The following is a 57,671-nucleotide window of genomic DNA, read 5'->3' as shown; positions in this document are numbered from 1 at the left end:
TGGTAACCAATCCATCTGGAGATAATCCGTTTCTTTTGCGGTAACCCTTTTTCATTCCAATGCTGGATGGCAATTTTCATGGCGGTTTCCGTCGCTTCAGAACCACTATTGACAAAGAAGGACCAATTCAAATCTCCAGGCGCTAAATCACTCAATTTTTTTGCTAACTTTTCTGCAGGTTCGCTAGTAAATTGCCCCCGATAAGAAAAAGAAATTTTTTGGGCCTGTTCAACCATTGCATCCATAACCTCTTGTACACCATGTCCAATGCTTGCGGTTACTGCCCCTGAAGCACCATCAATATATTCATTGCCGTCAATATCATAGATATAAATTCCTTTACCATGTGAAGCAACAGGATATTTAGCACCTAAAACCGGTTTAATTAGATAATCACGTTCCATTTCCTCTGACCCCTCTCCCTAGAGCAAATTCTCTATTATAAATAAATTGGAATAATATTTTTTCTACTGTAATTAAAATAGTAAATTCTTTTTTAAAGATTCACAATTCTACAAAAAGATGAAATAATAGAGTTGGATTTATACACGGTGTATAATAGCTAGAAATTATAAGAAGAGGGACTGGTTTCTTTGGCAATTCGCATCCATGAAGCGTTGCAACTTCCGATTATGCAGCAAACAAAATTGATTGCCGGTAAAAACGGGTTACAAAATTGGGTGAAATGGGTAACCATTGTGGAAGTCATTGAGGATATTAATCGGCTTCAAGAAGGGGAATTCCTGATTACGACAGGGTTTGGACTTGGAGAAGATGAAGAAAAACAATCGGAGTTTAAGAGGCTTTTAGCGCTTGGAAAATTATCTGGTGTAGCTTTATATACGGGTTTATATCTAAAAGAAATTCCGCAATCCTTTATTTCAATTGCAGATCAACATGCTCTGCCTTTAATTGAAATCCCCGCAAATATTAATTTTTCAATGATTACGAAAGAACTGCTTGAACAAATTGTCAATAAACAGAGGGAAATATTTGTGGCGAGTGATTTTCTCCAGGAACTTTTGACCCAACCCATCGTTAATCCTACGGATGTGATGGAGCGCGGAAAGAAATTGGGGATTGACTTTACCAAGCCACAATCGATTATTTCGGTCCATTTTGCTGCTATCAACAATCTAAAGATAATGGAGCAGCTACAAGAAGCAATTCAATCTACTTTGAAAAACAAGAAAATCCCTTTTCTTATGCGGGCAAAATCAGATAGTATAATTGTTTTATTTGAGGCAGGCATTAAAGAGAATATCGTTGAAATAGCGAGTGAATTATTAAATAGTATGGAACTTAGTTCTGTGGGGACACCTATTTCGATTGGAATTGGAAAAACCGTCACTAACCTTCATATGCTGGCGGAAAGTGCCAGACAAGCAGAACAAGCTGCCAATCTATCGCAAATCTTATTTAAACCGCAGTCAATCGCTCATTATGATGATTTTAGTTTGTATCAGCTGCTGCTTGAAATGAAAAATTCCGGGGTGAATTTAGAAGAGTTTTACCACCAATATCTAGGCAGTTTATTGGATACACGTGGTGTGGATTTAATCACTACACTTGAAGCCTATTTGTATTTTAATCAAAATATCAAAAATACGGCAGAAAATTTGTATATTCACCGTCATACCCTTAAATATAGATTGGGGCAGATTGAAAAAAAGACAGGGGCTAATCTGAGTTCATTTGAAGATTGTACAAAATTATATTTGGCGATTTTGGCCTATAAATTAGTAAATTATAAGATGGTCAGATCATGATTTTCCTTCATGGCTATAATAAGAAAAAAGGCAGATTTCATGCTACGGAAATCGCCTTTTTCTTTAATTTTTAATGACTCTGGTAAAATTCGGGTTTTCGGTGTTTTACACTTGGGAGTTTTTCGCGAACCCGGCGAATCCGATCTAGGTCTATATCTGAAAAAATTAATGTTTCTTCTTCGCCGCCGCTTGCTATGATGACCCCCATTGGATCTACCATCACACTGCGCCCAGTAAAAATATCGCCAACAAGGTTTGCACCGCAGACAAACATAGTATTTTCAATTGCTCTTGCACGAATAAGCGTCTGCCAATGATCCTCTTTCATTGGCCCTGCCACCCATCCTGCCGGGACAAACAGAATATCCGCTTCCTGAATAGCAAACTGTCTTGCGATTTCAGGGAATCGTAATTCATAGCAAACCATCAAGCCAATTTTTCCAAACTCTGTTTCTACTATTTTATAATGATTATCCCCTGGTATTACGGTATCGGACTCATGATAACTAAAGGCATCGTATAAATGTGTTTTTCTGTATGAGTGGATGATTTCCCCAGAACGATTGATCATTACGGTAGTGTTATATGCACGTTTTGGATCATCCGACTTGGATTCGTACGTTCCACAAACAACATAGATTTCGTTTGCCCTTGCAGCTTCTTTAAGCCCAGAGACAAAAGGACCATCCAATGGTTCTGCCGCTTCGACCGGCAATACCCCAGACTTAGGGGTAGCAAGCGCCATATAGAATTCTGGCAATATAACAAAATCTGCACCCAAAGCTTTTGCTTTTGTAATATATTGAACTGCCTTTTCAAAATTAGCAGTTTTATCAACACTGGTGGATAATTGGGCAATAGCTACTCTCATGAAAGTACCTCCTAAAAAAATAACGATACCTCTATTTTAGTCATGTTCCACCCATTTTTCAAACAATTGATAATTATAGAAATTTTAGCAGTCGTGCAGGCGATGAATGTTATTCCAACGAAATTTTCACAACATCATCTAAATATTTTGTTGTATTATATCCACCAATCTCCATCCGTTTTGGAATCATTTTTTTTCCTGTGTTGTTACTTTGTAACTTCATCCTTTGAACGGTAACGAAATAACGGGGCTGCTCAATTTCTTCATACGAGAAAGGAGTTACATTGATATCGTATACTACCCCATTTTTATCGATGAGTACTCCCTCAGATTCCATCTCAATTGAATCAGGATGAGTGTCATTCTCACTGATAATATCAAATTGCAGCGACTCATATGCCCGATTTTTAACTTTATGATTGCTTATGACCATATTAGTAAAAACTCCAACTTCCAGCCTGTCAATGGAGATGGTACTACCTGCATATTCAAAAGTTTGAGGATATTTTTTAGCAGCATCCAGCTCGATGGTTTTTTTGTCTTCAACCGTTAAATTTATAGATTGTAATTGAACGTTTACCTCTTTTGGTTCTTCTCCAAAAAGGGGGCCAAAGTTGGTTTGAAAAGTACTCCAATTCATGTCTTGAATTGGATTTAAAAATGAGCCGCCATACAAATCAGGTTTTAATTTCTTATTATTCACTTCTAAATGGTCAAAATTAAGAGTATCTATCCGCTTCTTCAGCTGGTCATTTTTAATACTGTATTGCAAAATCGTCGCTGTTGGAGCAATGGTCAGTTTATCAAAGCGAACCGGGATTCCCTCGACTTCCTTTTCTTCATCCAATGCATATTCCACCGAACGCTGTTTTGTTACAGGGATCTCGAAGTTCCACTCCCCTGTTTCATATTCCATATTATCGGAAACCCTTAACCTATTCCGATCAGTTGAATCACGAAACAATTTAAGAAGCTTTGTGATCTTCAGTTTGATTGTCCCCTTTTCCTTGGAGAGTGGCAGCAAACTAACCTTTCCTTGATACACGTTCTTTTCTTTATTATTTACGTCCGATGTAAGGTCAGGAGGAGCGTACCTTGGATTTGCTGTACGGCTCATGATTTCATACTGGTTCTCCACAGAAACCCCTTCATCATCATTCATCAAATATTGGTTGTCTTCGTCCGTATCTTCTATTTCATAAAAAACAAGTGTCTGAAATTTATCAGCAACAACACTCTTGATTTTAATTTTCACCCCATTACTTTCTGCTTCCAGGTTCAGCCTTTCACTCATGTCCTGTTGCAAATAGGCACGCAACTCATGATCTTCTTCTGTCCATGTATAGTAAAGGTTGGTAAAAGCCCCTGTAAAAACTTCTACACCCACTAATATTGCGAAAATACTAGCAAAAACCATTCCCATTCTTTTACGTTTCTTCAGTTTCAGTTGTCTGTGGTTTTCCTTTTCTGCCAGCTTCGCTTTGACATTCGCCAGGAAATCAGATGGCACATGGTAATCCTCCATCCTTTCAGTAAGATTTAACATGGTTAACATGACATCCTGGAATGTTGCCAAATCCTCCTGACATTCTTGACAATGATAAATATGTATCTCTAGCTCGATCTTTTTCGACCGCTCTAGTGTTCTTTCTAAGTAATCGATGTATTCCTTATGATACTCTTTACAGCCACCAATGTGTGATCCGTACCCCATTTCTTTTCTAAGTGACTGAATTCCGGAAAACAAAAGCTCCTTCAACTTTTCTACTGAAACTTGGAGAAGATTTGCTGCTTCTTTTCGAGAGATTCTTTTTACATAGGTAAGGACCATCGCTTCTTTCTCGTCCTCTTTCAATTGATCGAGTGCTTTAAATAAATCCGGACGCAATTCACTTCCCTCTGAAGCTTGTAAACTTCTATCATAAGAAAGCTCCCGGCAGGTATGTATGAAAATGGATGTCACCCATGTCTCAAATGATGACTCATTTTTAAATCGTGGGAACTCCTTGTGAACTTTTAAAATGCACCGAAAAAAAACCTCTTCCACTTGCTTTTGATTCCTAAGATAGGACCAACCAAGTAAATAGAACGATTGTTTATGCTGTTCGAACCAATCAAGGATGGATTCCACACCTTTTTCTCTTTTCGGAGTGATTGAAATGGGATCGATTTTTGCTGGGATCATAAATGTGCTCCCCCTCTTTAACATTCTCTTTATACCTAATAATACAAGGGGAGGAAGTTATTGACAATAACGGTAGTTTCGACACGGGCTTCTCAGCTTTTTATACCTCGAGGATTTAATATTCTACCTAGTAGATTAATAATAAAAAGACCCTTTCCAAAGAAATGAAAAGGGTCTTGAAATATTTCACGGAAGGCTACTACTTTTTAGAATAACCATGGGACTTCTAACAATCAACTTTGATATTGGCTTTTGCTAAAAACTCCTCTAACCTGTTTAACCCTTCCTCTAAATTTTCCATGGAGTTGGCATAAGAGATTCGTATGTACCCTTCTCCATAAATTGAGAAGGCACTGCCAGGAATCACCGCTACTTTTGCCTGATCAATTAATTTTTCAGTAAATTCTTCAGAACTCATCCCAGTACTTTTTATTGAAGGAAATAAATAGAAGGCTCCTTCCGACCATTTCACATCTAGACCCATTGATTGGAGACGGTCAAATACATAATCCCTGCGTTTTTTGTACTCTTCCTTCATCTGGTCCACTTCGATTAAATCTTCCGCTAATGCTGCTAAAGCTGCATATTGGCTTGCGGAAGTTGCGCAAACAGTATTGAACACATGGATTTTCAACATTTGCTCTGTTAGGTAGTTCGGCGCTAATGTGAATCCAATTCTCCAGCCTGTCATCGCATGTGATTTTGAAACACCGTTAATGACAATGGTCTTTTCATTCATCCCAGGAAAAGACGCAATCGAATGATGGTTCGTTCCATAAGTTAATTCACTGTAAATTTCATCGGAAATCACAAAGATTTCTTTTTCCTCTAATAGATTGGCAATCTCCTGTAACTCTTCTTTTTCCAAAATACACCCGCATGGATTGGATGGATAAGGAAGAAGGACACAGCGGGTCTTATCCGTTAGTTTTGTTTTAATCATCTCTGCGGTTAGCCTGAAACCATTTTCCCTTGTATCGATAAAAACGGGGATGGCACCACATAATCTAATGAGCGGTTCATATGCCGGGTAAATCGGTGCCGGCAAAATTACTTCACAACCTTCTTCAAGAATGGTGCGAAAGGCAATATCAAGCGCTTCACTTGCACCAATGGTAACAAGAATTTCACTTTCCGGATCATATATCAACCCATAGCGGCGGTCCACAAAGCTTGCAATCGCTTTTCGCAGTTCAGGTAATCCTGCGTTGGTCGTATAACCGGTCCGTTTTTCTTCAAGTGATCTAATTCCGGCATTAATCACATTTTCAGGAGTCGGAAAATCCGGCTGGCCAACCGTTAAATTAACGATGCTTGGATCGTTCAAGACTTTATTATAGATTTTTCGAATACCGGATTTTTCTATTTGCCTGACATTCTTGTTGACTAGATGAAGCATCTGCCACCATCTCCCTGGGTATTTTTTTGTATTTTCTTATTCATCCTTCTCCAGCATGTTCTCCCATTGTATATCCAGCCGGCGCAGGAACGAGTCGGCCCCTAAAACCCGTAAGTCCTCGAGATTCTGTGCATCTAATTCCTTTGCAGCTTTCCCAATCTCTAGATAGGTTGAGATTTCATCTTGTGGAACGACTAAAAGCCCGTCATTACTTCCAACAATAACGTCACCGGGTTGGATCACGCAGCCAGCAATGGAAACGGGCACGTTGAAATCGCCGCCGAGGCCGTAGAATTTTGTCGTTAAAGGCGAAACTGAATGAGAAAACACCCTAAACCCCAAATCTCTTAGGGCAATCGTGTCCGTAATGGCCCCGTTGACAATCGCAGCCGCGGCTCCTTTTTCCATTGCGATTCTGGTGGTCACTTCTCCCCAGCAGGCATAGCGCTCCTCCGCGGATGCATCAATGACGACAATATCACCAGGTTGAATATAATCCAGTACCTTACAGGTTAATAGAACATCATTTGGCGGGATCCGAACGGTTACCGCGGGTCCAGCAAAAGGTGTTTCAATTGGGAATAAAGGCTTCATTTTGCTTGCCGTAATGAATTGGTAATTAAGCTGGTGGCCGTAGTCACTTGGCGTAATCTCCCCCAATTGTCTTACCAATTCAGGGTCTGGTCTTTTAATGGAAGTATTGATTGTTATCATCTTCACACTGCTCCTTTTGTTTTCTGATAAAAAAACTATACGTCAAGCGGTTCCTTCAAACCGTCTAAGATTTTTCCGTAGCCTGACGCCATGATCATCCGATCCGTGCTAAAATGAATAAACCGGGCTCCGCGCTCTTTCCAAGACATAGCTATTTCGAACGGTGTTGGTATTCCTTCCCCTTCTGTCACCTCGGAAAATACAGCAAGATCGACACCTTTCCTAACGGCAAGGTCGATGACGCGGTCCAAGGCTTTCACCACTTCCGGATGGGTGGTGTCCCCCTCGTATCCCATAGCCATCGATAAATCATAAGGACCAGGCATAATGCCGGTAATGCCGGAATCGAGAATGTCTTCCATATTTTCTAACGCCTCTTCATTTTCGATAATTACCCAGATTAAGAGGTTGTTGTCGCTCCACTCTCGGTAATCCTTAGGGGTTTTAAACCGATCCATCGCCCGCATGCTAGGAGTGAAGCCCCGTTTGCCGGCAGGTCCATATTTCGCTGCCTGCACAACCCTTCTTGCTTCTTCTCCTGTCCTGACGCTCGAAATCAGAACCCCGGCTGCGCCGGCATCCAAGATTTTTGTAATGCCAGAGTGCTCACTGGATGGAAGACGGACGACGGCAGCTGTTCCGCCAGCCGTTGCAGCACGGATCATTTCGACTGAACCTTCAAAAGAGAACGTGCTGTGCTCTGCATCAAGCAGGACAAAATCGAACCCGGCGTGGCCAGCAAATTCTGCTACATCGGGACTGTTAAAGGATAGAAAGGTTCCAACCGCAAATCCCCTGGTTTGTAATGCTTTGTCGATTCTCTTCGTATGGCTCATACTCCAACCTCTTTTCCAATTTTAATACAAGCTACACTATGTCCCTCTTCGGTTTCGACAAGCGGCGGCTCCACTTCGCTGCATTCCTTGGTTGCCATCGGGCAGCGGTTAAAGAAGGCACAGCCCTTGGGCCGGTTCATCACGCTTGGAATTTCCCCTTCCAGCATCACATGTTCTCGGTTTTCTTCCACAAATGGGTCCGGTATCGGGACTGCCGCAAGCAATCCTTTTGTATAAGGATGGAGCGGATTCTCATAGAGTGACTTCCAATCTGCCACTTCGACAATCTTCCCCAGATACATCACCACTACCCGGTCGCTGATATGGCGGACAACGGACAGGTCGTGAGCGACAAATAGATAGGTAAGACCAAGCTTTTTCTGTAAATCTTCTAATAGATTAATAATTTGCGCCTGAATCGACACATCCAGTGCGGAAATGGCTTCGTCGCAAACGATAAACGAAGGGTTACTCGCCAATGCCCGGGCAATTCCGATCCGTTGCCTTTGCCCGCCGCTGAATTCATGGGGGACTCTGTTTTTCCATGCGGGATTCAGACCGACAAGTTCGAACAATTCATCTACACGTTTCTCATATTCCGCTTTTGTGTTCGTTAATTTATGAATAATCAATGGCTCACCGACAATGCTTCCCGCCGTTTGCCGGGGATCGAGTGAACTAAACGGATCCTGGAACACTAGGGAGATGTTTCGGCGAATTGGACGCAGTTTGCTCTTTGGCATATTGGCAATGTTTTGTCCGTCAAAAATCACTTCACCTGAAGTCGGTTCATACATCCGTAAAATACTACGAATAATCGTGGTCTTCCCACAGCCGCTTTCCCCAACCAATCCAAGGGTTTCCCCTTTTTTAATCGAAAAGCTGACATCGTCCACTGCCTTCACATCTGCCACTTTCCGCTTTAAGACACCTTTCATGACAGGAAAATACATTTTTAAATTTTTTACCTCTAATAAGGTTTCGTTCAATTCTTTATGTTCAACTGGAGCATCCATCAAAGCGGAACTGCCTGATGCCAGTTTTCCCATTGTTTCATTCGTCACATCTTCATAACAGGCTGCATAATGGTTTCCGCCATGAGATTGAAGCCTTGGTGCTGGTTTCTTTGAACAGGCCGCCGTCCGATGCGGACATCTTGGCAAAAAGGCACAAATGTCCTGTTTGTTTATAAGAGATGGAGGAATCCCGTCAATCGGAATCAGCTGCCTGCCCTTTGGATCATCCAATCTTGGGATGGCGTTCAATAGGGAAATCGTATAGGGATGCTTTGGATTTGAAAAAATCTCCTTCGTGGTGCCTGATTCGACGATTTCCCCTGCATACATGACATAAATACGGTCTGCATAGCGGGCTACTATCCCTAAATTATGGGTAACCATTACGACAGAGGTTTTTGTATTTTTCACAATATCTTTTAGCATTTCCAGGATTTGAGCCTGTGTGGTTACATCAAGCGCCGTCGTTGCTTCATCAGCAATGAGGATTTTCGGATTGCAGGCCATTGCCATCGCAATGCACACCCGCTGGCGCATGCCGCCGCTAAATTGGTGTGGATAATAGTCAATTCTTGCTTCTGAATCAGGGATCCCCACACTTTTCAAAAGTTCAATCGCATGTTTGCGGGCATCCTTCTTATTCATCTTCAGATGAAGAATAATGGTTTCGATAATTTGGTACCCAATCGTTAATACGGGATTAAGTGATGTCATCGGTTCCTGGAACACTACGCCGATATCCCCACCACGCACCTGACGCAGCTCCTCGCCGCTTAATTGAAGCAAATTCTTTCCATGAAATAAGACTTCGCCACCGACAATTTTACCAGGGGGTGTCGGGATCAGCTGGATCCCGGAATACTGTGTCACGGATTTCCCACTGCCGCTCTCGCCGACGACTGCAACGATTTCTCCCTCATCCACGTAATAGGAAACGCCATCAACTGCTTTTACGACATTACGGTCGACCGTAAATAGTGTTTGTAAATTTTTAACCTCGAGCAAATGGCTCATTTATGTACACCTCCCATTGTTTCTTACAAGCTTCCTTTCAAGCGTGGATCAAGGGCATCCCTTAATGCATCTCCAATAATATTAAAGGCCACAACTACCAGTACGACTGCCATTCCGGGTGCAAAAGAAAGGATTGGATTGGATAATAAATATTTATAGCCGTCATTAATCATCGAACCCCAAGCAGCTTTCGGTGGTACAATTCCAAGTCCTAAAAAGCTAAGTCCCGCTTCAGACAAAATGGCTACACCAAAGTTTAAGGTGATCAAAACAATCAGCGGTGAAATACAGTTTGGCAGTACATGCTTGATCATATTTCTTATGTTCGTCGAACCCATCAGCTCCTGCGCCACAATATAATCTGATTCCCTAATCGCTAGTACCTGACCCCGCATTAACCGAGCGTAAGTCGGTACAAGTGACAGACCTAACGTAATGATGACGTTCTTTAAACCTCCTCCAAAGGCTGCCACGAAAACCACTGCCAATATAATAGGAGGAATCGCCATAAGGGCGTCCATTGCTCTCATAATAATGGCATCTATTAATCCGCCAACATAGCCGGAAAATAATCCTAGGATGATCCCAATCACACTTGCAATGGCAACGGATACAATACCCACAAGCAGTGCTGCCTGGCTGCCATAAATAATCCGGCTCAAGACATCCCGTCCAATCAGGTCTGTTCCCAATGGATGTGCTGGTGATGGGTTTGCAAGGATCTGTGTATAGTCTTGTTTATATGGATCATAGGGTGCAAGCAACGGGGCAAATATGCCGCAAATCATCATAATGAAGATAATGACCAAACTCACTACAACCGTTTTTCGGGCAAGGAATACACGAAGGAAGCGTTTTGCATTACTTGTCTTTTTCACCTTCTGTTCCACGGCTTTTTCAGAAGCGATGATTTCAGTTGTCATCTATTTCCCTCCTTATTTAATCCGTATCCGCGGGTCTGCATAGCCATATGAAATATCAATCAATAGATTGGTAAGGGCAACGATAATGGCAATGACGAGCACGCAGCCCTGAACGACAACAAAGTCTTGATTAAAGACACTTTGAACGACAAGCCGGCCCATACCCGGAACATTGAAGACTTGCTCAACAAATATGGTACTTCCGACGACGTTCCGCACCTGCAGTCCGATTAAGGTGATAACAGGAATAATGGCGTTTTTCAGTATATGTCTAATAATAATTGCATTTTCTTTTAATCCTTTGGAACGGGCTGTTCTGGTGAAATCTTGCATAATGACTTCAAGCATCGCTGACCTAGTCTGGCGGGCAAAGGAAGCTAGCGCCGCAAAGGCAAGACAGATAACAGGCATAATGACCTGCTTTAGACTCAACCAGAAATCTTCAAATGGAGAGGTATATCCTTGCACCGGAAACCATCCCAGTTTTAAGCTGAAGAAATAAATACATAATACAGCGAGCCAGAAGGCAGGTACCGCCATTCCAAAGTTTGAGACGACGGAAATGAGGGAATCAATTTTTCCTCCCCTTCTAATGGCCGCAATAATCCCGGCCGGCACCCCGATCAGGATGGCTAATACCATCGAAAGAATACTAATATAAATGGTTTTTGGCAGGTGTTCTCCAATAATCTTCGTGACATCTTCTTTAAGGGCAATCGACTTGCCCAGATCCCCTTGAACGGCATGTTCAACCCAGGTAATATATTGAACTGGCAGCGAGCGGTTCAGCCCTAAATCTTCGCGGATTTGTTCTACTTGTTCCGGTGAGGCTTCAGGTCCCAGCAAAGTCCGTGCAGGATCTCCCGGCAAAACCTGCAGAATGGAAAATACGATAAGGGTCACCATAAACAAAACAATGACGGTCTGCAATAGCCTGCGGAAAATAAACGCAATCATGACAGCTCTCCTTTTCAGTTAGATAAGAGGGGAAGATGAATCATCATCCCCCCAAGCTTTTTCATTATTTTGAAAGCCATGTCTTTTCTGGAGAATACACATTGCCATATGTTTCATTAAATCCGCTGCCTTGAATATTTGGATACATAACAATTGGCATCGTCGTAATCGCTAATGGGAAGAACATATGGTTTTCCTCGAAGACAGCCTTCTGTAATTCAAGGTTTGCCTGCTGCTTTGTTTCCGGATCGGTTGCAGCTTTACCCTTTTTAATGAGCGCTTCCACTTTTTCCGGATGGTCAATGTTTACGTATAATTTGGCTTTTTTGCTTAAGTAACGTTCCATGTAAAGCGGGAGGTCTGGGGAGGTAATGACGTCAAAGTACATCAACCCGTCCCACTTCGTGCCAATTAGTTCATACATTCTAGCCGTATCAACGTTTACAACTTCCGCATCAATTCCAACTTCCTTTAAATAGCTCTGATAAACAGGCGGAAGTGATTCATGCTCAAGGCCTGGCCAAGAGAGAAGCTTCGTTTTGAAGCCGTTTGGATATCCTGCTTCAGCCAGCAATTTCTTCGCCTTTTCAGGATTAAAATCGAATTTTTTTACATCTTTATTGTAAGAAGAACCTGTCATCGGCCCCCACTGGTCTGTTACTTCATAGCCGCCTTTAAGGACTTTTTCAACAATGGTTTTCGCATCAATCGCATGCGCTAAAGCTTCTCTGACCTTTGGATTGGCCCATGGAGAATCTGGATTTCCGCTATTTGGGATCAGCCCGTTTTCTCTGTTGCCAAGGCCTGTTGTAAGTGTGACGACTTTATATTGATCGTTCTTTTCTAATTCTAGGACCCTATCAACCGGTAAATAGAATGATGCATCTACTTCTCTTTTCTGGAAGGCAGCGGAGGCCGTCATTGCATCTGGAATGATTTTGTATTCAACACCGTCAAGATATGGAAGACCCTTTTGCCAGTAATTCTCGTTTTTCTTGTATTTTATAGAGACGCCGCGTTGCCAGCTATCAAATGCGAATGCACCAGTGCCCACGGGATGGCTAGCTGCCCAGTCTTTTCCGTTCTTTTCATAAGCAGTCGGCGAAATCATTTGAATCCAGAAACAAAGTGCGTTGTTCAAACTGCTGTTCCATTCCGTCAGGTTCACTCGAACAGTAGAATCATCTACTACGTCAATCGACTTAATCCCATCTACTTCGCCGCGTTTAGCTTTTTGGAATAATTCAATATTCCATTTCACAGCCTTCGCGTTAAAATCGGTACCGTCGTGGAATTTAATGCCTTTTTTTAAATAATAGGTAATGGTTTTTGCCTCCGGGTTGGTTTCCCACTTTTCTGCTAAAAGCGGCTGCATTTCACCCTTCTCATTAAATTTTCCAAGTGTTTCAAGAACGGGAGCCATCATGTGTAAGAAACCGCTTCCAACCTGCTCAGGCGGATTCCCTATATTTGCGGGTTCAATAGGTGAGGAAATTTTTAATACACCGCCATACTGTGGCTTCCCTGGATTTTCCTGCTTTTTCGAGGATGCTTGAGAATCCGAGGTAGTGGTTTTTGAACCCGAACAGCCGGAAAGTATAACAGCAATAATCAAACCAATCATGACAGTAAGATATAAAGACTTTGATTTCCTATTCATCATAAAAAGAACCCTCCTTTTAAAATCTCTTACTCTACTTTAGAAATACAAAAGTACTTTTTTCCTATTTCCCTCCTTTATGATTGATAAATCCAAAGACATATTTTATCATTTAGATACCGGAGTATGTAATTGATGTTTTCATCTTACTATAGGTTTTTGAATTTTTCAATAATTAAAAAAATAAATAATATTATTGATTTTCTTCTAATTTTGTTAGATTTCATTCTGTGTTATGATTTACTTCTGGATTACCTTTTTAGGGAAAAATTGTATTTCTAGTAAAGGAGCGATGTCAAAATGGCTCGAAAAAGCAGGGAAGAAGCGAAAAAAACGCGCAATAAACTGAACCAGATCAGTTTGGAGCTCTTTCTCAAGAAAGGCTACCATAATACAACAATTGATGATATTTGTAAAAAAGCCGGGGTCACCAAAGGGGCTTTTTATAATCATTTTAAAAATAAAGGAGAAATTATCCTTAGTTCCTGGTTTGATCTTGATGAGGAAGTAATCACCAGAGTATCATCACAAACCTATCAATCTAATAAAGAAGAATTGATTGCCCTATGCTGGGAAATGTACAATTATGTAAATGAAAGCCGCAGAGAATGGACAAAGACCATCTATACCCTGCAAATCAATGACGAACAGCCTTCCTACATGATTTCGCAGGAACGGCGAATGTTTAACCATTTTAAAGGGATCATTCAAAAAGGACAGGAGCAAAATGAACTCCGCCGGGATATGGATGCCGGATTTATCGCCCATATGATTCTCATTTATACCAGGGGCATTATCTTCGACTGGCTGCTCCATTCTACAGATAAATTAGGACCAGAACATATGGAGCTGCTTATCCCGTTTTTTGATACTTTTGATCCGAAACTGGAGTGTGTGAAAAGTTAAGTAGGAACAAACACCCAAAGTTCGCAAAGCGTTCATTTTCAATATTTGAAAGGCTCTCGTTCATTTCGGTTGAGAGCCTTTTTTATGCGTGAAATTACTTCAAATGTCTTTTATAGCTCCACAAGTCCTTTGAACAGTTCCACTCCTGTTTCAATGAGTTCATCACGGAAATCATACTCCCGTGTATGAATATGTGGATAATTTTCCCCATTTCCAATAAAGCAAAATGCACCCTTTGTTAACTTTGTAAAGTGTCCAAAGTCTTCAGAAGCACGGAATGCTTCTTCCACTTCAATTACTTCCATTCCCTTGGCTTTTGCAACCATACGAATTTTATCTGCACTTTCTTTATGATTGAATGTTTCCGGGAACTCATCATTATATTGGAAACTTACTTTTAACCCGAATTCTTCTGCTTGGTCTTTTGCAAAGTTTTCAAGGTTTTCTTGTAGTCGATCCAATTCTTCTTCGTATAGAGCACGTATGGTCATACGAAGGTCTCCTTTTGAGGCAGCAATACCAAAAGCTTTTTCACCCACATCGATTTGTACAACGGTGCACAGGATAAGACCTTTATTTTTTTCCGGTGAAGTGAATTCAGGAATCGCTCCGATAATATTACCGATTGCGAAGGATGGATTGATCCCCTTTTCTGGCTGACTGGCATGGGTAGGAGCACCTTCCAGATGGATCGTCATCCCTTTAGATGCACACATAATCGTTCCATCTATAATCCCTATAGACTTGTAAGGGAATCCACTCATATTATGGTAGGCGTAAATTTCATCAATATTGTGTTCTTGAATAAAATCAACACATTGAATAGCACCATCCCCCGTTTCTTCAGCAGGCTGGAAGAGGAAAAAGATATTCCTATCTGCACCCACTTGATCGATTTCAAGCGCAAATCCTGCCAGTGTTGCTGCGTGGCCATCATGACCACATTTGTGTGCTTTTCCAGGGAACTCGGAAGCCCACGGCAGTTCGATGAATTCATCCATTGGAAGTGCATCAAATTCTGCACGGAAAGCAATATTCGGCTGATCTGTTCCTGCACGATAAATGCAATAGAACCAATTCCCTTTATCGACAAGTTCAAGTTCTGTATTCGCTTTCAAAAACTCCATTAAATGCTGTTTTGTCCAAACTTCTTCGTTGGAAAGTTCAGGATGTTGATGCAATTCGTGCCTCAGTTTTTTTGCCAATTCATAATTTTGATGTTTCATTTTATACAATCTCACTTTCTAATCTGTTGATTTCCGCTGATGACTTTTGTGTTGCAAGACTGACAACCACTGTTACGATTGCGTTAATGATTAACATATATAAACCATTATTAATATCTAAAATAAATGAAGGTAGGCTCGGGAATAATGTTGCCACGGTTGTACCTGTAGCTGCGGAGTATAGTGCTAATGATACACCCATGACAATACCGCTGATTGCACCTTGCTTCGTAACAAAGTTTTTCTTCTGTAAACTAAAAATAAGAGCTGGGAATAGCTGCATAATAAAGTTATAGCTAATTAATTGCAGGAACACGATGGCACCGTGTGAATTTAATGATCCATATAAGCTAATAATCGCTGCAATGATTGCAAATAGACGTGCAATATTCATTTGCTTACGAACGGAAGTATCTGGTTTCAATGGCATATAAATATTAGAAGTGATCATAGAGCCAATGGTAATCAACGCGACAGAACACGGTACTAAAGATGCCAGTAATCCCGCTGCTCCAATGAATCCTACAAACCATGGATCAAATGTTTCAAATACTAGTTTTATTAAAGCTAAATCACTTTCGGCTCCTGTTAGAGTCGGAATTGCTAAGATCGCCGTTAATCCGACAAGACATGCAAACAGCTGCATCAATGAATATAACGGCATTAAAATTGTATTTTTACGAAGGGCTTTGTCATTTTTCGCTGCATAAGTCGATAAAAATGAATTTGGCCACAAATATAACCCTAAACACATTAATGTGACAGTGGAGACATACCATACAAGACTTAGACCTTGATTAGGAAAAAGTAATACCTGAGGCTTAACCTCAGCAACTTTTTCAACCATTAATCCAACTCCATCATAATAATGAAATGGGAAGTATAGACCTAAAAATAGAAGCACACCAAACATAAGAATATCCTTAATTAAGGCTACACGCGAAGAACCATGAAGTCCCGATATTAATGTATAAATTAAGACAATAATACTTCCAAACCAAATGGCTGCAGTAGAAGATATCGCCCCGTAGGATGCAACAGACACAATCAGCCCCATCCCTTTTAATGCCATTACAATTGTTGGAATAATTGCAATGGCTCCAACGATTGTAATCAGCTTCCCTAAAAACGGACTATTATATTTCTTCTCATAAAAGTCACCCTGTGAAATAAGATTATGTTTTTTACTATAATGTCGAATTTTTGGTAATAGAAAATACCCAATAATACAAGCAATCGAGATATATGACATGATATAAAGAGTCGCAATCCCACTATTATAGGCTAGTCCTACTAAACCAGTTAGAGTGAAGGCGGTAAAAAACTCCCCTGCTAATAAGAAGAAAGTAATGATTGCACCCATGCCTCGACCGCCCAATGCCCACTCTTCCAATTTGCCATTTTTTCCTTTACCTGCCTGTATTGCCGTATACATGCAAAAAATCACAACGGCTATCATTATTATGATTGAAATATTCATTCTGACACCTCCTCCTCATCCTGTGGATCAAAACGATACAAAATAAATATAGTTAAAGAACTTAAAATAACCCACAATACGATCCAAAACATTGTGAAAGGCAGTCCTAAGACATAAAGTTCAATTTGATTTACTAGGGGCACACCTATAAGGAAAGCCACAACTGGAATAAACGCCAGAAAATAGTATGGTTTCAAATTAAATAGCCTCCTCTACTTTTAATAAAGTTTGTACAAACCGTTTCATACGGTTCATTCCCTCTTCTAGCATCTCCATTGAACATGCATACGAAATACGGATGTAACCTTCGCCATATTCAGAAAAACCATATCCCGGAATGACGGCCACTTTCGCTTCATCTACAAGTTGATGGATAAATTCATTCGAACTTAAACCTGTTTTTTCGATTGAAACAAATAAATAAAACGCACCATCTGGTTTAATGGTTTCTAAGCCCATGTCCGTAATACGTTGATAAACATAGTTACGCCGTTTTTCGTATGCTTGACGCATTTCTTCGACTTCTGGTAGATCGTGATGTAATGCCTCGATGGCAGCGTATTGACTGACCGAACTTGCACATACACAGTTATAGGCATGAACTTTAAACATTTCATCTGTGATATAAGCAGGGGCTAATGTGTAACCAATTCTCCAACCTGTCATTGCATGGGACTTTGATAAACCATTGATGACAATGCATTTCTCTTTCATTTCTGGGAATGAAGCGATGGAAATATGTTTCAATCCATATGTGAGTTCACTATATATCTCGTCTGAAATAATAAAAAGATCTTTATCTTTTAATAGGTTTGTAATTTCTTCTAATTCTTGAGCGTTTAAAATAGCACCCGTTGGGTTTGATGGATAGGGTAAAACAACACATTTTGTTTTTTCTGTGATATTTTCTTCAATTAATTTTGCAGAGATTTTATAATTATTATTTCGAGTATCCACAAACACAGGTTTTGCGAAGCACATACGAATAAGTGGTTCATAACCTGGATAAATTGGTGCTGGTAAAATGACTTCATCGCCAGGCTCTAATATTGTGCGAAAGGCAATATCCAACGCTTCACTGGCTCCCATTGTAATTAGAATTTCATCTTCTGGGCGATAATTTAGTTGATAACGTCTTTTTACAAAGTCAGAAGCAGCTTGTCTAAGTTCAGGCACACCTGAGTTATGTGTATAACCAGTTTTCCATGCTTCAATTGCACGTTTTCCCGCTTCTAAAATGGAATCCGGTGTTACAAAATCCGGTTGTCCAATTGTAAAGTTAATAATCGAAGGATCATTTGCCACTTTGTTTCCGATTTCACGAATGGCAGAAATTTTAATGTTTTTAACTGTTTTACTTAGTAAATGATCCATGATGCTCTCCCCCTTCTATCCCTATATTTAAGTACGATTTATAAATATGCAAGAAGCATGCCAATTTCAAAACACTGATAAGTCAGTACTTTCGAATAACTCAACATTGAATTTATAATTCGGATTTAACTTCATGATTCTAATTAGATTCAATTTATGTCGAAAAATGTATAACTACACCTTATTATGTGCTATAGTTTCTTACACAGGGGTCTAACATGAGTCGATTTCGAATCAATTAGAAGTTTTAATACTTTTCTTGCATGTGGAAATGAATGATGAATGGGGGGAACACTTTGACAGCAGAAGTCTTACAACAATTTGATGGTGAATTACTTATAAAGATTTTTAATACATTGAAAGATCCTATTTGGATTAACGATAAAAATGGGAAAGTATTGTGGGTGAATCAAGCGGCTGCAGAAACTTTTTCAATTGCTAAATTAATTGGCAATAACGTTTTTGAAATGGAAAAACAGGGGGTTTTTTCACCTTCTATCTCTAGGCTTGTTATCGAACAAAAACGCTTTATAAGCACCGCCCAGATCACTCAAAATCATGGTCGCTTGCTTGTTTCTGGTGACTATATTCCAGACGAGAACGGGGATATTCAATATATTGTAACGCATGCAAGACAATTATCCCAAGCGATCAATCAATCAAGTGAATTAGAAAAAATTGAGTCTATTTTACAACTATATAAACAGCAAATTCGCGAGCTAATTTTGCAACAAAATCAGCAGGAAGAAGAATTCTATGTTGGAAAAAGTAAAGCTGCACAATCCGTTTCTGTATGGTCTCAAAAAATTGCGGATGTCGAGACAACGATTCTATTAACTGGAGAAACAGGTGTTGGAAAAACAGCCTTTGCCCACCGAATTCATCAGTTGAGCAGTCGTAATCATAAACCATTTATTCATTTAGACTGCGGTGCCATTCCAGAATCGCTCATTGAATCAGAATTATTTGGGTACAAAAAGGGGGCATTTACAGGGGCCAATGCGAATGGAAAACTCGGTTTAATTGCAGCGGCTGATCAGGGGACTTTATTTTTAGATGAGATCGGAGAATTCCCTCTTCATCTACAATCAAAGCTTCTGCAATTTTTACAAAACAAGACCTATCGGATGATTGGGGATAACCAGGTACAACAAGCGGATGTACGAATTATTGCAGCCACCAATGTAAATTTAATGGAACGCGTCAAGGAAGGAACATTTCGTAAGGACTTATTTTATCGTTTAAACATCCTTCCTATGAAAATTCCCCCTTTACGTGAAAGAAAAGAAGATATTATTCCACTGTTGAATTTTTATTTAAGTAAATTTAACCAAAAGTATAACCGCGGGCAAACTTTAACCAAAAACTTAATGGATGCCTTATACAATTACAGTTGGGAAGGAAATATTCGTGAACTTGAAAATTTAATGGAACGCCTAGTGATTACATCTGCTGGACCCAAAATTGATCTAGAAGATTTACCAAGTGACTTCCCCCTTCAGCAGTCTCAACAAATGCTCCTTCAAAACGTTGAAGAAATGAGTTTACCCATCTATTTAGAACAGATTGAAAAAAGTATATTAATTAAAACCTATAACGAAACGAATAGCACTTGGAAAACAGCAAAAAAACTCGGTGTATCCCAATCCTATATCATTCGTCGGTTAAAAAAATTCAATTTGAAAATAAGTGAGAAGAAATTGGTTGATGAGTAGTTTTTAGGAAACACAACGCAGATAAATTAATATAATCGCGGATATCCAATCCAAATTAAAAAATACTGCCAAAGGGGTTCGACCCTTCGGCAGTTTCAAGATTTAACACGACGAAGCCCCAGGAATGTTTTTCCATTATTCAATGTATCCAAATAAGCAAATTCTTCTTTTCTTTCTTCTAATTTATTTGAAATTTGAAGAAGAAGTTCAGCACGATGTCTGGCTTTGCTATTCATCCATCCATTCCCATAAAACGCCTTTCGTGCTGCTTCAATTGCCATTTTTGCATTTTCTACTGATCCTTCAGTAACGGTTCCAATTACCTCTCCATTTGCAGGATTAATAATTTCTCTTGTTTGATTGGATTCACTTAATACCCACTCGCCATTGATGTACATTTTTTGAGTAATACTATTGCTAATTAAAACGGATTCAATCTCTGCTTTTTCTAAAATCATTACGATCACCTCTTCGTCAAAAAATGTAAATTGAAAAATTAAGAATTTTTTTAAATATCAACCAATTTAAAGATACATCAAGTCTTGATATGCTTCATTGGACAGTGTGTAAAATATCTCTACTAATTTATTTAACACTGCTTGAAATAAAAAAAGGATTGTGATGTAGTTTTACAACTACACACACAATCCTTTTTACTATTTTCATAATAAGTTACACTGTTTTACAGTGTTGCCTTTTTCAAATGCTTTTTCATCGCTTTAATTAGGTAACCGCCTTTAAATCTTCGAGGTTCATAAGAGATGATGAACGCTTTCGGCTCGTATTCTTCAATTAAATCCATCACTTCATTTTCACGATTTCGCTTTGTTAGTATTTCTAATTGATATCTTTTACTATCGCGTCCCATCCCCTCAAAGACAGTAACCCCGAATCCTTTATTTCTTAATAGAGTAATAAGTTCTTCATTAATTTCCATTAGATTTACAACTAAACAAGTGTAGCCAATGGCTAGCTTATTTTCAATCCGTGAACCAATATATAATCCTACGCCAAAACCTACAGCATAAACGACCATTTCAGCAATGCTTTGGTGACCTGAAAAAACTAAGGAAAGACCGAAAACATAAATTAGTGCCTCCAGTATTCCAAATGATGAAGCTGCTATACTCATATTCTTCACCAAAAAAATGGTCCGAAGTGTCAAAATAGGGACATACACCAACTGAAGCGCAAAAATTAAAATAATATTTAGTAGCATAAGTAACTCCTCTCTGCCGATTTACCTTTTATGTTTTGATTCAATATCATTCAATTCATTTTATCACTCAAAGAAGTAAAAGTAAGAGACATTATCTATAAAAAAATTCGAATCTTTTTGACCTTAAAATGTATTAACATCCTATTTTAGATGTAGAACAAGTCCCAACCCCCAATATTTTGTTTCTGAGGCTCTTCAGCTTACAGAAAATATTGTACATAAATGGTCTTCTAACTTGTGATTTTGAAAAATAATGTACATAAAAAAGAACAGATTAGCTTCAAAGAAACATCTGTTCAAAATAAACTTTAGGTTTTTTCTACTAATACCGCTAGGTCTCGGAAAAATAATTCCAAGACCTTAAATACCGTACGACATACTTAGCATTTAAAAATATTAAACTATTTATTTTGGTAAGCGGACTTTAATTAACTCTGCAAAATATTCCGCTCCAATGGTTAATATCTTATCATTAAAGTCATAGCACGAGTTATGAAGAGGAACATTCCCTACTCCTTCAGAATCATCACCATTTCCTATAAATACAAAACAACCTGGAACCTTCTGTAGAAACGTACCAAAATCTTCTGAAGCCATCCACTTTGGACAATTTCCATCCACATTATTTTCACCAACCACATTTTGGGCTGCTTTTACCGCAAAATCAACACACTCTGCCCAGTTAACTGTCGGTGCGATTCATGGGTATATTCAAATTGACATTCTGCCCCATTTATTTTGCAAATTCCCTCACAAATCGTTCTCATTCGTTCTTCTAGCAGCTTTTGTACCTCTGGGGTATAACTTCTAGTATCCCCTTTAATCACTACATTCGTAGGTATCGCATTACGAATCCCATCTGTTATAAATTCAGTACATGAAATTACAGCAGGAACATTCGGGTTCATATTACGAGAGATAATGGTTTGCAAAGCAATAATAATTTCAGACGCAATAACGATCGGGTCTTTCCCCATATGTGGGCTTGAAGCATGTGAGCCTTGTCCCTTAATACGGATGACAAAGTTATCCTCACTTGCCATTATTCCGCCCACACGTGTTGCAATGGAACCCGCAGGCATACCTGGCATATTGTGAATTCCATAAATCTCATCTACCGGAAAACGTTCAAAAAGTCCATCCTGCATCATGGCAAAAGCGCCTTTGCCAATTTCTTCTGCAGGTTGAAAAATAAACCGAACTGTCCCGTTAAAATCTTTGCGTTCCGTTAATAACTTGGCTGCGCCCAAAATGGTAGCCATATGTCCATCATGACCACACGCATGCATTTTACCTAAATTCTGGGATTTATATGGATGTTCAACCTCTTCCGTTAGGTTAATAGCATCCATATCTGTTCTAATACCTATAATACCTTTTCCATCCCCCATTGTAAGATTTGCAACAATCCCAGTACCACCAATATTTCTATAAACCTCTAATCCCATATCCGTTAAGACTTTAGCAATATATTCAGAAGTATTTATTTCTTCAAAAGCACTTTCAGGATACGCATGAAGATAGTGCCGCCACTCAGTAAGCTGTTTTTCAAAATTTCCATTAGTCATATTCTTTCACCCTCTCATAAAATATTTTTATTTAAATGGATTATACAGATGGATATGCCTCATCCCATACTACTTTTCTATAATTCTCCGGATCCGTGTCACCTTCTGTGCTGATAATAAGAATCTTCGAATCTTGATTCAGTTTCAACATTTCTTTCATAACATTGAGCATTTTGTTTTCAGCCAATAGACTAACTAATCCCAAACCAACTGCACCAGATTCACCTGAAACAATTTGAGGGTCACTGCCCAATGGGTTTGCAAGAATTCGCATACCTCGCGCGGCCACATAGTCTGGACAAGAAACAAAAGCCTCAGCATAATCTTTTAAAACCCCCCAAGAAGTTGTACTTGGTTCCCCACATGCTAAACCTGCCATAATCGTATTCAAAGCGCCCGTTACAGAATGGGGTTGTCCATCACCAATATTCATAGATTTGTATAAACAGGCCGCTTTATCCGGTTCGACAATAACTGTAATAGGACGTTCATCTCCGAATTTCCCGGCTAGATATCCGAGCATACTGCCTGCAAAGGAGCCAACTCCGGCTTGTAAAAACACATGCGTTGGTCGTTCATCACCAGCTTCGGCAATCTGCTCCACTGCTTCATCCGGGATCGTTCCATAACCCTGCATAATCCAAGTTGGAATCTCTTCATATCCATCCCAAGCCGTATCTTGTACCAAGACCCAGCCGTTTTCCTCAGCCTTCTGGCTTGCCAGTCTAACTGTATCATCATAGTTAAGATCTGTTATAGAAGCTTCTGCTCCTTCCTTTCTTATATTATTTAATCTTATTTCTGAAGATCCTTTTGGCATAAATACGACTGATTTTTGTCCTAGCTGATTTGCTGCCCAAGCAATTCCTCTTCCATGATTTCCATCAGTTGCTGTTACAAAAGTAATGTCTTCAAGTTTTTCTTTTATTCCTTTACTTATTAGTTTTTCAAAAGAAAGCTCTGAAATATCGACGTTTAATTTTTTGGCTAAATATTTTCCTACAGCAAATGAACCACCTAATACTTTAAAAGCATTAAGTCCAAATCGATAAGATTCATCTTTTACCCAAATATTGCTAACTCCTAATTGTTTAGACAACTCTTCTAAGCTGTGAAGTGGAGTTACTTTATACTCTGGAAAGCTTTTATGAAAATTTCTTACCTTCTTAATTACTTCACTATTAATGAATTCTACAGATGCTTTCTCAATATCTGCTTTTCTTGCATTTTCATTTACAATAAATTTAATTTCTTTTGAACTCCCCATTTTTATCTCCTTAATACAATTTTTTATTGTAGGTATCCTAATTAAATTTGAATGACACCTTAAATCTTCAAGCCATGCTTTTTAGTTTGTCTTAACAGATTTTTTTACTGATTGCCTGCAAGTTCGCAAACGACATCAAGCAATACATTCGCTCCAGCTATCAAGTCGGGATCTTTTGTATACTCTTTAGGATTATGACTAATACCGTCAATACTTGGGACGAAAATCATAGCTGTAGGGCAAACGCGAGCCATCATTTGAGCATCATGTCCCGCTCCAGATGTCATTCGTCTTGATTGGAGTCCGCGCTCTCCTGCAGCTTGCTCTACCAGTTTTACGATTGTTTGGTCAAAAGTGACTGGAGGGAAACGTACTAGTTGTTCCGATGTAATGGTTACTTCTTCGGTTACTGCCAATTCTTCGAGGTAGTTTGCAAGTGCCTCCTCTTCCACTTTCAATCTCTGCTCGTTTGGATTTCGCAAATCAACAGTGAACGTTGCCAATGATGGAATGACATTAACAGCATTTGGCTTAAAATTAATCGTTCCAACTGTTGCAAAAGTTTGCCCATTAGAAGCTATCGCACGATCACGTAAATAGGTAATTACCCGAGCCGCTGCCAGTCCTGCATCACGCCGCATATCAGTTGGTGTAGTACCAGCGTGATTAGCAACACCCTCAATTGTAATACGCTGCCAAGAAATACCTTGAAGATTTTCAACCGCACCAATTGGAATACCCACTTTTTCTAGAATAGGACCTTGTTCGACATGAAGCTCAATGTAAGCGTGTGGCTTCAAAAAGCCCGGCTCCTTTGTACCGGCATATCCAATACGTTCAAGCTCTATGCCTAATAAAGTACCATCCGTACCAACCGATTTAAGCGCATCCTCAACCGAGAGCCCGCCAGCGTACACAAGAGATCCCATCATGTCAGGCTGATAGCGCACTCCCTCCTCATTGGTAAATGCTGCGACGGCAATAGGACGATTAGGAACAAAACCTGTCACCTGTAAAGTGGTTATTACTTCAAGCCCAGAAAGAACCCCATAGCATCCGTCGTACATACCGGCATTAATCACTGTGTCAATGTGCGACCCCAGCATAATTGGTGCTTCATTTCTATTTTCAGTACCATACCAAATCCCAAAGATATTACCGATTCTGTCGATTTCAACTTCCAATCCTATTTCCTTCATCCAAGTGACTACGAGATCACGCCCCGCTTTGTCTGCATCTGAAGCAGCTAATCTCGTTCTTTTGTTGTCATTGTCCAAGCCCGTTCGGCCAAGTTCATGAATACGGTTAAGTAGACGTTCAGAGTTGATTGTTAGGTTTAAATTAGTAACTGTCATGTTCATTTCTCCTTTTCAAAAGGCATAGTTGATTGGAAACAACTAGGTTAACAAATTTTGTTAAACCATAAAGTAAAACAGCTGATTGTTGGTATATCTCACCTTTAAAATAAAACTATAATGTTATAATAATTGAATATTAGTTTCAAAAATACTATTATTGAATACAAAAATATAACAATATTGAGGTGATAGCTATGCAAATGAAAAACTTCATGATTGATGGAAGTTTAAAAGAACTAACCAAACACCATACAGTCGTTATGCCAATTGCATGTTATAAAACCACCATTAATCAAAATATACATGGCTATATTCCACTTCATTGGCATGACGAAATTCAATTTGTGTTGATTGTAAAAGGGGAAGCGGTTTTCCAAGTAAATGAAGATTGTATAGTGGTTCGAGAAGGTGATGGACTTTTTATTAATAGTGGATGCCTGCACCTGGCACAGGATAAAGAGCTGTCGGGTTGTGTCTATATTTGCTTAAATGTTTCTCCTTATTTTGTATTATCACAAGAACTCTATACCACATATGTAAAACCCTATGTTCAAGCGACCAATTTACCTTACTTGTATGTAAATGCAAATGAGCTTTGGGGGAAAAGCATTTTAGATGCCATTTTAGAAATTTATCACTGTATTGAACAAAAGCAACAATACTATGAAATCGATATAACGATGAAACTATCATTAATTTGGAAAAACTTAATCGATAATGGTTTTAAGCTGGAATATGTTCAGACAGAAATAGTAAAGAGTCAAAGAATGAAGCAAATGTTAAGTTGGATCCATGAGCATTATGCAGAAAAAGTTTTATTAGAGGATATTGCCAGGGCTGGTCAGCTGAGCCGTTCAGAATGCTGTCGTTATTTCAGGAGGTTTTTAAAATGTACACCATTAAATTATGTTATAGATTATCGTATTCAAAAGAGCTTATTTCTACTGCAGCAAGGTGATTCTAATATTACTGAAGTTGCTTATCAAGTTGGTTTTAATAGTACAAGCTATTTTATTGATAAATTCAGAAATTCCATGAATATGACTCCATTAGCATACAAAAAAGAAAATGCATAATAACGAGCTAGGTTCAACTACTAAAATGTACATGATTACCACGGTCCAAAATAGGGAAAAAACCTTTGAATTTTTAAAGAACACTCATGGAATCGAATCAATATGTATGACCTGGAGATTTTCAGCTATTGATTGAACACCGAGAACAAGTTAATCAAAAAGACAGTATCAAATCCACAATATGTTAGGATTAGATACTGTCTTTTACATTCTTTACAACCAATGCAACACATGCAAACAAAATTAACATTAGTTTGTACTTAACGTTTTTGTTGCAGCCTTTTCCAAACTTTCTTTAAATTCTAAATCGGATGCTTGTTTTACCTTTTTAATAAATAAGGATAGAAGTAATCCGACGACGCCAATCCCAATAATAACGAGGTATGCATCATTAATACCCTGTATGGTGGCTTCATTAATAACCTGTGCTTGATTTAGGCCCTTAGATGCTGCTGAAGGAATCATATCCTGCAGATGTGTTTTTGTCCGGTCAGACATAACAGTAACGAGAAGCGAAGTCCCGACAGCTCCTGCCACTTGTCGAACGGTATTGCTTATGGCTGTTCCGTGAGCATTTAATTGCTGGGGCAGTTGGTTCAAACCGGCGGTCTGTAACGGCATCATCATCAAGGCCATTCCAATTCGACGCCCCGTTGACATAAGAACCAAATACAGATAACTTGTCGTGTCCGTCAAGTTGGTAAAGCCCATTGTTGTGGCAATGGTAATAATCATTCCAATAACAGTTAGCCATTTTGCACCAAAGCGATCGAACAGCTTACCTGTAACCGGCATAAGGAATCCCATGATTAGCGCTCCTGGAAGTAGAAGCAGACCCGACTCAATTGCTGTATAACCGCGGACGTTCTGAAGGTAAAGTGGAAGTAGCATCATATCTGCATACATAACCATAGTAACCGCAATATTAATAATTGTTGTTAAGGAAAACATATTGTACTTAAACGAACGTAAGTCAAGAAGTGGATTCTGCGATTTCAACTGTTTCCATGAAAAGAGTCCAAGGGCAATGATACCCACCACTATTGTACTAAGTACCTCCATGTCTGACCATCCAAGGCTCCCAGCTCGGCTGAAACCATATAGCAAGGCACCAAAACCAATGGTGGAGAGTACGACACTTAGGATATCAAGTTTTGTCTTGATTGGCTCAGATAAATTTCGGAGATAAATGAATCCCAGACCAATGACTATGACAGCAAATGGAATCATACCGTAAAACATGGTTTCCCATTTGTAGTGTTCAATAATATAGCCAGCAATAGTAGGTCCAATGGCTGGTGCAAATATGATGGCAAGCCCGACCATACCCATGGCAGCTCCTCTTTTTTCAGGAGGAAAGATGGTAAGAATGACGTTGGTTAGCAACGGCATAATGATTCCTGCTCCAGCCGCCTGTATCATGCGTCCGGTCAATAGTAAAGGAAATCCAGATGCTAATGCTGAAACAATGGTTCCTGCTAAAAATACGAACATGGAAGCTTGAAAGAGTTGACGTGTGGAAAACCGCTGCATTAAGTAGGCGGTAATGGGAATCAAGACACCATTTATAAGCATGTAACCCGTAGTTAACCACTGGGCAGTTGCTGCTGTTATTTTGAATTCAACCATTAACTCAGGAGTAGCCACGCTCATGAGTGTTTGGTTTAAAGTTGCAAGAAAAGCCCCTAAGATCATTATGAACATAATAGGTCCTTTTTTTAACGAAGTTGTGACGCTTTTTGGATGACTGTTCAATATTCCCCTATCCTTTCTAAAATCACTGTAGACTTTATTTACAATGTGTTTAATAATTAACATTGTATAAATTACTTTATAATGAGATGGTTGATCTGACAACAGACAATTTATTACGATGTGTAAATTAGTTATCATTTATTTCATTTTTGTTGTGTAAGGCGCAAATAATAGACAGAACTTAAATTATTGTAAATTTCCATCCAGTATGAAAGGTGAATAGAGATGACAGACCAGGAAAAACCACGAAGAGATCCTCGTATCCTTCGCACACGTCAGTTAATTAAGGAAGCATTAATAGATTTACTACAAGAGGTCGATATCAATAAAATAACGGTTAATCGGATTGCTGAACGCGCAACCATTAACCGTGTGACGTTTTACCTTCATTATAAAGATATTCCGGACATGCTAGGGAAGATGGCACAGGAAATGGCTGAGGATATTGAAGCGATAATGGGGAGTACAAGAGGTGACCAAAATTCTGATAAAAACATCGACTTTGTCAAGCTAGAAACCTTGCTTGAGTATATTGCAAAGAATGACAAATTTTATAAAGTAGTTCTTAATTCCAGACGATCCCCCATCTTTACAGAGCGCTTGTTAACTATTCTCACGAAAGCAATAACTGAGAAAACGGCTAACAACAAATTGGAAACTAGTAAGGACATTCCAAGAGATATTGCTATTTGGTACGGTTCATCAGCTTTAATAGGTACAATTGTAGCTTGGTTGCGTAACGATATGCCTTATACACCGCAATTTCTGGCTAAGCAGTTATCTAGACTTTTTCGACTGGGTAAGGAGTAAGTGATAGGTAAATGCCAAATATTTGTTAAAAAGCATGGCTATGTCTTTTGTAAACATCGCCATGTTTTTTTATTTCATTCTTAAAACAGCTTTAGTTTTAGGCTCTGATCTAAGCTAGACAATACGCCTTTCTTCGTGTTCATTCCCCGTTTTAAAAAATCCTATCTACAAAAATTAAAGCACATCTTCTTGTTCCGTTAATTAACTCGGCTTTGTTTTAATCCAAACACTTTTCTTTGACCGCCTCTTTCCATAAAGTTTGTGCAACTCTCCTTCGGTATATTAAAAAAATTATTTAATGGGAATATTATTAAACAGGACTTTTAAAAAAGGGGTTAAAGAATGCGAAAAGAAATATTTATGGTGATGATGGGAACACTAACAGCAATAGGTCTTGCAGGTTGTGGAGATTCACAAAACAGAAGTATGAACGAGATTCAAACACAAAAAATTAGTTATTCCCAACGCTCCTTAACTGCGCCCTTTTCAGACTTGCTATATGGATTCTCTGCTATTGAGAAGTATGTCGCAAAAGGAGATTATGATAACGCCACAACTCTTTCACGAAACCTTTACGATGAATTTCACGACGCCATTTTGCCTCCATTAACAGTAAAAAAAGGCAAAACCTATGCAGACAATGTGGACAGAAAATTTGATGAGCTAACCGAGGCCATTTCTAACAAGGATCAATCCAAAATTCCAAATCTCATTAAGGAAAATCGGAAAAACCTCAAAACAATTGCTCCCATTTTGGGTGTTTCCATCATTTCAACACAATAATCTTAATTTGTAATGGAGGCAATTATATGCGAAGATTAACCCTTAAATTGACAATCGTAGAAGTAGCCATCGGAATTCTGTTTTTGCTTTATGAATTTCTCACTGGACATCCATGGACAGTCGATGGTGTTCCATGGACAATGGATGAAAATTTTCACTTTAACATCGCACTAGGCTTTTTTGTTGGTGCGGGATTCACTTTTATTATGGGGGCCATTTTTGGCTCGACCCAAAGCAGAGATCGTTCGTACAAACCTAAAAATAATACCTGAAGGACACCTCTCCTTTACTTACCGATAACAGCCATTGGAAGCTGGTTTCTTCAACTATCGCAGAGTAGAAAGGTGGTAAAAATGGATCCGTATTATTATTATACCGTTACCTATGTCGGATTATTTGCTGCAGCATTAGGCATCTCCTCCTTTATGTTTTATCGGTTGATGAATGAATAATACACATTCCTATAAAAGTGCAAGGGCTTGGCTTATTGCGCTAGACAGTTCTCGAAGTCGAAAACTTTCATAATCCACAAAAAATGACTATCCCGGAAGATAGTCATTTTTTTCATGCAGGTTATTCTTTCATTGATTTCGTAAACATAACGGTAATGAAAATAAGTGTCACAGCAAACAAACCACATATGATATAAAGCCCGTAACTATCCATCTTTTCACTCCTATCCTGCCATTATTGAACAACATAATTAAATGACATCACCCACATAGATCCAATTACAATGGTCAAAACGAAAATAATCCCTAAAATGAGTGCGGCTGCATTGTATCTTGGTGCTTCACCATCACGAATATGCATGAAGAAGAAAAGCTGGATGACAAATTGCAAAACAGCTGCAATCAAAATACTGGTCATAAGCGCTGTTTTCCCCATCAAATGGTTTAATACGAGAAAAAGCGGGATGATCGTCAAAATAATCGATAAAAGAAAACCGATAACGTACGCTTTCATTGATCCGGTATGTTCAGCGTGTTCATGAGCGGACAATTACATCACCCCCATTAAATAAACAACGGTAAAGATGAAAATCCAAACAGCATCCAAAAAATGCCAATACAAACTAATGATTGAAATTTTCCGTGTCGTAACGGGTGTAATCCCTCTTTTGGCAATCTGAAACAGCAGCCCAATCATCCATAGAATCCCAAACGAAACGTGAACACCATGGGTTCCCACAAGGGAGAAGAAGGATGTAAGAAACGCACTTTTGGTAAGGGTGGCTCCTTCAGCAGCCATGGTGACAAATTCATTGATTTCAAGGGCCACGAACGTTGCCCCTAATACTGCGGTTACAATCAGCCAGCCAATTAACGCCATTTTCTTACCTTTATGCATGGCTAAGACCGCAATACCGCTTGTAAAGGAACTGACTAACAAGATGAAAGTTTCGTAAATAAAGCCGGGAATATCGAAATCCTTTGCTGTAAATCCGCCATTTGTATGGGTATGTAAAACAGCGTAAGCAGCGAAAAATGTCGCGAATAAGAGACAATCGGTTACAAGAAAAATCCAAAATCCTAAAACCTTTAATTCCTCCTGGTCTGCATGGCCATGGTCGGTACCATGGCCTGACATATGAGCAGTCAAGCTCTGTGACATATAACTACCTCCCAAAAGTTTCTCCAGTTGGAACACCGACGGAATGGTTATGACTCCTTAACGCTTTTTCCGTTTGTTCAATCTCTTCCACTGGAATGTAAAAATCCGTATCATATTGGAATGAACGTGCATATAAAGTGGATGCGACACCGATTAATCCGATGACGCCCATCCACATCCATTCGAACGTAAAGCCAAATCCGGCAATAAAGAAGAAGCACGACATGATAAAAGGAATACCGGAATTTTTCGGCATATGAATTGGCTCATATTTTGGTTTTTCTTCTTTGTATCCTTCTTGCCGCATTTCCTCTTTTTTGTACCACCAGGCGTCTACTCCCTTTACTTCAGGGATGATGGCAAAGTTGTAAGCAGGAGCCGGTGACGGAATCGACCATTCCAATGTCCGGCCGTCCCAGGCATCTCCGGTTACATCACGTTTACCATATTTAACGCTGTAAAGTATTTGCCACACTTGAATAACGAATGCAATTCCCATCAGGAATGCGCCAATCGAAGAGATGAAGTTGAGCGGGGCCCAGCCCATATCCCAACCGGCAGCCTGATTATACGTGTAAATCCTTCGTGTCATGCCCATAAAGCCAAGAGCATATTGCGGCATGAAACATACATAGAAACCGATTTGCCACAACCAGAAACCCCATTTTCCCAGCGTTTCATTTAATTCAAAGCCAAATATTTTCGGGAACCAATAGTACATACCTGCCAGGTAGCCGAACACAACACCGCCGATTAACACTTGGTGGAAGTGGGCAATTAAAAAGTAACTATTGTGATATTGATAGTCTGCAGGTGCAGCTGCCAACATTACCCCCGTTGCACCGCCGACAAGAAAACAGGGTACAAACGCAAACATCCAAAGCATCGGCTGTGAAAACTGGACACGGCCGCGGTACATAGTAAACAGCCAGTTGAATATTTTCACCCCTGTTGGAATCGCGATAATCATCGTACAAATGGCAAAGACGATATTAACGTCTACACCCGCGCCCATCGTAAAGAAGTGATGAACCCATGTGTAATAAGAAACGATGGCTATCGCAATCATGGAATAAACCATGGAGCTGTAGCCAAAGGTTCGTTTTTTAGAGAATGTGGCAACAATCTCCGAGTATACCCCGAAAGCAGGCAGGACAACGATATACACTTCAGGGTGGCCCCACATCCAAATCAAGTTGACATACATCATCGGGTTACCGCCGGCCGTCATCGTAAAGAAGTGCCCTCCAAGTAAACGGTCGATCGTTAACATGGCTAATGTGACAGTAAGAATCGGGAAAACACCTAAAATGGCAATCGAGGATGCTAACACGGACCATGTAAATAAAGGCATATCCCTTAACCGCATCGTGGGAGCCCGCATTTTTAAAATAGTGACGACAAAATTAATCCCTGTGGCCAGACTTCCGATACCGGAAATTTGAATTCCCCAAATCCAGAAGTTTTGCCCGGGACCCGGACTGAACATGGTTTCCGATAAAGGCGGATACGATAACCATCCTGAACTTGCCGAACCGCCAATCACAAACGAGATATTAAAGAGCATGGCGCCAATAAAGAATAGCCAAAAGCTGACAGCATTTAAAAAGGGATAAGCGACGTCGCGGGCACCAATTTGCAATGGAACGACGATATTAAATAAGGCAAACATAAAAGGCATGGCCATAAATAAAATCATGATTGTCCCATGTGTTGTGAATATTTCATTATAGTGATCAGAGGCTAAAAATTTACTATCCGGCACTGCCAGCTGAATCCGCATTAAAATAGCATCCACGCCGCCGCGGAAGAGCATAAGCAGCGCAGATAAAAGATACATAATCCCGATTTTTTTATGGTCAACCGTTGTGATCCATTCTCTCCAAAGCCAGCCCCATTTTTTAAAATAGGTAAGCGAGAAGATAATCGCTACGATAGCCAAAATGATGGAGACATCCGCACCGTAAATCATCGGATCGCCGGTCACAAAAAAATGCGATGTATTCATGGAAATCTTTCCTCCTGTTTACTATTTCTTTGGCATGATCGTGTCTTCACCATAATTGTGCATATGATGATGAAGGGTTCCGCCATTTTTGTTCACGATGTTTTCGTATAATTTGTTCGGATAGGAAGAATAACTTAATTCTTTCACATTGCCTGGTTGGGACAATTCCTGATACCCGGCGTTTGTAAGAACAGGAGAATTTTTTTTCAAACCGGCTGCCCAAGTATTGAAATCCGCTTGACTTACAGCTTTGACCCTAAATTGCATATGGGCAAATCCTGTTCCGGTAAAATTGGCCCCGCTTCCGAAATATTCCCCTATTTTGTTCGCCTGAAGCCACAATCCCATTGACATGCCAGGCATCGTATATTCTTGTCCTCCAAGCTGCGGTACCCAGAATGAATTCATCGGCGCATCGGAGGTTAAAACAAATTGAACTGGAACCCCTGCAGGAATGACAGCATAATTGACAGTCGCAACCTTTTTATCGGGGTAGGTGAACAGCCATTTCCAATCCAATGATGTGACTTGGACAACAATCGGTTTCACATCTGTAACCGGGGGTTTCGATACTTTAATGGCTGTTTTAGCTGTGTAAATCCCAAGAATAGCCACAATCACAACAGGAATTCCCCACCATACGATTTCCAACACTTTGCTGTCGGCCCATTCAGGTTGATAGGGTGCAGTGTTTCCAGGCCTATCTTTATAACGAATAATGATGTAAACAAAGATTACCATGACTGGAATGATTACAATTGCACATAAAATGACAGAGATTACAATCAAGTCTAACTCTGTTTGGCCGACTGGTCCTTTTGGGTCAAGAACAATGTATTTACTTTTGTCACAACCAGCCAGAAGCAATGTGCCCAACAAACCCAAGATCGAATATTGACTCCATGTTCTCACTTTCATTTCCCCTTCGATTTTGTTGTGTTATTTAACTTAAACATTTTGTGAATAGTTAATAGAGTACCCAACTCTGATTGCATAATTCCAAAACATGGTTTCGGGTTAAAATAGTGACAAAATGTCCACCCTTCCCCACATCAGTCGAAAGGATAAAAGGAATCAACACCAATACCATAAGAAATAGCCCTATCCGATCATTGTCAGATAGGGCTTGTTTTTTTATGACACTTCGAATAATGAAAGTTAAAACTTAAGTTGATCGATGTCTTCTGGATGATCATTATGTTCAAGGGCCTTTTTTAAACGTTTTATTCGTTTTTGGGATTGTATAAAACTAATGAAGCAAAGAATCGACATAGGGGCACAGTACCAAACAAAGACAAATCCTCCATTGTAATAAAAAGGAATATAGGCAATAGATACCCCAAATAATACAATCGATAACATTAAATAAATACCAATGCAGCGATGATAAAAGGTATAGTGAGTAAAGGTTGTGATTCCATTTTTCATGAATTCATGTAAATTTTTATCGGTTTGATAAAACAGAAATAAAGAGATAAGCAGTAAAAATGCATAGATAGGAAGGGAATAAAGATAAAGGGACACGCCTAATATACAGAAGTAGAAACTCAAAAAGAAGACAACCCCTGAAAAAAATAAGGGCATTAGAAATTTATATACGTTCTCATCTAATGGCTTCACACGATTCCCCCTCGAATTTTTAATTAAACCCTTTTCTGCAGCACGAACTAAAAACGAAATGTAAGTCCCCCTTTTTATGGCAATCTTTATTGATAATCCATATGCGAAAAAAATCCTTTTCATTCCCCAATTTGTACAAGCAGTTGGTTAGCCGATGGGCATGTGGTGGTACCCCAATGAAAGAAAAAACAAGCAGCTAAAAAAAGGTGCTTGTTTTAAGGAAAATATTTAATTGCTGTACTGATACTTTTTTCAGTTTATACCTTCTACGATGCATTTTATAGCACTTTTATTTTGTCTTTGCACTAGAACATTGCCAATCATGATTTTCTATAAAATGTACGAATGCCTTAACGACATTCCATTCTAAGGATTCCTTATGATAATACATCCACGTTCTTCGCAATATAGGATTTCCTTCTTGATCCGTTAATTGGACTTTAGATAAGTCTTCTATCCCGCTAAGTACCCTGCTGGAAAGGATACCGTATCCTAAACCATTTATAACCATTTCCCTACACGTATCAACTTGGTCGACTTCTATACTGACAAAAGGCGCTTGCGCATAATTTTCAGCCCACCAATGATCAATTACTGATTTTAATAAGTAATCCCCTCTATATTCAATTCTAGGGAGCCGAGGAAGATCCATAATTTCAAACTCATCCTTTGAAGCAACGCAAATAGTTTCTTCAAATAACTGATGTTTCGATAATCCCCTCCATCCATAGTCTCCCCGAACAAAACTGATATGAACATCCTTACTGTGTATAAGTTGGGTTACGTCTCTGCTCCATCCCGTAATCACCTTGAACTCCACATGGGGATATTGCCTTTTAAATAGTTTCAATATATGAGGAAGTTCATAATTCGCGAAAAAATTGGATACCCCCAATCTCAACGTACCTACCACTTTATTACTTTCGCTATTACTCATATTTTGAGCATTTTCTTTTATTTTTTGATAATGAGCAAGGGCCTCCTCAGCACTTTGGACAAGATATTCTCCTTGTGGGGTAAAATGCACTCCACGCCTTTCACGAGTTACGATTTTAACCCCAAGTTCTTCCTCCATATGCTTTAACCGACTAGTTAAAGCAGGTTGAGTAATAAATAATAATCGAGCTGTTTTTGTAAGATTTTTTTGATTATAAAGTTCCTTGAGTATTTCCCAATCACGGTAATCCATTATCCCACCTAGTAATCTGCTATAAATATTTTTTATAAACTAATATAATTTTTTGAAATTTTATTTAAATTCATTATTGCATTATCCTAATCCTTAATCAATTGTTAATTACTTCTTTAAATCTCATAAAACATAAAAAACTCAATCATGGGGGTATTTTTAATGGGAGAACAGAAAATTCAGCCAAATCCATGGGGGAAATTTAATGGTCCAAACCTTGGCTATGTGATAGGACAATATGAGCTGTATATAAACGGGGGAGATACCGTTGATTCAAACTTAAAAGAGCTGTTTATTAAATATGGATCACCGTCTCTTGAAACAAGTCAAATGAAAGAGAGCGTCGAACATGAATCTGTTGTTCCTAGTAAAACAGCGAGTATAGAGAAAGTTATGAAAATCGTAAAACTACTAGAAGACATTCGTTCACATGGACATCTAGTAGCAAACATCAACCCATTAGAGGTGAATGAACAAAATCATAATTTATTTCATCCAGAAAAATATGGGCTAAGTGACCAAGATTTGAAAGAGATTCCTGCTAAGCTTGTTTGGGAAGAGGCACCTGAAGGCGTTCAAACCGCATGGGATGCTATAACCCAACTAAAAAATATTTATACATCTTCACTAGCCTACGAATTTAACCATGTTGATCATATGGACGAAAAAGCATGGTTAACTCACATAGTAGAAACAGGTCCCTTGCATCGCTCCTTATCTAAAAAAGAACAAACAAACCTGTTAAAAAGTTTGACAGAGGTCGAAGGATTTGAACAATTTTTACATAAAACCTTTGTCGGTCAAAAGAGGTTTTCTATTGAAGGTGTAGACATGCTTGTACCTATGTTGAATGAAGTGGTGTACGAAGGTGTAGGCGATGAAGCCCGCAATGTCTTGATTGGAATGGCGCATCGCGGTCGCTTAAGTGTCCTGACTCATGTGTTAAACAAACCATACAACAAGATTTTCTCAGAGTTCCAGCACTCGTCCGCCAAACAACAGGGACCGTCGGAAGATTTAGTCGACATTAGTGAGGGTTGGACAGGAGATGTGAAATACCATTTAGGCCGCAATCGATTTGTGGAGGGTTCCGGTAATGTTCGCACACGTATCACCTTAGCAAATAATCCAAGTCATCTTGAATTTGTCGATCCGGTTGTAGAAGGGTTTACAAGAGCAGCACAAGAAGAACGACAAAAAGCAGGATATCCTAAGCGGGATGTTAAGAAAGCGCTCGCGATACTGGTACATGGTGATGCTGCCTTTCCGGGCCAGGGCATTGTAGCAGAAACCCTGAATTTAGGTGGATTAAAAGGATATCGAACCGGAGGAACCATTCATATCATTGCGAACAACATGGTCGGATTTACGACAGATAGTCATGATTCTCGTTTTACGAGATACGCGAGTGACTTGGCAAAAGGCTTTGAAATCCCGATTGTGCATGTAAATGCTGATGATCCGGAAGCTTGTCTGGCAGCTGTTCGTCTTGCATATAAATACCGTGCTCGATTCCAAAAGGATTTTTTGATTGATTTAGTCGGTTACCGACGTTTTGGCCACAATGAAATGGACGATCCAGCGGTCACCCAGCCGCAGGTGTACAAAAAAATCGCGAGCCATCCAACGGTAAGAGCATTGTATTCCGAACAGTTGCGAATTAAAGGCATTCTCGATCAAAAAGAGGTCGAAGAAATCAATCACACCGTGCAAGAAATGCTTCAAGCCGAGTATGACAAAGCGTCAAAGAGGAAACAAGATGAGCCATCTGCTGATGTAGAGGTTCCGGGAGTTATCGCTAAAGGAATTCCACTATTAGAGACAGGTGTGTTGCTTGATACCCTTCGTGAATTAAATACGGAATTGCTGAAATGGCCGGAAGGTTTTCAAGTTTATCCAAAATTGAAGCGGATACTGGAGCGCCGTGAAACAGCACTGAATGAAAACGGGAAAGTAGATTGGGCGGTTGCAGAATCGCTGGCATTCGCGACAATGTTAACGGAAGGCACACCCATCCGTCTAACGGGACAAGATTCTGAGCGTGGAACGTACGCTCATCGTCACATTGTGTTGCATGACATTGAAACAAACAGAACTTATTCACCCTTGCAACATCTGACACAAGCACGAGCTTCGTTTGCAGTTCATAATAGCCCGCTGTCAGAAGCGGCTGTCGTAGGTTTTGAATATGGCTATAACGTATTCGCCCCTGAAACACTTGTAATATGGGAAGCACAATACGGTGACTTTGCTAACACAGCACAGCCTCTCTTTGATCAATTTGTTTCATCAGCAAGAGCAAAATGGGGGCAAAAATCAGGGCTTATCCTTTTGTTGCCTCACGGTTATGAAGGCCAAGGGCCCGAGCACTCTAGTGCCCGTATTGAACGCTTTTTACAGTTAGCAGCAGAAAACAACTGGACGGTAGCAAACTTAACAAGTTCTGGCCAATACTTTCATATTTTGCGCCGTCAGGCATCCATCTTAGGAACAGAGTTTGTTCGACCATTAGTCATTATGACTCCAAAAAGTCTGCTTCGTCACCCGCTGGTCGCTTCTCCTGGTACTGATTTAAGCAAAGGCAGTTTCCAAACGGTTGTGGAACAGTTTCAACTCGGAAAAAGGACAGAAAAAGTAAAGCGATTAGTGTTAACTACGGGAAAGATGGCTATCGATCTAGCTGTAGAAATTAACTCAAGTAAAGAAAATCGAAACTTGGATGGGTTACACATCGTTCGCATCGAACAATTGTATCCATTTCCGAAGGAAAAAATAGAAGAAATCATAAAGCGCTATCCGAACTTACAGGAAATCATTTGGGTACAGGAAGAACCAAAGAATATGGGCGCTTGGCATTATATTGCCCCTACCCTTTTTGATCTTACTTCCGACAGACTGAAATTCGGTTACATTGGACGACCGGAACGTTCAAGCACTGCAGTCGGTGAGTCAATCGTTCATAAGAAGGAACAAGATCTCATCATCCAACAAGCTTTGAACTATAAGAGTCTAGTAGATACAAAGAAACAAGAAAGAGAGTTAATTAGAAGCTAACAATCATTATCAGCTAGATACCAAAAGTTAAAATACTTATTTAATAAGAGACTTAACCTAAAACATAGGAGGATATGAAACATGATTGAAATTAAAGTACCTGAGTTGGCAGAATCCATTTCAGAAGGAACTATTTCACAATGGCTTATTAATCTTGGTGATAGTGTCAACAAAGGAGACAGTTTAGTAGAGCTGGAAACAGACAAAGTTAATATAGAATTAAACGCTGAAAACTCCGGTATAGTTACAAAAGTATTAAAGGAACCTGGCGATACGGTAGAAGTAGGCGATGTAATTGCTATTATCGAAGAGAATATATCTGAGGTGGCCATTCCACCAGTTCTAACAGCTGCTCCGGAAAAACCAGTAGAAGAAACTTTAAATCAACAAAACGCCCAGCCAGAGAAAGAACTACCGAAAGCCACAAGGCCGATTGCTTCACCGGCTGCAAGAAAATTGGCAAGAGAACTTGGAATCGATTTAAACCAAGTAAGCAGTAATGACCTGCTAGGAAGAATTAGGCCAGATGATGTAAAAGCCTATTCGCATACACCTGAGGTAAAGGAAGAGCCAAAATTGGAAAAAGCAAGTCCAAAACCCACTGTACAAAAAATTGATGAAGAGTTTGATAAACCAGTAGAACGAGTAAAAATGTCCCGCCGGCGTCAAACCATCGCTAAACGCCTTGTAGAAGTCCAACATACTGCAGCGATGTTGACAACATTTAACGAAGTTGACATGTCCGCTATTATGGATTTACGCAATAAGCGGAAAGATGCCTTTTTCAATAAACATGGTGTTCGCCTTGGATTTATGTCGTTCTTTACAAAAGCCGTGGTCTCAGCTTTAAAGCAATTCCCACTTTTAAATGCCGAAATTCAAGGCGATGAATTAATTATCAAGAAGTTTTACGATATCGGAATTGCAGTTGCAGCACCAGAAGGTTTGGTCGTTCCAGTTGTACGCAATGCGAACCAGAAAAATTTTGCCGAAATCGAACAAGAAATTGGTAATCTTGGTAAAAAAGCTCGTGATAACGCCCTCACTTTAAATGATTTACAAGGTGGAACATTCACAATTACAAACGGTGGTGTTTTTGGATCTTTAATGTCAACACCGATCTTGAATAGCCCACAAGTAGGAATTCTCGGTATGCATAAGATTCAAACAAGGCCAGTGGCAATAGATAATGAACGAATAGAAAACCGTCCAATGATGTATATTGCCCTATCTTACGATCATCGAATTGTGGATGGGAAAGAAGCAGTTAGCTTCTTGGCTATGGTAAAAGAGTTGTTGGAAGATCCAGAATCCTTATTATTAGAAAGCTAAAACTTTAATCAAAGATTTTTAGAAGCTTCTCAGTAAGGATTGTCCTACTGAGGAGCTAAAAAATTCTTCAAAGAAGTGAAATAACGATTTTATAGTGATGGTAATAACTCTTTAATGATAAAAAAATAAAACGCCAATAGTTTGATATATTTCGGGGGATTTGTCAATGGAAGCTAAATATTGTAAAGAATCAAGAGTAATACGAACAAGTCGTGTATTCCCTAATGATGTAAATAATCACAATACATTATTTGGTGGCCGGTTAATGAGTGATTTAGACCAAATTGCCTCCATTTCCGCGGCGCGCCACAGTCGAAGAGAATGTGTAACGGCTTCAACGGATTCAGTCGATTTTTTACATCCAGTTCGAACAACAGATTCCGTCTGTTTTGAATCTTATGTGACATGGACAGGCACCTCATCAATGGAAGTATTTGTGAAAATTATAGCGGAAGACTTAAAAAGCGGTAAGCGTAAAATCGCAGCAACTGCCCTCTTAACATTTGTCGCGCTTGATGAGCATAAACGCCCAGCGCGTGTTCCGGAAGTCATTCCTGAAACAGAAGAAGAAATAAAATTACATGAAACCGCCCCCGAGCGGGCAAAAGTACGTAAAGAGAGAAAGCAGAAAAGTAAAGAATTAGCTGCGTTTTTAACAATGCATCAGCACTAGTACTGACACATCATATGATCGATATGATTAAGTTTTTAGAAATCTATCATGTTCTGACAATTTTATCCTAGATAAACGCAGGGAAATAATAAAATTTTTTCCTTGCGTGCTATCCGGTTGTAGGATGTAGTTTTTATGACTGTAGGACAGATTTCTGTACCGTAGTACTCCTCGACTCTAATCTGAGGTGGATTTAGAAATTGTATGAAACGTAAATTTATTGGTGAAAGAGGTATTATATCCTCATCTGAAGTCTCACAGCATAGACATGTCCTATATTCCCTTGATGAAGCGTTCGAAATTTTTCATTCGTGCAAAGAAAGAACAAGGATTAAGATAGGAACAATCAATGGTTATCAAGAAGTAATGAGGTATATCCGTCAATTGCTTTCAGGAGATGTTATGGACGTTATCGAAACTACAGCGGATAAAATACGAAGTTATATCAATTATCTTCGAACCGAACGTATACCATACTCAGAGGATGAACATCGAAAACGCAGCAACAAAGAATTATCTGTTCACATGATTAACATTCGTATTCGGGCGTTAAGTACGTTTCGCTTTTTGTTCACAGAGAAGATGATATCACTTGGTGGAGGGCTTACTTTTGAAGAAGCATTGTCAAAAAAAATAATGATATTCTTTACTGAATGGAATGTCTACATGACAATGAATAGTTCACTTTCAAACACCCCTTTTTAAATACATTTAGGGCAAATTCCTTGTAATTCAAAAAAGTGATGAGTTACATTAAATTGGAAATTAATTTTGGCAAATTTTTCTACTTGAATTAATTTTGGGTAATAAAAGTCAGCAAGATTTCCGCAAAATTTACATCTAACATGATAATGAAAGGAAGTAGCCCATTCAAAGCGGCTAGCAAATTCCCCAAAGGACAATTCATTTATAAGATTATATTTCTTAAAACATTTTAAGTTACTATATATCGTGGCTGGCGTTAAACTAGGCAAAAGTTCCTTTAAATCTTTACAGATTTCATCTACGGTGGGATGAGAATTAGAAGTGGCCATATACTCCAATATAGCTAATCTCTGTGGGGTTAGCTTTAATCCATTATTTTTTAATACCCCAGAACCTTGTTGAACACGTGGATGATTCATCATCTACATCATCTCCATTGTATTTTTTTATTCTCCATGTTGGTAAATTCGAGAATATTATAAGTTTAATAGAAGGGCACCGATAGAATTGAGAATAACATTCAAAATCATTACCCTTTTAAAACACGAATGCTGTCATCCAAATTAGACAACAGCACTAATATGTGTTTTAGGATCTCTTTTTTTGTGTATGGATCAAATCAGATAATTTAATTTCCATGTTGATTTTTCGCCAAAATAGAGACCGACTAAAATCGTCGGTCACCTTGGGAATAACAGGGATAATATTTACTAACTTTTATTGGGCTTTGTTGCATTAATACCCGTAGTAGCCGTTAATTAAGGTCGAAACGATCTGCATTCATTACCTTTACCCAGGCGGCTATAAAGTCATGCACAAACTTCTCTTTGTTATCTTCTTGAGCATAAACTTCTGCAATGGCACGTAGAACGGAGTTTGAACCGAACACTAAGTCAACTCTAGTTGCTGTACGCACTACTTCACCTGTCTTGCGGTCACGTCCTTCATATATACCACCTTCTACAGGCTTCCACTCAACTCCCATGTCAAGCAGGTTAACAAAGAAGTCGTTAGTAAGTGTACCCACATTATCAGTGAAAACACCGTGTTTTGTACCACCGTAGTTTGTACCTAGAACACGCATACCGCCAACAAGTACAGTCATTTCTGGTGCAGTAAGGTTAAGTAGTTGTGCCTTGTCTACTAGAATCTCTTCTGCACTTACACTATACTGCTTCTTCTGATAGTTGCGGAAACCATCCGCGATAGGCTCTAAGACTGCAAAACTTTCAATATCAGTTTGCTCTTGTGTTGCATCGCCGCGTCCAGAAGCAAAAGGAACGGTTACGTCAAAACCTGCATCTTGAGCAGCTTTCTCTACTGCAGCACTACCGCCTAGTACAATCAAGTCGGCCAAGCTGACTTTTTTATCTAGATGACTTTGAATGTCTTCTAGTACACTAACCACTTTTGTAAGTTGTTCCGGTTGATTCACTTCCCAATCCTTTTGTGGAGCAAGACGGATGCGAGAACCATTTGCGCCGCCACGATTATCTGAGCCACGGAAGGTACTTGCTGAAGCCCAAGCCGTTGTGACTAACTCGGTAATTGTAAGACCTGAATCCAGGATCATCGTTTTAATCTTTTCAACTTCATTATACGTTAATTCATAATCAACGGATGGTACAGGATCTTGCCAGATAAGCTCTTCTTCTGGAACTTCTGGGCCAAGATATCTTGAAGCAGGACCCATGTCACGGTGTGTTAGTTTGAACCATGCACGGGCAAATGCATCTGCAAATTCTTCTGGATTCTCATGGAAACGACGAGAAATCTTTTCGTATATTGGATCAAAACGTAAAGCCATATCCGCAGTGGTCATCATCGTCGGAACACGTTTTGATGAATCTTCTGCATCCGGTGCAAGATCCTTCTCATCAGGATTTACTGCAAGCCACTGAAATGCACCTGCAGGACTCTTTGTAAGCCACCATTCATATCCAAACAATAGATCAAAGTAACCATTATCCCACTGTGTCGGATTGGCAGTCCAAGCACCTTCAATACCACTCGTAATGGTGTCATGACCTTTACCTGTGCCATGTGTGCTTAACCAACCTAAACCTTGTGCTTCAATAGGAGCAGCTTCTGGTTCTGGACCAACATGAGCAGCATCTCCTGCACCATGCGCCTTACCAAAAGTATGACCGCCAGCAACTAGTGCTACTGTTTCTTCATCGTTCATTGCCATACGTGCAAAGGTCTCGCGTATGTCTCGAGCACTTGCAAGCGGATCTGGTTTACCGTTTGGTCCTTCAGGGTTAACATATATTAGCCCCATCTGAACGGCAGCAAGTGGGTTCTCAAGCTCACGATCACCTGTGTAACGGTTATCACCTAGCATTTCAGTTTCAGAACCCCAGTAGATATCTTCTTCTGGATGCCAAATGTCGGCACGTCCGCCTCCAAAACCAAATGTCTTGCCCCCCATTGATTCTATCGCAACATTCCCAGTTAGAATCATTAAGTCAGCCCAAGAGATCTTGTTGCCATACTTCTGCTTAATCGGCCATAGCAGTCGACGGGCTTTATCAAGGTTACCGTTGTCAGCCCAGCTGTTCAGTGGAGCAAAACGCTGATTGCCAGTTCCAGCACCACCACGGCCGTCACCTGTTCGATATGTACCAGCTGAGTGCCAAGCCATACGGATAAAGAATGGACCATAATGCCCATAGTCAGCCGGCCACCAATCTTGGCTGTTTGTCATAAGCACTTTAAGATCCTGCTTAAGAGCATCATAATCTAATTTTTTAAATTCCTCTGCATAATTAAATTCTTCTCCCATAGGGTTAGATTTTCTGTCATGCTGATGCAGAATTTTCAAGTTCAACTGGTTTGGCCACCAGTCTCTATTTGGCATATTACTTGATTTGTTAGAGGTTGCACCGCCATGATGAAACGGGCACTTTCCAATGTTAGTAGTGTCTTTAGTGTCCATATTTTTTTCCCCTTTAGTCATTTTTTTCACCCCGTAATATTTTTGATAGCGATTAAAATATGCTATATAACTATTAAAAATTAAAATCATTTAAAAATCAATATTAATATATAATAAATTTAATTTATTTTCATTTCAGATAATTCAGTTAAAGTATTTAAATTGTAAATAATACTTATGATAGTTTAAAGTAGCAATATTCATAGTTTATTTAATTGCCTACCTTTTTCAATTAAGCTTTGTTGTTGGTGTCTTAATTTTTCATACTTAGCGGACAATTCCAGAAATAAAGGCTTATCCATTGATTCAAGAGCATCATTAATCTTTTCCTCTAGAAGCGTAATTTGCCTGGTAACCATTGCTTCATCCAAGACTATTTGTATATACATATCAAGATTTGAACTCACATCTTGAGTTTTCTTTAATGAATTAAGCGATTTCATAATCTCACTATATGAAGTGCTTTTATACGGTTTTTTCTTTTCCATTGCAAATCACCCCTAATACCTTTTATATGATCATCTTTTTCTAATACATATCATTCTTATTCCACATTTATTCAAGAGTGGACGGGAATATTCCCGAAGGTAGTAGAAGGATGTAATACATTAATTAAGTGGTTTGGCTTTGAATTAAATTTTCTCACATTATGTTGCTCGTCTATTTCTTCCTCTAATGAAAAAAGTTGAATAATAAGGTCCGAAATTTCCTTTTGGTTTGAATTAGTAGCAACCATCTGTTTCATTCCAATTAATGGTGAATGCATCATTTGGGTAACGATGCTTTTTGAATATTTACGAATAATTTTTCGTTCCCTTTCAGTTAAACCAGGTAACTTGTTTTCAATTTGACTGACAGCCTCTTCATAGATTCCTAATGATTTTGAGCGAAGGGCAGCCATAATAGGTGTAATAACCAATGTGCTTAACCACGTCTTAAAGGTCAGCAATTCCTGGTCTATCATATCGTTGATTTTTTCACGTTCTTGAGCTCTTTTTTCTAGATTGGTTTCAACAATACTTTCCAAATCGTCGATATCGTATAAGAAAACATGTTCCAGGTTATTAATTTTCGGATCAATATTTCTTGGAACAGAAATATCAATCATAAATAAAGGGCGTTGTGTTCTTTTTAGGTTAATAGTTTCCATATCTTTTACAGTGATGATAGGTTCTTTCATATCAATAGAACTTATAATAATATCAGCTTCGATTAGTACATCGTGAATTTGGTCCATCGTTTTGGTGCCAGCACCAAATTTCTCTGCCAATTTCTTAGCCCGTTCATATGTTCGATTCACAACAATTATTTTATCTGCTCCATTTGCGTGAAGATGTTTTACCGTTAATTCTGCCATCTCACCTGCACCTAAAATAACAGCAGTCTTGGAATGTAAAGGACCAATAATTTTTTTTCCTAACTCTATTGCAGCATAACTAACAGAAACAGCATTTCTACCGATATCCGTTTCGGAATGAACATGTTTAGCAAATGTAATGGCTTGTTTAAATAATTTATTAAATATAGTACCTGTTGCTTGATGACTGTGGCTACTAGTATAAGCTTCTTTAACTTGTCCTAAAATTTGAGTTTCTCCTAGAACCATCGAATCAAGACCACAGATAACGCGGAATAAATGCTTTACAGCTTCATCATTTTCTTTTAAATATAAATTATTTGTAATCTGTAATTTATCTGCATCAAAAGAATCGTAAAGAAATTGGATAATTCTATGCTTAACCATATATGTTTCATCTACAACAGCATAAATTTCAGTTCGATTACAGGTTGACAAAATTACACACTCTTGAATACCCTCGGTACGACACAGAGATTCAATAAAATTGGAATAAGACTCTTTTTGTATTTTAAATTTCTCCCTAATTTTCACAGGTGCTGTGCTATGATTCATTCCCAAAACAATTATTTCCACATGTACCACTCCATTTTTAAACCATTCCAGAAAAAGATAAGATCATAAATATTGGAAGGAAGTGCGGTAAACTTAGAATCATATTTACCACACTCACCAATGATTTTTTGATAATTCTGTCAATTAATAATAGATTACGATTAAAAAAATGAACTTGTACTCCATGTGTCTCTTCGTAATTTAATTGAGAAGTACAGTGTTAAAGTCTATTTTGCAGTTTTGACCGCGATTAAGGCTGCTTCATAATTTGGATGATTCGTTACTTCAGAAAGGTATTCCACGTATGTCACAATATTTTGGGAATCTACAACAAAGACTGCCCTGCTTTCTAAACGATGCTCCTTCATGTAGGTCCCATATGCAGTGCCAAATGACATACTTTGATGATCTGATAACGTTTGGACATTTTTTATTCCTTGTGCACCACACCATCTGCTCTGGGCAAACGGGAGATCCGCACTTATTGTTAATACGACGACGTTTTCACCAAGCTTTGCCGCTTCTTCATTAAAGCGTCTGGTCTGCTGGTCGCATACAGCTGTATCAAGGGATGGGACGACACTAATCAGTCGTACCATATGATTTGAATCTGAAAGAGTTACCTTTGACCTGTCGTTCGCTAAAACCTCAAAGTCCGGTGCATTATCACCGACTTTAATTTCCGGCCCAATTAGCGTAACGGGATTTCCCGCCAATGTGGCCATGCGAGTGCTTTCTGTAATCATTAAACTATTTTCCTCCTTTCAAACGATAAGGTGAGTTATTAATCAACTGCCGCGATAGGTACTATATCCGCCCGGTGCAACTAACAGCGGGACATGATAATGACTGTCCGGGTCAGCAACACCGAACCTTAATGGGACTTTATCAAGGAAGGGCAGCTCGGGTACATCGACACCTTGAGATCGAAAATAATCAGCCACATAAAAAAGTAATTCATACTCCCCGGTTGTTAGTTGATTATCGTTTAATAAGGGGGAATCCACCCTGCCATCACTATTCGTATTGACTGACTTGATAAAAGTACGCTCCGGTTCAAGTTTCCAAAGATCTATCTTTAATCCTTTTACTGGCATACCCTTTGCCAAATCTAAAACATGGGTTGTTAATCTGCCGCTCATGCCTCTACCTTTTGTGGAGAAACCGCTAATCCTTCATTCTCAAGGTCTTGGCGGTCTACAACAAAACCTTGGAAACCGTACGGTGGCCTTGGCTCTGTAAATACAGCAGCATTAGAATCTGGAACTTCAACAATCGTTTCCCATGTACGGTTATTAGATAAGAATTGTACTTCTGCAAGCTGCGGGAAGCGTTGAAGAATACGTAAACCTACACGGTATATTAAATCTTGGATTGATTTTGTTTCTGCCTCATGGAAAACAGAAGCAGTAATATCACGAACTTGTTCAGCTGGAACATAAACAGCCGGATTGTCTGAAACTGCATCCTCGTTATTGTTGTAACGATAATGGATATCTAAATAAATATAAAGCGGACGATCCTTTGCTTCCGGCAAGGTAGTATATTCATCATGAATAAAACCGTAGAATGAACTGCCGGATACTTTAATCAAGTGAAGATTCCTAATACCACTTTCTTGCTTTACAATATTATTTCCTTTCTCAGTTCGTTGTACCTTTACAGTAGTCGTTATTAATTCATTTCTTGAATGTCTGTAAACCAGCGGACTTGCCTCCAATTGATCTTGTCCGGCAACATTTACAGTTTCAAAGGGAACTTCATCGGCAGTAATTTCAACAGCAGTAAGGTGTGCATAAGTGTTAAGGAAGCGATTACAAACAAATGCTAAAAATCCCTCAAAAGTCGGTCCATGGTACTGTGCTGCTTGGCGCAAAATAAAGTTTTTCATAGAATCAGTAGCAACAACACGGCTGTTGTCCGCTTTTGTAAATGATTCTACGAAATCCCCTTCCAGAGCAATCTTAGCATTCATTCCAAAAATAACGTTATTGCGGCCAGTAAAGCCTGACTCAGGAATTGATTTAATACCTTCAAGCGGGGTTTGATAGGTCCGGAAAACAAATACATCACCTTTACCATAATACATAACTCTTTCCTTTGAACTCATAAAAACTCCTCCTTCTATTTTTAAATCATTTAAAATCTAAATCAACGGTAGCCCGTTCATTTACAAAAGAATGGAAGAAAGCTCTGGCATTTTGTTATTACCTCTAAGCTAGGCGTTAAGAAAATCCTCTAAGCGAAACAAAGCTATTTTATAGATTTGTTCCAGAGCTTCTTTAAGTTCAGCCTCAGGTCCATTGTGCAGCCGTTTTTTCAACATCTGCTTTATGGATTCTTTGTTTTGGCCTTTTACTGCCATGATGAAAGGAAATTCGAATTTGTCTGTATATGTCTTATTGAGTAAAAGAAATTCCTCATGTTCTTCTCTTGAAAGCTGATGAAGGCCTGCACCCGCTTGTTCTTTAACTGATGCATCTGCCATTTGAACTCGCCCTGCCAAATCAGGGTGTGCCCTCAAGAGAGCAAGTTTATCATTTAGATCAGCCTCCTGAACCACATGAACCATCGTCCTATGCAGTTCAGATATAGAATGAAACGGTTGATTTACCCAAGCCTTTTCAGCTACCCACGGTGAATGTTCAAAAACCCACCCAAGAGCTTCGGTAAAAGCAGCTTGATCAAGTTCATTCATTTTTGCCAGCTTCCTGCTCATATTTTTCATTCCTTTCTATTTAGAGACCCCCTCTCTCCTAATAAACTACTCATTTAATAGTTATTAAGGATTAATTTAATTTTAATAGGATTTATTATTATGGTCATTAGCCGAACCTGACAAATCTGACTACTTTCCATTGTGCTCTAAGCACACTATAAGGTAAACTATTGATAATTAGAAACCTTCTTATAAAAGGAAGTGGAACCATGAAGTTGACTTTAGCAGAAGCATTAAGCAGCTCTCCATTAAGCACTTGTAAGATCGCTGCAGGTTTTAATGGAATTTCCAACTATATAACATCAGTTAATAGTTTCGACGCCCCTGATGTTATTCATTGGCTTAAAGAAGGAGATTTGGTCTTAACTACGGGGTATGTTTTCAAAAATGAAGAAGCTTCATTAATTAAATTGGTTCAGGATCTAGCAAAACGGAAGTGTGCAGGACTGGGAATCAAAACCAACCATTTACAAAGCTCTCTGCCTTCTGAGATGATTTCTATTGCGGATGAATATTCTTTTCCCATCTTTCAAATTCCAGATGAACAATCAATAGCTGATTTAGTTCTTGCAGTACTAAGGAAAATATTAGCAGTTCAGTCCGAAGAGACGATGGAAGAGGAAAAAGAAATTGAAATCTATTCGTTACTGCGATATATTCCAAAAGATGTTCTAGAAAATTATTATACTCACTTACTGTCTCCATTAATTGAATATGATCAGTTGAATCATTCGGATTTCATCAAAACACTATCGGTATACCTAAATAGCTGTCTAAAACCGACAGAAACGGCTCATACACTGGGTATTCACCGCAACACCGTACACCAGCGTTTGCCAAAAATTAAAGAACTTCTTGGTATGGATTTTAACAATGGAGAGAATATTTTCAAATTACAGTTGGCCTTATGGAGTTACCAATATTCCGAGCAAAAATAAAAAGGGCCGGGAATCATTCCGGCCCTAAAAATCTTTAAATCGTTGACTTTATTTCAACTTCATTTGAACAAGGCAGCAAGTCGAGCATCCTTGCAATTCGCAACCCTAATTGGAGGCGAAATGCCGTCTTGCTTTCATTTAGATCAATACCCAATAATTCCTCAATTCGTAAAATCCTAAATTTCACCGTGTTTCGATGTACAAAAAGAACATTCGCAGTTTCTGCCAGCTTGCCGCCGCTTTCCAGGAACGCCTCTAAGGTCTGCAGCAGATTCGAGTTATTTTCTTGGTCATATGTAGTTAGCACTTCCAGTGTACTTTTAACATAGTTTTTTAACACGTCATCTGATAACTGCTGAAATAAACCTTCAGGTGCATAATCAGCGTATTCATAAATGGCCAAATTCCTGTAGTCTGAATTTGTTTTTCCAAAATGAACAGCCTCCTTAGCTTCCTTATAGCTTTTATGTATTCTCGAGAGTTGTATACATGGTGAACCGATTCCGATTTGAACCGGTTGTTTGGGAAATTTCTTTTGAATTTGATTTCCCAGAAGTCTTGCAGTTTTTCTCGCAATAGTGGCAAGTTCTAGCGGTTTTTTTAGATTAAGAGGATTTAAAATCACTGCAAAATCTTTATTGTTAGGAATCATTTGCAACTTTGCATTTACTTTGTTTCCAATCTCGTTTGCCATTTGAGCAAAGGTGGTTTGACTAATAACCGGTTTATCTCCATGATAGGGATTAACTGATATCATCATCGCAATATAATTGGAGTTAGGCATGAACTTATATTGATGGGAGATTAATTCTAAATCTCCATGCTCGAGTGGATGGCCCATAATTAGTGAGACTAAAGAATTTTTCTTATTAAACAAATCTTCATAACTTACAATCTCTTTCGTTACCGAAAGAAGCAGGTCAGATAAAACAATATCAGATGATAATTCTATTAAAGGCAGACCTAAGCGATCTGCCTCCTGTAACATAACTGCAGGAATTTCAGAAAAAAACCTTTTTACTTTAATAGCCAAACCAGCACAATGTTTCTCGGCGAGGTCATTGAGCAATTTAATCTGAGTATCCTGTTGATCTTTAAAGACATACCCGGTTGTTAGCAGCAAATCACCTCGTTTTAACCATGATGTATCGGGAGCATCCATAATGCTGACAGAACGGATGCTGTTATGTACCCCTCGATCCCCCGCTATGATACGGCTGCTACCAATTACCTGCGGCTTTAAAAAATCAGATACCAGAAATGACATTGTTCACGCCTCCATTTTATAAAAACCTGTTCTATTCAGCATCCAATATGGCTTCTGCTTCTACTTTCTCGAATCCATGAAAATGCCCTTCTTGCAAACTACCATTTAACAATGCGTTTAATATAACAAGAACTAATGCACCAACTACAACGCCATCCCCAATTAATAAATGAAGAGTTTGTGGAAGATGAGTAAAGGCAGTGGGGACACCTTTTATTGCTAATGCGATACCAACGCCAATAGCAATTGTAATTTGATTAGATGGCAAAGACATATCCGCTTTCCCAATAATTTTTAATGCAGCAGCAATTAGCATGCCAAACATCGGGATCATGGCCCCACCAAGAACAGGAGCAGGAATCATAGTGGTGAGAGCTCCTACTTTTGGTACTAGACCTAAAAATACAAGGATAATCCCGGAAGCAACCAAAACACTTAAATTTGTTACTTTCGTAAGCATAACTAGACCGACATTCTGTGAAAAAGTCGAATGGCTGAAGGAATTTAGGATACTACTTATAAATGCGCCAATTCCTTCTGCACGTAGTCCTTTTTTAATATCGGCTTCGCCAATTTTCCTATCTGAAAATTCACCAAGTGCCATAAATACGCCAATACTTTCAATCGCAATAATAAAGGAGATAATAACCATTGTAATAATGGCAGAAAGGTGGAATGTAGGTGTTCCAAAATAAAATGGCGTGACAATGTTAAACCATTTTGCTGTACCTAGTGTTGAAAAATTCACCATTCCATAGAAACTAGCTACCACTGTACCAATGATCATCGAAATTAAGACAGAAATTGACTTTAAAAATCCCTTAAAAAATGTGTTGAAAATTAAAAAGCAGAGTAAGGTAAATACAGCGATGAGCAGATTCTTTGGATCCCCAAAATTTTCAGCTCCTTGACCGCCCGCAGCATTAGCCATCGCAACAGGCATTAAGGTAATACCAATTATGAGAATCACAGAACCCGAAACAATAGGAGGGAAAAACTTTGCCAACTTACCAATAAACGGGGCACAAAGGGCAATTACTATTCCTGAAACCATAACTGCCCCGAATACACCTGTTATCGAATATGCCTTGCCAATTGCTATGGCAGGATCAAGAACGATAAAGGATACGGCCATTAAAGCGGGTAATCGAATACCGGCGATACTCCCAAAACCAATTACTTGGATTAAAGTCGCAATACCGCATGACAATAAATCAAACGAAATAAGATAAACAAGCTGTTGTTGTGTCAATCCAAGTGAATGGGCTACAATTAATGGGACTGCTATAGCACCGCCATACATAACACAAACATGCTGAAATCCTAACGCAATTGTTTTACCGAAGCTTAATTTTCCCATCCATGTTCCTCCTTGATATACGAAAATATTGGAGTTGCATTTTTCACAAAGCCGGGGCAACTATTCATTAAACAACAAATTACTCGCAGAATATAAATAATATTCGGAATTTTTTGGCAACAAAATCAAAACTATGAATCACATTTGAGATTGATTCAAGAATTCACCTTTGACATTAATTCTTTATCTTTATCTTTATATACAACAGCTTCATAGATAGACATATTTACTCCCTTTTAATCAAAAATTTACATTATTTTTGAGATGCCCGTGCAAACGCTGTCAAAAAATGATTTAATTTATCATTCTGCGTAACTTGCCAAAATTCCTCCCTTTTTTATAATTCACAATCGTTTTTTATTAAGAATAAATCTAAGAACAATGCATTAAACTCTTGCCCAGGCTTGGACAAAAGTCGTTTGGATTGTGCACCTTCCACATCCGAATTTTCATTTCCACCGGTTTTACTTCAAAGACAACAACATTTTGTGAGCCCTCACATGATATAACCATTTTAATACCTGTAGATGCTCTGTTAATTCTAATACATTCACTTCACTTCCCGGTTAACCAAACCGAGGATGCTGATCACCCCATGCAGGATTCACTTCGTACCGTCATGCCTGCTCTCCTTTTACTAACTAATTCCTTGCCTTCACGAAACTCCTTTGTAAAAGACAATCAAGTTACACCGATTGAAGGCACAGAGATTGCCGTTAATTTATTCATTCTATTTGAAATCCTCTTACCAACAATTTGTCTTTTACTGTAGGACAATTAACTTCCCCCTTCCCAAAATGTAATGATACGCAATTTGTTGCTCATTAAGGAACATTGTTCCAAAATATATTTATAATATTAGCACCAAAAATTCCTAATTTCAATATTTTTCTGATTATTATTTAAAAATTATTACAAAAAGTTAAAGTGTTTTTTCGTATACTTCAAAAAGTTTCCTTTCAACTTTCCTTGAATACCTTTGTAAAGTTTAGGTTTTTAATTTTTATAAACTCACGAAATTGACTTTACAGAAATTACCAATAATGAATCGAAATTACCATAAATCGGCAAATTTTTAGCGAGGAAAAAATTTAAAGTATCAAACGATGAAACAAAATAAATTAATCCTAAGGGTAGGTAAATATCGAATAGACCGAAATTTTTTGCCGGAGGGTGCAGCTGAAATATCCGTACCGGATACAGCAGAATTTACTTTTAAACAGATAAAAGCACGCGCTAATATAAAATAGCGTGTAGGTATCGCCTACTACTAATATTCTTATACTATTTCATATTGGATTAACCCGTTTGTTCAAAGGAAAAAGGGATGCAGTAATAATCAATAAAACAGCGACAGGCTAGAGCTTTATTTTCTCATCCTAGGCTACCACTGTTTTTATTGTTGGGGCTTGTCAAAATAAGCATGGTCGTTTTTTTGTCTATCAACCGTTCAGATCAAAAACTGGGGGGATTGGGGAGCGTGCATCCGCCAAAAGGAAACAACCTGTTCCGTATCTGCCACCATTCCAAAAAGGCCCCATTGCAATAGGGCCTTGTTTTTTAAGAGCCTTCTCGGATCAGCTCTTGTTCCTCTGATTGTAAACTTGGTAACTTAAATATAGTTTGGAAATTGAGACATAGATTCAATACGATTGCAATGATACTTGCTGAGAATAGGCCATTGCTTAGCAACATCTGAATCATGGCTGGCATATGAGCAAATACATCGGGCTGGAAGTTTGAACCTACGCCAACAGACATGCTCGTACCGATGATAAGTGTTGCATGAGTCTTATGGAAATCAACTTTTGAAAGAATTGAAATCCCAGCTGCTGTTACCATACCGAAAATTGCAAGCATCGCACCGCCGCGGACACATGCCGGAATGATGGTAATAGCAGCTGCAAATTTGGGTAAAAAGCTTAGGATGACAAGAGAGCATCCAGTTGTGATTGATACATAACGGCTTTTCACACCGCTTAGGGCCATAACGCCAATGTTTTCATTTAAGAATGCATGAGGTACAGAGTTAAACAAACCCGATAATACTTGAGTGATTGCTTGCCCTCTTAATCCGCTTACAATTGTCTTTTCAGATGATTCAGTTTCACAAGCCTCATCTAATACTGAGAAGGAACCGAAACATTGAATAAGGTTAATAATACAGAAAATGGTCATCGTAATAATAGCGCTTACCTTGAAGACTGGCGCGCCAAAGTGGAATGGGGTGATGACTTGAACCCAATTTGCTGATGATACCGGGCTTGTATTAATCATCCCCATAAATCCAGCGATTACTGTTCCGATCGCAACTCCGAGCAGCATGGACAATGTTTTAATAATTCCTTTTCCATACTTATGAAGTAAAACAATGGTGAGTAAAACAATTAATCCAATAATGATGTTTGTAGGAGAACCGTAACCAGGAGTTCCTTCACCGCCTGCAAAATCTTTAAAGGCGGTCGGTGCAAGAGTAATTCCCATAATGGTAATGAAAGTTCCTGTAACAACCTTTGGAAATAATAATAGAATTTTATCAAAGAAAAATGAGAGAAGGACAATAATAATTCCAGACGCTATAATTGAGCCAAAAAGAGTAGGAAGTCCATATTGTTTGCCAATGATGATCATTGGGCCAAGCGTGATAAACGATGAACCCATTACAAATGGTAGTCTAGAACCAATTCCTTTACCGATTCCAAAAACCTGAATAAGGATGGCTAATCCACTTGAAAGTAAAATAGCGGAAACCAAATAGGCAATGGTTTTTGCGTCGAGCCCAATTGAACTACCGACAATAACTGGAACCATAAAGGATCCTACCATTGTAAGGAGATGCTGAAGTCCGAGGGGCAATAACTTTACCAGCGGGAGTTTTTCGTTGAAGACAGCGTTTACATCATTAGATGATTTCGTTTTCATTATTTTCCTCCTTAAACATTAGAAAAGATAGATTTTTCTTGGCAAAAAAACAGAGTAGCAGATAGTAAATTTGATCTAAATGTTTCTCATTGTGTAAATATCTAAGGGAGTAAATAGACATTAATTGCATCATCGCAGTTGTTGTTTATTACAAAACGCTGTTCCATGTTTATTAAAAAAAAAAACCGTTTTCTTCTTTGCCTAGTATTTAAATCTGTGAGGTAGATAAATACGATGATGTGAACATTATATGGGAATTTTAAATAATTTTCAACATTATTAACTTTTAAAATTTTTTGATTATTATTTTAAAAAACTGTAGAATTTTAACGGGTTTACTTTAGAAGTGCAAACAATCAAATAACAACATAAAACACTCTGGTTTTCACATATGAATTCACAGTGTGTTTTAATTTGTTATTTCAAGGCTTAGTTCTCAGGTTTATTGTGACCTTTTTTAATCTTATAAAGTATTCTATTGGTATTTTATTTGCAAGGTTATACCTAGCAGAAGTTCTCGTTGAAGGCTAATTTTTTGCTTTGAACTCCAAAGGAGCATAGATTATTCTACTCCACTAAAGCACCGTTAGTTTCAGTACATCCCTTCACTATCTTAGTTGTTATGCGATTATAACAGTGCTTATTATCCACGAATACTTACTTTATCAAAAGTGACAGTAATCGATACTTCAGTAAATATAATTATATGATAATTATTATCATTAATATTAGCAATTATTTATCGCATAGTCCAATATTACAGTAATTGAGGGGAATTATCATTCTCACTTATAGAAAAATATTCTCGATTATATTTGACTTTAGCTAACAGTAACCGTATTATAAATTTATAATAATTCTAATCTAGGAGATGACTTAAATGAGTAGCAACGATGGGCAATTAGATAACTACTATAAAAAAAATAAAAAGCTTTTTATTTGGGCTGCATCCTTAACCCTGTTTTTTGCTTTAGCTGAAATTATCTACGGATTTATTTCAGGTTCCTTAATGATGATGGGCGATGGTGTACACATGGGTTCAGACGCTTTCTCATTGATTCTTTCACTAATCGCAACCATTCTAGCTACAAAGACAGTAACAAAAAATAAAACATTTGGCTACAAACGATTTGAACCAATCGCAGCATTTATTAATGGTTTTACATTAGTGATTATCCCTATATTTATAATTGGTGAAGCGATCAGTCGTATGTTTAATCCAATAGAAATCATTCCGAACCAAATGTTAGTTGTCGGTACGATTGGTTTAGTTGTAAATGGAATCGTGGGCTATATTTTGACGAAAGCTAATTCCAGTTTGAACGTAAAAAGTGCAATGATTCACGTTTTGGCTGACTTATTTACTAGTGTGAGTGTTGTCATTGCAGCATTGGGTATTAAATATTTTGGCCTAACATGGTTAGACCCAATTGGTAGTTTAATAACATCGATAATCATAATTACTGGTGGCGTTAAAATCACAAAAGAATCCTTTAATATCTTAATGGAAGGGACCCCTAATGGCTATTCCGTTGATGG

52 protein-coding genes (2 of these 52 cut by a window edge) are annotated in these 57,671 nt (G+C 38.8%); 14 read left to right on the top strand and 38 right to left on the bottom strand.

Features of this window, described 5'->3' with window-relative positions; translation table 11 throughout:
* Positions 1–404 carry the beginning of an aspartate aminotransferase family protein gene (locus M028_RS0115405; RefSeq protein ID WP_026574636.1) on the bottom strand. Its footprint begins 961 nt before the window's first position, so only the first 404 of its 1,365 coding nucleotides appear in the window; the start codon lies at positions 402–404; its stop codon lies beyond the left edge, outside the window.
* Between the two features lie 189 nt (positions 405–593).
* On the opposite strand from M028_RS0115405, the gene M028_RS0115400 reads away from it, so the two are divergent.
* Entirely contained in the window at positions 594–1,769 is a 1,176-nt protein-coding gene (locus M028_RS0115400; RefSeq protein WP_026574635.1) for a PucR family transcriptional regulator, read from the top strand.
* 70 nt (positions 1,770–1,839) lie between these two features.
* On the opposite strand, the gene M028_RS0115395 is transcribed toward M028_RS0115400, so the two are convergent.
* From M028_RS0115395 to M028_RS0115355, 9 genes are all read right to left on the bottom strand, one after another.
* On the bottom strand, positions 1,840–2,640 hold the full coding sequence (locus tag M028_RS0115395; RefSeq protein ID WP_026574634.1) for a carbon-nitrogen hydrolase family protein: 801 nt from the start codon (positions 2,638–2,640) through the stop codon (positions 1,840–1,842).
* A gap of 109 nt (positions 2,641–2,749) precedes the next feature.
* Entirely contained in the window at positions 2,750–4,825 is a 2,076-nt protein-coding gene (locus M028_RS0115390) for a sigma-70 family RNA polymerase sigma factor (protein ID WP_035424169.1), read from the bottom strand.
* 226 nt (positions 4,826–5,051) lie between these two features.
* On the bottom strand, positions 5,052–6,224 hold the full coding sequence (locus M028_RS0115385) for an aminotransferase A (protein WP_026574632.1): 1,173 nt from the start codon (positions 6,222–6,224) through the stop codon (positions 5,052–5,054).
* Positions 6,225–6,260: 36 nt separating this feature from the next.
* Positions 6,261–6,938: an RraA family protein gene (locus M028_RS30205; protein WP_051591069.1), complete on the bottom strand. Its 678-nt coding sequence runs from the start codon at positions 6,936–6,938 to the stop codon at positions 6,261–6,263.
* A 35-nt stretch (positions 6,939–6,973) separates the two neighbouring features.
* On the bottom strand, positions 6,974–7,774 hold the full coding sequence (locus M028_RS30200; RefSeq protein ID WP_051591068.1) for an HpcH/HpaI aldolase family protein: 801 nt from the start codon (positions 7,772–7,774) through the stop codon (positions 6,974–6,976).
* Positions 7,771–9,804, bottom strand: a complete 2,034-nt coding sequence (locus M028_RS33875) for a dipeptide ABC transporter ATP-binding protein (RefSeq protein ID WP_026574631.1) — start codon at positions 9,802–9,804, stop codon at positions 7,771–7,773. The genes M028_RS30200 and M028_RS33875 overlap by 4 nt, the downstream gene beginning before the upstream one ends.
* Positions 9,805–9,827: 23 nt before the next feature.
* Positions 9,828–10,727, bottom strand: a complete 900-nt coding sequence (locus tag M028_RS0115365) for an ABC transporter permease (protein WP_051591067.1) — start codon at positions 10,725–10,727, stop codon at positions 9,828–9,830.
* Positions 10,728–10,739: 12 nt separating this feature from the next.
* On the bottom strand, positions 10,740–11,684 hold the full coding sequence (locus M028_RS0115360; RefSeq protein ID WP_026574629.1) for an ABC transporter permease: 945 nt from the start codon (positions 11,682–11,684) through the stop codon (positions 10,740–10,742).
* Between the two features lie 64 nt (positions 11,685–11,748).
* Positions 11,749–13,347: an ABC transporter substrate-binding protein gene (locus tag M028_RS0115355; RefSeq protein WP_051591066.1), complete on the bottom strand. Its 1,599-nt coding sequence runs from the start codon at positions 13,345–13,347 to the stop codon at positions 11,749–11,751.
* Positions 13,348–13,644: 297 nt separating this feature from the next.
* Here M028_RS0115355 and M028_RS0115350 point away from each other — a divergent pair, with 297 nt between their 5' ends.
* Positions 13,645–14,250, top strand: a complete 606-nt coding sequence (locus M028_RS0115350) for a TetR/AcrR family transcriptional regulator (protein WP_026574627.1) — start codon at positions 13,645–13,647, stop codon at positions 14,248–14,250.
* A gap of 110 nt (positions 14,251–14,360) precedes the next feature.
* Here M028_RS0115350 and M028_RS0115345 read toward each other — a convergent pair whose 3' ends face one another.
* From M028_RS0115345 to M028_RS0115330, 4 genes are read right to left on the bottom strand one after another with little or no spacing between them, the layout of a single operon-like run.
* Positions 14,361–15,476: a M20 metallopeptidase family protein gene (locus tag M028_RS0115345; RefSeq protein ID WP_026574626.1), complete on the bottom strand. Its 1,116-nt coding sequence runs from the start codon at positions 15,474–15,476 to the stop codon at positions 14,361–14,363.
* A gap of 1 nt (position 15,477) precedes the next feature.
* Entirely contained in the window at positions 15,478–16,956 is a 1,479-nt protein-coding gene (locus tag M028_RS0115340) for a sodium:solute symporter family protein (protein ID WP_026574625.1), read from the bottom strand.
* Entirely contained in the window at positions 16,953–17,153 is a 201-nt protein-coding gene (locus M028_RS0115335; protein ID WP_026574624.1) for a DUF3311 domain-containing protein, read from the bottom strand. Before M028_RS0115335 ends, M028_RS0115340 begins: the two co-directional genes overlap by 4 nt.
* Before the next feature lies 1 nt (position 17,154).
* On the bottom strand, positions 17,155–18,330 hold the full coding sequence (locus M028_RS0115330; RefSeq protein WP_026574623.1) for an aminotransferase A: 1,176 nt from the start codon (positions 18,328–18,330) through the stop codon (positions 17,155–17,157).
* A 296-nt stretch (positions 18,331–18,626) separates the two neighbouring features.
* On the opposite strand from M028_RS0115330, the gene M028_RS0115325 reads away from it, so the two are divergent.
* Positions 18,627–20,045, top strand: a complete 1,419-nt coding sequence (locus M028_RS0115325; RefSeq protein WP_026574622.1) for a sigma-54 interaction domain-containing protein — start codon at positions 18,627–18,629, stop codon at positions 20,043–20,045.
* A 95-nt stretch (positions 20,046–20,140) separates the two neighbouring features.
* Here the strand turns inward: M028_RS0115325 and M028_RS0115320 are convergent, their stop codons facing one another.
* From M028_RS0115320 to M028_RS0115300, 6 genes are all read right to left on the bottom strand, one after another.
* Positions 20,141–20,503 (bottom strand): aldehyde dehydrogenase family protein, encoded by a 363-nt coding sequence (locus M028_RS0115320; protein ID WP_026574621.1) that lies wholly within the window; start codon positions 20,501–20,503, stop codon positions 20,141–20,143.
* A 224-nt stretch (positions 20,504–20,727) separates the two neighbouring features.
* The gene (locus M028_RS0115315; protein ID WP_026574620.1) at positions 20,728–21,264 is read right to left on the bottom strand and encodes a DUF2179 domain-containing protein; all 537 of its coding nucleotides are present in this window, start codon (positions 21,262–21,264) and stop codon (positions 20,728–20,730) included.
* A gap of 405 nt (positions 21,265–21,669) precedes the next feature.
* The gene (locus M028_RS33610) at positions 21,670–21,903 is read right to left on the bottom strand and encodes a M20/M25/M40 family metallo-hydrolase (protein ID WP_231510823.1); all 234 of its coding nucleotides are present in this window, start codon (positions 21,901–21,903) and stop codon (positions 21,670–21,672) included.
* Positions 21,904–21,917: 14 nt separating this feature from the next.
* A complete protein-coding gene (locus M028_RS30195; protein ID WP_231510822.1) occupies positions 21,918–22,832 on the bottom strand; it encodes an amidohydrolase in 915 nt (304 codons plus the stop codon).
* Between the two features lie 40 nt (positions 22,833–22,872).
* Positions 22,873–24,099 carry a diaminopropionate ammonia-lyase gene (gene dpaL, locus M028_RS0115305; protein WP_026574619.1) on the bottom strand — a complete coding sequence of 409 codons (1,227 nt, stop codon included), beginning with the start codon at positions 24,097–24,099 and terminating at the stop codon, positions 22,873–22,875.
* A 104-nt stretch (positions 24,100–24,203) separates the two neighbouring features.
* Positions 24,204–25,454, bottom strand: a complete 1,251-nt coding sequence (locus M028_RS0115300; RefSeq protein ID WP_026574618.1) for a Zn-dependent hydrolase — start codon at positions 25,452–25,454, stop codon at positions 24,204–24,206.
* Positions 25,455–25,657: 203 nt separating this feature from the next.
* Between M028_RS0115300 and M028_RS0115295 the strand changes: the two genes are divergently transcribed.
* Entirely contained in the window at positions 25,658–26,533 is an 876-nt protein-coding gene (locus tag M028_RS0115295; protein ID WP_026574617.1) for an AraC family transcriptional regulator, read from the top strand.
* Positions 26,534–26,782: 249 nt separating this feature from the next.
* Here M028_RS0115295 and M028_RS0115290 read toward each other — a convergent pair whose 3' ends face one another.
* Positions 26,783–28,237, bottom strand: coding sequence for a DHA2 family efflux MFS transporter permease subunit (locus M028_RS0115290; RefSeq protein WP_051591165.1), 1,455 nt, complete (start codon positions 28,235–28,237; stop codon positions 26,783–26,785).
* 276 nt (positions 28,238–28,513) lie between these two features.
* Between M028_RS0115290 and M028_RS0115285 the strand changes: the two genes are divergently transcribed.
* The 3 genes from M028_RS0115285 (at position 28,514) to M028_RS0115275 (ending at position 30,153) form a co-directional block, all read left to right on the top strand.
* Positions 28,514–29,098, top strand: a complete 585-nt coding sequence (locus M028_RS0115285; RefSeq protein WP_026574615.1) for a TetR/AcrR family transcriptional regulator — start codon at positions 28,514–28,516, stop codon at positions 29,096–29,098.
* 342 nt (positions 29,099–29,440) lie between these two features.
* Complete coding sequence (locus M028_RS0115280) at positions 29,441–29,881, top strand: hypothetical protein (RefSeq protein WP_026574614.1); 441 nt, start codon at positions 29,441–29,443, stop codon at positions 29,879–29,881.
* 26 nt (positions 29,882–29,907) lie between these two features.
* The gene (locus M028_RS0115275) at positions 29,908–30,153 is read left to right on the top strand and encodes a hypothetical protein (protein WP_026574613.1); all 246 of its coding nucleotides are present in this window, start codon (positions 29,908–29,910) and stop codon (positions 30,151–30,153) included.
* A gap of 415 nt (positions 30,154–30,568) precedes the next feature.
* Here M028_RS0115275 and M028_RS0115260 read toward each other — a convergent pair whose 3' ends face one another.
* The 6 genes from M028_RS0115260 to M028_RS0115235 form a co-directional block, all read right to left on the bottom strand.
* Complete coding sequence (locus M028_RS0115260) at positions 30,569–30,847, bottom strand: cytochrome o ubiquinol oxidase subunit IV (RefSeq protein ID WP_051591164.1); 279 nt, start codon at positions 30,845–30,847, stop codon at positions 30,569–30,571.
* Between the two features lie 36 nt (positions 30,848–30,883).
* Positions 30,884–31,495: a cytochrome (ubi)quinol oxidase subunit III gene (locus M028_RS0115255; RefSeq protein ID WP_026574611.1), complete on the bottom strand. Its 612-nt coding sequence runs from the start codon at positions 31,493–31,495 to the stop codon at positions 30,884–30,886.
* A gap of 4 nt (positions 31,496–31,499) precedes the next feature.
* Positions 31,500–33,503 (bottom strand): cbb3-type cytochrome c oxidase subunit I, encoded by a 2,004-nt coding sequence (locus tag M028_RS30190; RefSeq protein WP_051591065.1) that lies wholly within the window; start codon positions 33,501–33,503, stop codon positions 31,500–31,502.
* 21 nt (positions 33,504–33,524) lie between these two features.
* A complete protein-coding gene (locus M028_RS30185; RefSeq protein WP_231510821.1) occupies positions 33,525–34,415 on the bottom strand; it encodes a ubiquinol oxidase subunit II in 891 nt (296 codons plus the stop codon).
* A gap of 246 nt (positions 34,416–34,661) precedes the next feature.
* On the bottom strand, positions 34,662–35,123 hold the full coding sequence (locus M028_RS0115240; protein WP_155925628.1) for a hypothetical protein: 462 nt from the start codon (positions 35,121–35,123) through the stop codon (positions 34,662–34,664).
* Between the two features lie 289 nt (positions 35,124–35,412).
* Positions 35,413–36,312, bottom strand: coding sequence for a LysR family transcriptional regulator (locus M028_RS0115235; RefSeq protein ID WP_026574609.1), 900 nt, complete (start codon positions 36,310–36,312; stop codon positions 35,413–35,415).
* A 162-nt stretch (positions 36,313–36,474) separates the two neighbouring features.
* On the opposite strand from M028_RS0115235, the gene M028_RS0115230 reads away from it, so the two are divergent.
* The 4 genes from M028_RS0115230 (at position 36,475) to M028_RS32870 (ending at position 42,076) form a co-directional block, all read left to right on the top strand.
* Positions 36,475–39,366, top strand: coding sequence for a 2-oxoglutarate dehydrogenase E1 component (locus M028_RS0115230; protein WP_026574608.1), 2,892 nt, complete (start codon positions 36,475–36,477; stop codon positions 39,364–39,366).
* A gap of 81 nt (positions 39,367–39,447) precedes the next feature.
* Positions 39,448–40,698: a 2-oxoglutarate dehydrogenase complex dihydrolipoyllysine-residue succinyltransferase gene (gene odhB / locus M028_RS0115225; RefSeq protein WP_026574607.1), complete on the top strand. Its 1,251-nt coding sequence runs from the start codon at positions 39,448–39,450 to the stop codon at positions 40,696–40,698.
* A 166-nt stretch (positions 40,699–40,864) separates the two neighbouring features.
* On the top strand, positions 40,865–41,371 hold the full coding sequence (locus M028_RS0115220) for an acyl-CoA thioesterase (RefSeq protein ID WP_026574606.1): 507 nt from the start codon (positions 40,865–40,867) through the stop codon (positions 41,369–41,371).
* 402 nt (positions 41,372–41,773) lie between these two features.
* Positions 41,774–42,076, top strand: a complete 303-nt coding sequence (locus M028_RS32870; RefSeq protein WP_155925626.1) for a hypothetical protein — start codon at positions 41,774–41,776, stop codon at positions 42,074–42,076.
* On the opposite strand, the gene M028_RS0115210 is transcribed toward M028_RS32870, so the two are convergent.
* The 8 genes from M028_RS0115210 to uraD all read right to left on the bottom strand — a co-directional run bounded on the left by M028_RS0115210 (position 42,073) and on the right by uraD (position 49,645).
* A complete protein-coding gene (locus M028_RS0115210; protein ID WP_026574604.1) occupies positions 42,073–42,498 on the bottom strand; it encodes a Fur family transcriptional regulator in 426 nt (141 codons plus the stop codon). The two genes, M028_RS32870 and M028_RS0115210, sit on opposite strands and share 4 nt — an antisense overlap.
* 332 nt (positions 42,499–42,830) lie before the next feature.
* The gene (gene katG / locus M028_RS0115205; RefSeq protein WP_026574603.1) at positions 42,831–45,014 is read right to left on the bottom strand and encodes a catalase/peroxidase HPI; all 2,184 of its coding nucleotides are present in this window, start codon (positions 45,012–45,014) and stop codon (positions 42,831–42,833) included.
* A 200-nt stretch (positions 45,015–45,214) separates the two neighbouring features.
* Positions 45,215–45,502: an IDEAL domain-containing protein gene (locus tag M028_RS30180; RefSeq protein ID WP_051591063.1), complete on the bottom strand. Its 288-nt coding sequence runs from the start codon at positions 45,500–45,502 to the stop codon at positions 45,215–45,217.
* A 71-nt stretch (positions 45,503–45,573) separates the two neighbouring features.
* Complete coding sequence (hemA, locus tag M028_RS30175) at positions 45,574–46,947, bottom strand: glutamyl-tRNA reductase (RefSeq protein WP_051591062.1); 1,374 nt, start codon at positions 46,945–46,947, stop codon at positions 45,574–45,576.
* A 206-nt stretch (positions 46,948–47,153) separates the two neighbouring features.
* On the bottom strand, positions 47,154–47,672 hold the full coding sequence (gene tpx, locus M028_RS0115190) for a thiol peroxidase (protein ID WP_442852788.1): 519 nt from the start codon (positions 47,670–47,672) through the stop codon (positions 47,154–47,156).
* Between the two features lie 42 nt (positions 47,673–47,714).
* Positions 47,715–48,068, bottom strand: coding sequence for a hydroxyisourate hydrolase (uraH, locus tag M028_RS0115185; RefSeq protein WP_026574601.1), 354 nt, complete (start codon positions 48,066–48,068; stop codon positions 47,715–47,717).
* Positions 48,065–49,036 carry a factor-independent urate hydroxylase gene (gene pucL / locus M028_RS33605; protein WP_035424167.1) on the bottom strand — a complete coding sequence of 324 codons (972 nt, stop codon included), beginning with the start codon at positions 49,034–49,036 and terminating at the stop codon, positions 48,065–48,067. Before pucL ends, uraH begins: the two co-directional genes overlap by 4 nt.
* A 108-nt stretch (positions 49,037–49,144) precedes the next feature.
* A complete protein-coding gene (gene uraD, locus M028_RS33600; RefSeq protein WP_035424290.1) occupies positions 49,145–49,645 on the bottom strand; it encodes a 2-oxo-4-hydroxy-4-carboxy-5-ureidoimidazoline decarboxylase in 501 nt (166 codons plus the stop codon).
* A gap of 209 nt (positions 49,646–49,854) precedes the next feature.
* On the opposite strand from uraD, the gene M028_RS0115170 reads away from it, so the two are divergent.
* Positions 49,855–50,583 carry a PucR family transcriptional regulator gene (locus M028_RS0115170; protein WP_026574599.1) on the top strand — a complete coding sequence of 243 codons (729 nt, stop codon included), beginning with the start codon at positions 49,855–49,857 and terminating at the stop codon, positions 50,581–50,583.
* A 34-nt stretch (positions 50,584–50,617) separates the two neighbouring features.
* Here M028_RS0115170 and M028_RS0115165 read toward each other — a convergent pair whose 3' ends face one another.
* Positions 50,618–51,850: a PucR family transcriptional regulator gene (locus M028_RS0115165; RefSeq protein ID WP_026574598.1), complete on the bottom strand. Its 1,233-nt coding sequence runs from the start codon at positions 51,848–51,850 to the stop codon at positions 50,618–50,620.
* Positions 51,851–51,881: 31 nt separating this feature from the next.
* A complete protein-coding gene (locus tag M028_RS0115160) occupies positions 51,882–53,210 on the bottom strand; it encodes a nucleobase:cation symporter-2 family protein (protein ID WP_026574597.1) in 1,329 nt (442 codons plus the stop codon).
* 595 nt (positions 53,211–53,805) lie between these two features.
* Here M028_RS0115160 and M028_RS32865 point away from each other — a divergent pair.
* Positions 53,806–53,982, top strand: coding sequence for a hypothetical protein (locus M028_RS32865; RefSeq protein ID WP_155925624.1), 177 nt, complete (start codon positions 53,806–53,808; stop codon positions 53,980–53,982).
* A gap of 788 nt (positions 53,983–54,770) precedes the next feature.
* Here the strand turns inward: M028_RS32865 and M028_RS30165 are convergent.
* The gene (locus M028_RS30165; protein WP_081810759.1) at positions 54,771–56,132 is read right to left on the bottom strand and encodes a nucleobase:cation symporter-2 family protein; all 1,362 of its coding nucleotides are present in this window, start codon (positions 56,130–56,132) and stop codon (positions 54,771–54,773) included.
* Between the two features lie 880 nt (positions 56,133–57,012).
* Here M028_RS30165 and M028_RS0115140 point away from each other — a divergent pair.
* Positions 57,013–57,671: the 5' portion of a cation diffusion facilitator family transporter gene (locus M028_RS0115140; protein WP_026574596.1), read on the top strand. Its footprint extends 205 nt past the window's final position; the window shows 659 of its 864 coding nt (coding positions 1–659); it begins with the start codon at positions 57,013–57,015; its stop codon lies beyond the right edge, outside the window.

The organism is Bacillus sp. UNC438CL73TsuS30 (assembly GCF_000482325.1).
GTDB lineage: Bacteria > Bacillota > Bacilli > Bacillales > Cytobacillaceae > Neobacillus.
This window is presented reverse-complemented; position numbering and strand designations above follow the sequence as displayed.

Bases quoted from the DNA above. Each gene is read 5' to 3' on its own strand.
- dpaL (WP_026574619.1), bottom strand. From the start codon at position 24,099: ATGGGGAGTTCAAAAGAAATTAAATTTATTGTAAATGAAAATGCAAGA.
- M028_RS30180 (WP_051591063.1), bottom strand. From the start codon at position 45,502: ATGGAAAAGAAAAAACCGTATAAAAGCACTTCATATAGTGAGATTATG.
- M028_RS0115320 (WP_026574621.1), bottom strand. From the start codon at position 20,503: ATGATTTTAGAAAAAGCAGAGATTGAATCCGTTTTAATTAGCAATAGT.
- M028_RS30195 (WP_231510822.1), bottom strand. From the start codon at position 22,832: ATGACTAATGGAAATTTTGAAAAACAGCTTACTGAGTGGCGGCACTAT.
- M028_RS0115255 (WP_026574611.1), bottom strand. From the start codon at position 31,495: ATGTCACAGAGCTTGACTGCTCATATGTCAGGCCATGGTACCGACCAT.
- M028_RS32870 (WP_155925626.1), top strand. From the start codon at position 41,774: ATGGACGTTATCGAAACTACAGCGGATAAAATACGAAGTTATATCAAT.
- M028_RS0115340 (WP_026574625.1), bottom strand. From the start codon at position 16,956: ATGAATATTTCAATCATAATAATGATAGCCGTTGTGATTTTTTGCATG.
- M028_RS0115345 (WP_026574626.1), bottom strand. From the start codon at position 15,476: ATGAAACATCAAAATTATGAATTGGCAAAAAAACTGAGGCACGAATTG.
- M028_RS0115230 (WP_026574608.1), top strand. From the start codon at position 36,475: ATGGGAGAACAGAAAATTCAGCCAAATCCATGGGGGAAATTTAATGGT.
- M028_RS0115280 (WP_026574614.1), top strand. From the start codon at position 29,441: ATGCGAAAAGAAATATTTATGGTGATGATGGGAACACTAACAGCAATA.
- M028_RS0115300 (WP_026574618.1), bottom strand. From the start codon at position 25,454: ATGACAGTTACTAATTTAAACCTAACAATCAACTCTGAACGTCTACTT.
- M028_RS0115275 (WP_026574613.1), top strand. From the start codon at position 29,908: ATGCGAAGATTAACCCTTAAATTGACAATCGTAGAAGTAGCCATCGGA.
- M028_RS0115165 (WP_026574598.1), bottom strand. From the start codon at position 51,850: ATGTCATTTCTGGTATCTGATTTTTTAAAGCCGCAGGTAATTGGTAGC.
- M028_RS32865 (WP_155925624.1), top strand. From the start codon at position 53,806: ATGCAGGATTCACTTCGTACCGTCATGCCTGCTCTCCTTTTACTAACT.
- tpx (WP_442852788.1), bottom strand. From the start codon at position 47,672: ATGATTACAGAAAGCACTCGCATGGCCACATTGGCGGGAAATCCCGTT.
- pucL (WP_035424167.1), bottom strand. From the start codon at position 49,036: ATGAGTTCAAAGGAAAGAGTTATGTATTATGGTAAAGGTGATGTATTT.
- M028_RS30205 (WP_051591069.1), bottom strand. From the start codon at position 6,938: ATGATAACAATCAATACTTCCATTAAAAGACCAGACCCTGAATTGGTA.
- odhB (WP_026574607.1), top strand. From the start codon at position 39,448: ATGATTGAAATTAAAGTACCTGAGTTGGCAGAATCCATTTCAGAAGGA.
- M028_RS0115395 (WP_026574634.1), bottom strand. From the start codon at position 2,640: ATGAGAGTAGCTATTGCCCAATTATCCACCAGTGTTGATAAAACTGCT.
- M028_RS0115390 (WP_035424169.1), bottom strand. From the start codon at position 4,825: ATGATCCCAGCAAAAATCGATCCCATTTCAATCACTCCGAAAAGAGAA.
- M028_RS0115285 (WP_026574615.1), top strand. From the start codon at position 28,514: ATGACAGACCAGGAAAAACCACGAAGAGATCCTCGTATCCTTCGCACA.
- uraD (WP_035424290.1), bottom strand. From the start codon at position 49,645: ATGAGCAGGAAGCTGGCAAAAATGAATGAACTTGATCAAGCTGCTTTT.
- M028_RS0115315 (WP_026574620.1), bottom strand. From the start codon at position 21,264: ATGCTACTAAATATTATTTTAATTTTTGCGCTTCAGTTGGTGTATGTC.
- M028_RS33875 (WP_026574631.1), bottom strand. From the start codon at position 9,804: ATGAGCCATTTGCTCGAGGTTAAAAATTTACAAACACTATTTACGGTC.
- M028_RS0115220 (WP_026574606.1), top strand. From the start codon at position 40,865: ATGGAAGCTAAATATTGTAAAGAATCAAGAGTAATACGAACAAGTCGT.
- M028_RS0115360 (WP_026574629.1), bottom strand. From the start codon at position 11,684: ATGATTGCGTTTATTTTCCGCAGGCTATTGCAGACCGTCATTGTTTTG.
- M028_RS0115385 (WP_026574632.1), bottom strand. From the start codon at position 6,224: ATGCTTCATCTAGTCAACAAGAATGTCAGGCAAATAGAAAAATCCGGT.
- M028_RS0115330 (WP_026574623.1), bottom strand. From the start codon at position 18,330: ATGGATCATTTACTAAGTAAAACAGTTAAAAACATTAAAATTTCTGCC.
- M028_RS0115295 (WP_026574617.1), top strand. From the start codon at position 25,658: ATGAAAAACTTCATGATTGATGGAAGTTTAAAAGAACTAACCAAACAC.
- katG (WP_026574603.1), bottom strand. From the start codon at position 45,014: ATGGACACTAAAGACACTACTAACATTGGAAAGTGCCCGTTTCATCAT.
- M028_RS0115355 (WP_051591066.1), bottom strand. From the start codon at position 13,347: ATGATGAATAGGAAATCAAAGTCTTTATATCTTACTGTCATGATTGGT.
- M028_RS0115235 (WP_026574609.1), bottom strand. From the start codon at position 36,312: ATGGATTACCGTGATTGGGAAATACTCAAGGAACTTTATAATCAAAAA.
- M028_RS0115160 (WP_026574597.1), bottom strand. From the start codon at position 53,210: ATGGGAAAATTAAGCTTCGGTAAAACAATTGCGTTAGGATTTCAGCAT.
- uraH (WP_026574601.1), bottom strand. From the start codon at position 48,068: ATGAGCGGCAGATTAACAACCCATGTTTTAGATTTGGCAAAGGGTATG.
- M028_RS30200 (WP_051591068.1), bottom strand. From the start codon at position 7,774: ATGAGCCATACGAAGAGAATCGACAAAGCATTACAAACCAGGGGATTT.
- M028_RS30165 (WP_081810759.1), bottom strand. From the start codon at position 56,132: ATGAAAACGAAATCATCTAATGATGTAAACGCTGTCTTCAACGAAAAA.
- M028_RS30190 (WP_051591065.1), bottom strand. From the start codon at position 33,503: ATGAATACATCGCATTTTTTTGTGACCGGCGATCCGATGATTTACGGT.
- M028_RS0115260 (WP_051591164.1), bottom strand. From the start codon at position 30,847: ATGAAAGCGTACGTTATCGGTTTTCTTTTATCGATTATTTTGACGATC.
- M028_RS0115365 (WP_051591067.1), bottom strand. From the start codon at position 10,727: ATGACAACTGAAATCATCGCTTCTGAAAAAGCCGTGGAACAGAAGGTG.
- M028_RS0115170 (WP_026574599.1), top strand. From the start codon at position 49,855: ATGAAGTTGACTTTAGCAGAAGCATTAAGCAGCTCTCCATTAAGCACT.
- M028_RS0115290 (WP_051591165.1), bottom strand. From the start codon at position 28,237: ATGTTCATAATGATCTTAGGGGCTTTTCTTGCAACTTTAAACCAAACA.
- M028_RS0115350 (WP_026574627.1), top strand. From the start codon at position 13,645: ATGGCTCGAAAAAGCAGGGAAGAAGCGAAAAAAACGCGCAATAAACTG.
- M028_RS0115210 (WP_026574604.1), bottom strand. From the start codon at position 42,498: ATGATGAATCATCCACGTGTTCAACAAGGTTCTGGGGTATTAAAAAAT.